The sequence below is a fragment of the Pseudoalteromonas sp. T1lg65 genome, assembly GCF_051930985.1.
Lineage (GTDB): Bacteria > Pseudomonadota > Gammaproteobacteria > Enterobacterales > Alteromonadaceae > Pseudoalteromonas.
The window spans coordinates 621,028-678,698 of record NZ_CP196837.1 but is presented as its reverse complement, the minus strand read 5'-3'; the positions used below and the strand labels follow the sequence as shown (position 1 = coordinate 678,698).

The window sequence follows — 57,671 nt, the reverse complement described above, 5'->3', positions numbered from 1 at the left end:
TGGACATCATAAACTTTGCCGCCGAGCAGTACCACTTGGTGAGTACTTTACTGCTACTGATACTTTTTCCTCTTACTCTCTCAGCAAGCCGTCGTCTATTAGAACGCGTTACAAGAGGAAAAATCGACTCTCACCGTAAGCAAAGAGCAACGCTGTTAATCCGCTTTATCGTTGCTTTTGTGTTTATGTGTCTGTTACTGGTATTCTGGGGAATTGAGCTGAAGGGTTTGTTAGTACTTGGCTCATCTTTGTTTGCAATGCTTGGCGTGGCGCTATTCGCTGGATGGTCATTGCTTTCCAACCTCACTTCATTTTTGTTGATGTTTATTCAGAATGATTGCCGAGTAGGAAATTGGGTACGTATTGTTGATGGTGCTAATTTCGTCGAAGGCTGTATCGTTGAAATGGGCTTAATGAATGTCGTGTTGCGCCATGTTGACGGCCATAAAGTGATATATCCAAACAACTTGTTTGTTACTCGCCCAGTTATGGTGCTCAGTCAAGAGCCCATGAAGCCAAAAACGCCACCAGCACCACGGCGTCAACTAGGCCCTAAGAAATAGGGCCAATATCATCAATAAAGGTTTCTAGTTGTTGCTCAACTTTGCTGTTGGCCTGAGCAAAATAAGCAAGATGGAATACGGCGTCGCCTTCATTTACCAACGGCAACATTTGTTGCCCAATCACAATGCCACTTCGTGGCGCGAGCAAGGCTTCTTCACTTTGACCCAAAGGGCTATCAATATAGGCCAAAACTTGCCCTTTAGTAACACGCTCACCTAATGACACCTGAGCCCGAATAATGCCATCGACATCGGTTCTGATCCAACTGGTTGCTGACGCTGTCACTGCCTCATGCAAGCGGCGCTTTCTGCGACCTCTGAGCATTTTTAACTTACGCATCACGTTTTCGACCCCCTGCAAACCTGCAGCGATAGCCAACGAGTCGAAGCGTAATGCTTCACCTGCTTCGTAGGTGATCACTGGAATGCCTAAACCACCAGCTTCACTGCGCAAAGAACCGTTACGTAGGCGTGCATCAATAGCAACAGGCGTACCAAAGGCCATAGCCATTTCTTTGGTCATTTCACAAGACAGATCCCCCCTAATCTGTGGCAGATTAGAGCGGTGAATTGCGCCTGTGTGTAAATCGATAACATGTGTGCAGCTTTTTACCACTTGGTTGAAAAACACATGTGCCATTCTGCCGCCCAATGAGCCACTCTCTGAACCGGGGAAACAACGATTTAAATCTCGTCGATCGGGCAAATAACGTGATTTGTGAATAAAGCCAAACACATTCACAATTGGCACTGCGATTAAAGTTCCTCGTAGTGTTGCTGCATCAACTTTCGCTAACAGCTGACGCACCACTTCAACACCGTTAAGTTCATCGCCGTGTATTGCCGCACAGACTAACAAAGTTGGGCCAGGCTCAGCACCATTAACCACTTCAATAGGAATCGTCAACGGTGTATGCGTATAGAGTTTAGCGACTTCAAGCTCTACCGTTTTACGCTCGGCGACACCAACCTTTGTATCAAGTATGGTAAAAGGTTGGTTAATTTTAACCTTTGCCACGCGTTGCGGTCCTTTTGGCTGCAGCGTTCTTTTCGATAAAATCAATGATCATACCTGCAATGTCTTTACCAGTCGCTTTTTCGATCCCTTCAAGGCCCGGTGAAGAATTTACTTCCATCACCAACGGTCCACGCTCGGAGCGAAGTAAATCGACACCTGCCACATTTAGCCCCATCGCTTTAGCTGCAGCAATCGCCGTTTTACGTTCTTCTGGTGTTATTTTTACTAAGGTAGCAGAACCACCGCGATGCAAGTTAGAACGGAATTCCCCTTCTTGTGCTTGACGTTTCATCGCAGCAATCACTTTATCACCGATAACAAAACAACGAATATCAGCGCCACCCGCTTCTTTTATATATTCTTGCACCATAATGTTGGCTTTTAAGCCCATAAACGCTTCGATAACACTTTCGGCTGCTTTACGAGTTTCCGCTAACACCACACCGATACCTTGCGTGCCTTCCAGCAGTTTGATCACCACAGGAGCACCACCTACCATTTCTAGTAGATCTTTTACGTCATCAGGTTTACTTGCAAAGCCGGTAATTGGCATACCTACGCCCTTGCGAGAGAGCAATTGCAATGATCTGAGTTTATCTCTTGAGCGGGTGATCGCCACCGATTCATTCAAAGGGTATACACCCATCATCTCAAATTGACGTAACACCGCACAGCCATAGAAGGTCACTGAAGCGCCGATCCGTGGGATAATAGCTTCAAAATCATTGAGCTGCTCACCCTTAAAGTGAATCTCAGGCTCTTGGCTGTTGATATTCATATAACAACGTAGTGCATCTAAAACAGCGACTTCATGACCGCGCTGTTGTGCCGCTTCTATCAAACGTCTGGTTGAATATAATGATTTGTTCCTTGAGAGAATGCCTATTTTCATGGTTTATCCGTTTTTTTTGCTAAATATGATTGCTCAGGGTCAACGATGATTCGGCCTCGCATCGCTGTTCTTCCTAGCAACATTCTAAATTTCATGGTGTCTCGATTACTTAAGGTGAGTTCAATGGGCCAACTTTCACCAGCTAAACATAGCTTACTTTCAATAACGTAGCGTTGCTCTTTGTGACCACCGGAGTCTGTCACCGTACGTTCATCTTTGATCTTGGCTTCACAACATATTTCGTATTCTACGTCGTCTTGTTTAGGGTGAAGCCAAAAACGTACCCAAGGCACATTGTCCTTTTCAAATGTTTCCACTTTAAAAGCGTGCAAACACGAAGTACGTGCTCCGGTATCAACCTTAGCCTTTATGTTATCAATACCAAGTTCAGGTAAAGACAACCATTCTCGCCATCCTACTGTTATCATACTTCCCTCATTAAAATGCGCTGGGACTTATACGCGGCTTTGTCTATGTTGAACAACGAAAAATATTTATCTTAAAGATAATGTCTTTTTTTCATTACACAAAGAGTAATAACTAACTGCAAACTAAGCAACTAAACTTATCGTTAAGACTCTGAATTAGAGTTGAAAACTTCATTTTTTATGTCACGCTTGAGGTTCAATATTGGTGTTTAGGAATGCAAAGAGATGGGACTACTACATGCAATAGCTTTAGATGGTACAGGTGGCGGGACCTGGTTAGAAAAGCACAGCGAAATAGATCAGTCTATTGGTAAAAAAATGCTTTGGTTACATTTTGACTATAGCTCGGATGAAGCCATTGAGTGGCTGAGTAAACAAGCGTATTTAGAGCCTTGGGAGTGGCAAGCCCTCACTGCCGATGAAACCCGCCCTAGAACCGTCGCGGCAGAAAACGGGCTACTGGTGTTTCTGCGTGGTGTTAACTTGAATCCACAGCAAAGTCCTGAAGACATGGTTTCCCTCCGCTGCTTCGTCAATAAACACTTACTGATCACTTGCCGGAAGCGTCACGTTATGTCGGCACAAGATATAGCCCAAACTATAAAGCAAGGCCAAGGCCCCACCAATATCGGAAACTTACTGACCACATTAATCTCCCGCCTCAGCGCTCGGATGCAAGATATTGTTTGGCAACTTGAAGAACAGCTTGATGAGTACGAGGACATGTTAGAAAGCAATGAACAATTACCTAACTATCAACAGCTTTCTTCCACCAGACGTCAAACTATCGGTTTAAAACGTTACTTAAAGCCACAAAAATTGGCAATAACCGAATTACTGGCACACAAACTCAGTTGGCTTAGTGAAGAGGATGTACATTTGATTGACGAGGCAAACAATGCGCTAAGTCGTTATCTTGAGGAACTAGAAGCGGCCATTGAACGTGCTCAGGTAATTCAACATGGCATTACCAACCAACTTAATGAACAACTCAACCAACGTATGTATGTGATGTCTGTTGTTGCTGCGCTATTTCTGCCGTTGGGATTTTTAACCGGTTTACTCGGCGTAAATATTGGCGGCATACCTGGCACTGAGTACCCAGGCGCCTTTACTATTTTTGTAATATTATTACTCGCACTCACTATAGGAATTACGATTTACTTCAAACGTAAAGGCTGGGTTTAATACCTGATTGTGTTGACTAAATTGCCCTCAAAAAAACAATTGCACTCTATGAAGCTAAGCAGTGATAGGTTTAGCTTCAGCGTTTTTTACTCGATTGCACGCATTGGCTTTGGGTAGGTAAGGAGTGACATAGTCTGGCCATGTCAACTCCAGCTCGGGCAACATACATTGCAACTGAGCAATCAGTAATGTCACTTTTTCTCGCACTAAGGGATCTTGTTTAACGATAGGCAGTACTTTGTCCCAACTCGCTTTAGACCAAATCACCGCCCAAATCTCTGCTTTATCTTCTTCCACACCACTCATTGCATATTGATTGATAAACCCGGGGGCGGGATTATTAAAAACGGCTACCTCAGCATTTCTAGCAAATTGGCCACCAGCACCATATTCAAAACCTTGTGGGTTTATATCCAACCAATTAGGATCGCGAAAATAGGCGCTGCCATACACTTGCTGTTCGAGCATATGATAAAACTCGTGATGGATAACATGACGGCGATAATCATCACCTATCGCCATAATGTCGTAATACAACACTTCATGAATATAATCAGGCACTGCCGCACGTGGTTGGGTCCCAATTTGTAGTGCTAACACAAACGCAACGGTTTCTAAACCAGCGAGCTCTAAGACAGCCTTTGGTAATTTGCTGATCTCTTCCTCGAACAATTTCAAGTATGTCGCCAAATGCACCTGCTGCTTGACTCCTACCAGTTGATAGCGAATGTCCCATGGTGCAACATTCAACCGCTCTGCACTGGTAGTAAACAGAACCCCAGTGCGCTGCTGCTCAGTAGGTAGCAAAGAAAGCGTTTTTTCGGGCCGATTAACAACGCTACAACCGCTACACAAGATCACGAACACAACGATAAAAAACCCTTTCATACTCATGCTTCCTATGCGCGGAATAAATGTTGAAAACTGCGACTGACTGGCAACGCTTGATTGACACCTTTGAGGTGCACTTGTAACTGTTCCGGTTCATTAGCACTAAGGTGATCGAGATGATCTAAGTTGATAATAATGCTGCGGTGAATTTGCCAGAAGGTTTCGGGATCGAGCTGCTCTATTAGTGCACGAAGTGTCATTCTCATCAGCGCCTCACGTTCATTGGTGATAACCTTGACGTACCGACCACAGGCTTGAAAATAGAGTACGTCTTGTACATCGATTAACCAGATTCGTGTACCGATCTGAATGTTAAGCCGTTTCAAGTAATGAGTGTGACTGACCTGCAAACCACTAAGTACATTTTTAAGATCGTTTGGTATTGTCAATAACCTTGAGCTAACTCGGATAATGCAGTCTTTTAAACGCTGATCAGAAAACGGCTTTAATAGATAATCAACAGCACCGGTTTCAAAGGCCGAAACAGCATATTGATCATAAGCCGTGATAAATACATAGTGGCATGTATCTGGCCCTTTCAAAGCCACTTCAATACCACTCAATTCCCCCATTTGAATATCTAAAAATGCCACATCTACAGGCATAGACACTAGCTTTTCTAGAGCTTCTTCTCCTGATTCACAAGTTGCTACGATATCTACATCAGGCCAATGCTTGAGCAGTTTAGTCGTTAAACTCTCACGTAAAATCGGCTCATCATCCGCAATCAACACTTTAGTCATTTTGTGGGAATTCCAATTTAGCTATTGTCAAACCATCCTTGCGCTGCAGTTCAAATAGAGCGCAATTACCATACACTTTATGTAAACGGTCTTTTAAATTGCTTAGTCCCGTTCCATAGTTCAGCTTTCGCAACATGTTCGCATCATCCGACACCGTCACTTTTAGCAATCCTCCATCCGCAATTGCTGTAATGTTAATGACGCCACCTTGACTTGATCTCTCTACTCCATGCTTTATGGCATTTTCGACCAGAGTGAGCACTGACATTGGTAAAATAGGCAGGGCGTCAGGCCCATCCAACTTTTGAATAGTAAACCGCAGCTTTTTACCAAACCGGATCTGTTGAATGGTTAAGAAACGTTCAACAATATCTAATTCTTCTTTTAAGGTAATAAATCGTTGTCTAAACTGCGGAATGGTCGAGCGCAGGTACTCAGTAAGCTCTTCAAGTAAGTACTTTGCTTTTTCACCATCTAAATCAATCAAGTTATGCAAGTTAGCTAATGTATTAAAGAAAAAATGTGGCTCCAACTGAGCTTGTAATAAATGGAGCTCAAGTTCAGCTTTGTCTCGCTGTTCAGTCGTCTGAGCTATTTGATGATGTAACGTTGAGAACTTAATTTGTGACTCTCTACGCTTAATATAAATAATCACAAAAATTGCCCAAGCAGACAGCAATAAATTCCCCAACAAATACGTGGATGCTCCAAGCAAAGGGTGCACTCCATTACTCCCCCAGCCAAACATAAACAAACTAAACGGGAGACTGATCAAAAACGCGAGGCCACCTATTGATAGTACGCGTAAAACACCCAGCTTGGCATCAGGCCCTGGCGATAATGCGAGGTACGCAAACATCAGAGCGAACCCCAACAAGTTATACACTTTTACGTATTCTACGATACTGGCATAAAACGCGCTAAAGCTAACACCATCGATTACAAAGTAATGTAGCGCGTTTAACAAAGCACCTAATGTATTGAGCAGAAGTACCACAACAATATCGCGCCATGAAACCGTATTTATCAACAAGTAGAGCTTCATTTTCAGACGGTTTAGCAGCATGTTTATTCCCTAATAGGTCCGCGGTGTTGCGGACCCAAGTACTTATCAGAATGTGTGATTTACGCTCAAGCTGTAATATCGCCCAAGCGTATTAAACAAACCAGCATTGTATCCCATCTCCCAGCTAGCACCACCGGTATTCGCGCCTGGCACCTGAGGTGTATTTCTGTCACTTAAATTTGAGACAAATAGGTTTACATTGGTGTTTGGGGTCACACGATAACTAACACCTGCATCTAGGTACCAAATACGTCCTGTCTCATAAACCGAGTAATCTTCAGGTTCACCAGCGACATTGGCCGCTTGAGAGCCAATATAATGACCTGTAAGCGTAAAGCTAAAATCAGAGACAGACGCCGTTAACGTGGTTCTTCCTCGCCATTTAGGAAAAGCCATCTCACCGACAGTGTCTTGTAGTGGTGCACTGGGATCTGATTTTAACTGCCGCTGTATTAATCGGCTCCAATTACTGCGTAGTGCTAAATCTACCCCAACCGAAGGTAACTCCAATTGGTAATCCAAAGCGTAATCAATACCTCGCGTGGTATGCTGAGCAAGGTTTAGATAAGAAACATTGAGTTGGGTATAACCTTCTTTATACTCTACTAGCTCACAGAACAAATTATCTAACGACGCACTGTCCATACAATTAGGATAAATTTGCGACCAATCCAACGTACCTATTTTATCTACGAGATTTATATCCCAATAATCCACGGTTAAATTTAACCCAGTAGCCCAGCTTGGTGAGTAAACCGCTCCTCCTGTGAAGGTATAAGCGCGTTCGGCTTTAAGGTTGGTATTTCCAGACGTCACGATCAGTGCGTTATTGAAGTAATTTTGTGGGTTTTCTAGGCCTCGTTCATTACAATTTTGCTCGCGAAATTCCGACCCAAGTTGACGGTATGCGGAGTAGCACACCTCATAAACATAATTCCATTGCTCACTTTCGCTTTGGTAAATTTCGTTAATGTTCGGCGCTCTTGCTGCTTTCGCGCGAGACGCCCTAAATTTGAGGTTGTCCAGCACCAACCAATCGAGCCCAGCAGACCAACTATGAGTTGTTCCGGCAGTACTGTATTTAGCGGAGCGCCACGCTGTATTGAAATCCAGCGATTTGGTTAGCGCTAACTCACTCAGTAACGGCACTCGCAATTCCACAAAAGCTTCGCTGACATGATACTTACCTTCGAGTGGCTTGGCCCTATAGTTAAACGCGCCTAATCCCTCTAGTTCAACGTCCGAAGGAGTAGAAACGCTTTTTTCACGACGGTGTTCAAAACCTACCGCAAAACCAACGTCTCCCGCAGCAAGTTCGAAAAGTTCGCCATCTACACTGGCTGCAAATACACTTTGTGTCAATTTTGCTCGACTTCGATGAGGTGCTATTTTCAGATAGTCTAAAGCGTCTTGTTGCAAGGGCTGAAATACATTGACACTCACGCAATCACTAACGCAAAAGCGTTGCTCGTCTGTATCGGGATCAAAATAACTGCCCCAGACCGCTTTTTCCCAGTTTTCTTGTGAATAGTCATTTACTTTTGTCGTACTCACCTGAGTCTGACCATGCTGAACACTGATTTGCCAGCGATAGTTCGACTGTGTGACCCCCTCCAAAGCAACTATGCCTTGATATAAGTCATAATCATAATCACTCCCTTGCCTGCCCAACTCTGGAAAATAGCCTGCAAATAATAACCCTTGCCCTAAACTATCGACTTCTTGCTGCTGTTCAGCGGTGTAATACGCATAATTTGTGGGTAAAGGCGTCAGGCCATACTCAGCAACGGGGCCTGTGCGACTTTGAGATTGTGTCTTTACATACTTAAGCTCAGCGTTGAGCGACAGGTCATTATTAAACGCATAGTTAAAATTTAACTGGCTGTTCAGTTTATCAATTGGAACCGCTAAGCGCCCCCAATGATAACGGGTATAAAAGTTATCATTGCTGGTATCGACAGTCAGTGCAGCAAGTTGCGTCGTACTTTCACCAAAAACCTGCTCCGATGGTGAAAGCATAGATAACAACTCACCATCAGGCGTCATCGAATAGGGATGCTGAGCAATCAAAAAAACGCGATTATTGGTGGCATACAGCGGCGAGCGGTTAGCGGTAATACGACTGGGACCAGTATCATTGGGGTTGTCGATATAGGTTAAATCATTAGCAACATAGTCACGGTCACGCGCTTCTACTGCATCGGAAGACTGATAGCTTAAATGAAAACTGACAGCCCCTTTACCTGATAAGACTTCCTCGCCATGTGTCAAAGAGAAATAGCTGCGACCACCATCTTGTTCACCTGTTTCACTCAGGCTAGCTGCCATTTCAGTTCCGATGAAGCGCTCTTTGAGAATGACATTAACAACCCCAGAGACAGCATCTGCACCATAAACCGATGAAGCGCCGCCAGTCATTACATCAACACGCTCAATTAAAGCGGTAGGTATTGATGAAATGTCGACTTCACTGGTTCCTGGTACCGACGGGACATGACGCCTACCATTAACTAACACCAAGGTTCTGGTCGACCCAAGCCCTCGTAAGTTTTGTCGACTCAACCCGGCATAACCATTAAAATTACTGGTTTGTACACCCCCCGCGGGTGTCATACTCGGCAACTCGTTCAGCAACTGACTAATGTCTACTGCAGCCGTTTTCTCGATGTAATCAGAATCTAAGCTCACGACTGGCGTATGGGTTTCAAGCGTTGCCCTTCGTATTCGACTGCCTGTTACATCAATAATTTCGATTTCGCTGTACTTTTCTTCCGCTTCTTTATCGCTTGATTGACTTTGTTGCTGCCCAAACACTGGAGTTCCCCCCAGTATTGCCAGCGTCAACAGGCTATACTGAGCTGCTATTTTAACGTTATAATTATTAGATAAACTCATACTTACATTTCCTTAGACACCTGCTAAATCTGACTTTTGCCAGACACACTCACCAAATCGAAGTAATAACAAGATTACATTTGCTTACGGATATATACCCTCAAGGACACGAATGGTGGTTTCTGTGTTTCGAATAGCCACTATTGCGTCATAAGCCACAATGGTGTCAGTTAGCCAAGAAATGCAGCGCACAAGTCAGCGGTGTTTTTTATACCCGATAAACACCGACTCATAGCCTATTTTCTCCTTCTGATTACAATCGATATTGCCCTCATGTTCCGAGCAACCTACTTTCTCGGTTTTAGCTGAGATAAAAAACATGTTCAAAATTATTGGCTTATATTTTTTGCTATTCACTGGGGTAGCCAGTGCAATTCCAATGTCCACATGGCGACTTGATCTGCTGCATTCTGGTGGCAATGGCAATACAGAGACTTTTATCGTGCAACAATTAATTGCAGAGCCATTACCTTGGAGTGCTCCACTCATAGACCATTTAGAGAGAGGCGATTATCGTGTTGAGCTCTTTGCTTCAGAGCAATCCGAGCCATGGTTTTCCAAAACTTACAGTTCGTTATTTAGTGACTGGCAACGTAGTAATGAAACTTTGCAACATCGCCGCTCATTTCAAGAATCAGTGAAATTTCCGGCGCCTCATCAAAATAGCCAGCTCGTAATTTCTAAAAGAAAGCGCGATGTATCTGGACAACCCTTTGTGCCGATATGGAAAATGGATATAAATGCAGACCAAAAGCTAACCGCTGCGGTTGATTCACAAAAACAGATCATTCGTGATTTGCATATTTCTGGTCCAGCCGACAGCAACTTAGACCTACTTTTCATTGCTGAGGGATTTAAGCTTGGTGATCAAGATGCTTTTTTCAATGCCGCCCAGCATGCAATGCTTCGGTTGTTTTCTTTCGCACCGTTTACGCAATTAAAGCAAAGCATCAACGTTCGCGCGCTCTTTACCGCTTCGAAGGACAATAAACTGGGAGGCGACACCGCTCTGAGCGTTCAGCCGAATGCTTTGGGTATGCCACGCTATGCATTAACCATGGAAGTATTCAGGTTGAATAATCTGACTATGCAAGTACCCCACGACAATATTGTTATCCTAACTAACTCGTCGCAATATAGTGCCAGTGGAATTTTCGGAACTTACACCGTCGTGCCGGCCTTTGAACCTAATATGGCATTTTTGCTGGTGCACGAGCTTGGACATCATCTTGCAGGGCTCGGGGACGAGTATTTTCACTCCACATCGGGTTACGCCCCATCCGAGTCTATCATAGAGCCCCATGAACCGAATATTACCGCGCTACTGGATAACAAGCTGAAATGGGCGCACTTAGTCACCCCAAATACGCCTATTCCGACTCCTTGGCCACTCAATGAGTACTTAACAGAGCCTCATGATAATACCTGGCAAAAACAAGCCAAACATCCCAACGCAGTAGGCGCTTTTAAAGGTGCAAATTACAGCACGCAGTTCTATCGCCCGGCATTAAATTGCATTATGTGGAGAAACGACGAGCATAATCGGTTTTGTCCTGTCTGCAATCAAGCAATTAAAGAAGTGATAGAAGCACATAACAGCTCAAACAAGCCAAGCTCACAGTAAAAAGTGGCGGTGTTCAAATCTAGTGAATGGTTGAAAAGCGAATGAGGTAGGCTAAGTATGGCGCTCTCGCTAGGGATCGAACCTAGAACTTGGCCTCCGGAGGGCCACGTGATATCCATTTCACCACGAGAGCGTCGAGCACATAATAATGCGATATTTTGTCAAATACTAGACTAAGGCATCTATATGCTTAATAAACAGTCTATTTTTTAAAAAAAACTGTACTTTGAGCAAAAAACACGTTATTCAACTATCATTGAAAATAATAATTTGTACTGATGGGTAAACGCAGGTGAAGCGGTAAACTAGAAACAGCGCTCAGCTCCCCCAGTCGCATTCAAGCGGTACCAGTTTGATATATCATCGAGGATTTGTAATATGACACCAATGACAACAGAACAAGTTGCTGAATTTCTTGAAGTAAAAGTAGAAAGAGTTAGAAGATTAGCACGAGAAAACTTGTTGGTTGCAAAAGAGCAAGATGCCAATGGCGAACCTATTTTTGATAAAGCTGATGTTGAAAAGTATAAGGAACTAGCACAACGATTGGGCGGCATTTAATCGCCATCGTTCCAACCATGGATATAAAGGTGCAGCTTTTTGCTTTGCACCTTGCTGTTCATACCACGCGATTGACAATATCAAATAGACACAGCAAAAGCTTGCTAGCTTGGCTAACGCATGCTCAGGCAGTTGTTTGCACTTTAACCTGTAATATCGCGTCAACAATCGCTCACCAGCGCTGAGGTCTAGTTCAAAGCTAATCACTAAAGCAGCAAGATCAAAGTAAAGATCATTCAAGCACGCATACTCAAAATCGATAAACTGCACACCGCTGTCACTTAGTAATAAGTTATCTAAAACCAAGTCGTTGTGACAAAAAGCCAAGTCAGCTGGAAGCGATGATAGTTTATCAATAAGCTGCTCAGCCCACATATGTCCTTTGGTGCGTGCACAAGCTGATAACAGCGGCGTGCGCCAATCTAGCAAAGTCGTATGGTGACTATCAAATTGGTGGATGAGCAGCAGTCGCGACAACAGCTGATCGGTAATTTCATTGGGTGGGTTATCGTCCGCTGGAACGTAATCAAAAATAGCGACTTGTTTATCAACATCATAGCCTAGCAAATGTGAGGTAATGCCAAATTTAGCTAGGCTGTCTTGCGCTAAAAGAGAGCTCTTAGGTAACGTCCGGGGGTAACGTTTAAAAACATAACGCCGATCCGCGCAGCGGAGTAAATAGTTTTGGTTGCTTAGGCCTTTTTCAAGCGACTGGACACCATCAATGTGTAATCCCAGTATTGCCTGAGCTTGGCGGGCAACTTTTTGTTTTTCAGAGCTCTGCAATCAATTTTCCTTGCTTCGACTCATATTCCTCATACCAAGTTTTAAATCCCCAACATGCCATTAAGGTATAAAAAACAAACAAGACCATGGTCGGGTAATAACCTTTGAGGTAGTAAAGGTGAATAGAAGCGGCGTCAATGATTATCCAATAAAGCCAGTTTTCTAGCACTTTCTTCGCTACTAAATAGGTGCTCACAATAGCAAAACAAGTTGTAAAACTGTCCAAATAGGCCAGATCGGCAGACATATAGTTTTTCGTAAAATAACCAAAAGCAACGGCAGCGAAAGAAGTCAGGCCTATTATCTTTAAATGCTGGCTCACCGACCAAGAGACGATTTTACTGGGTTCGTTTTTGTTTCCTTGACGCCACATCCACCAACCTACAAATGCCATAATCATGTAGTAAAGATTCAGCGCAGACTCCATGACCAAAGCACCATTCCAGTAAAGAATGGTATAGATAAAGGTACTAAAAAATGCCAGTGGCCAACACCAGCTATTTTCTCTAATAGCTAGTAAAAGATAACCCACCGCTAAAAACACAGCGAGATATTCCCAGTAAGACATCGCGGTAAACCCCGCGAGTACTTCAGACAACCAAGTCATTAGCTATCACTTGGTGATAAATCACCAGATATAAATTTACAGACAAAAATGATTTTGCCAAACGCTTCAAATGAACGCTTCATTTCATCGTTTAACACAGACATCACTAACTCATAGTCACCAAACAATTGGGTCGACATGGTATTCGTGATCACTTTTAGCTCAGGGTATTGATTTACTCTTGCAATAAAATCTTTTATGAAAGGTATATAGTCTTGATGTAGTGGATACTTGCTGATTTCTACAGACAACTTCATGATGACTCCTAAATTGAAGCGATTAATGCTGGCCCCCCATTTTCAAAACCGTAAACCTGGTATTCAACGATTTAAATTCTGACCTGTCATAAAGTCTTTTTTTGGGGTGTAATTTATCCAGTCTTGTTGATAGGTAATTTTACCGTGTTCATTAAACTTTAGCACGGTTGTAAATCGCCAAGGACCCATTTTTCTTCCTTTAAACTCAAATTCCCTAAACACACCTCGTGCAACCGCAGTGTGACTTTCTTCGTCGTATAACAATTCGACAATGTGCAATGCAGGTCCCTTACCCACTACCACAAAGTTTCCCGCTGACCAGTCGAAAAATTTCGCTAGCGCTTCGATACCTGATGCTCGGTGACCATAAACCATATCTTCAAATTGCACATCCTTGGCATAAAATTGCATAAATGTAGAAAAGTCTTGGCGCTCTGCATAGATAGCAAAATATCGCTGTGCTGTGGTTTGCCAAGTAACTGAGGGTGTAGTTTGGCTGATACAGGCATTAAGAAAGAGTAAACACAATAAGCTAAAGCCAAGCTTCATCTTTAATTCCCAAGTTGTTAGAGAGTAGTCAAAAAAACTACTCTCTTTATCGCTTTATACCGATACAATTCCTAACGGTGTTGCCGTTTTCCATGCTCCTCGCGTAAAATCAGGCACGGTGATAGATTCACTTCTATTCGCAACTGATTGTGCCGACAGAGGTGAAATCACAGACCACGCAGCACCGTCATAAACATCTTGATCGAGCGGTTCGCCGTTACGCAAACAATAAATCATGCGCCAGAACATCAAAAAGTCCATGCCGCCATGCCCACCATTACGCTGGGCTTCTTCTCCCATCTTTAGCCACAGCGGATGATCATACTTTTGATACCAATTTTGCATATCGTAATCCCACTCATGGAAGCTTTTGCTACCACCTTGCTCCAAAGCGATGCGATTCGGGAAACCGGCAAAAACACCGTTAGTTCCTTGAATTAGATTGTGGCGAGAGTAGGGTCTTGGCGTAGTCGTATCGTGTTGTACCATGATACTGCGACCTTTCACCGTTTTAATCAAAGTGGTATTCATATCACCACTGATGTAGTTTAGCTGGTTGCGCTGGTGATCAGCAGCAAACTCTCGTTGTGCATAAGCGGCTCTACCAAGTGCAGGAGAACTCATCGAGGTGAGGTAATCAAAACGATCGCCGCGGTTTATGTTCATATATTGTGATACCGGACCTAATCCATGAGTAGGATATAAATTACCATCTCGCTTGGTATGCCAGTGAGTTCGCCAAGAGCCCGTTTTGTGCTCGATTTCTTTCATTTGCCAACGCAACTCATGAATATAGGCTGCTTCCCCATGCAGTAGCTCACCAAACACACCTTGGCGGACCATATTCAGCACCATTAACTCATCACGACCATAGTTGACGTTTTCCATCATCATGCAGTTTTTTTGCGTCCGCTCGGCGGTATCAACGATTTGCCACATTTCATCAACGGTTAATGCCAATGGCACTTCAACAAAAGCATGTTTGCCGCTGTTCATGGTATCAATAGCCATTGGTGCATGCCATTTCCAAGGCGTTGAAATGATTACGATATCAATGTCATCGCGGTTTAATAGCTCCCTATATGCATATTCTGAATTACCATACAGGGCCGACTTTGGCATCCCTCGCTCTGTCGTCAAGTAATTAGCAGAACGTGCCAGCACTTCTTCGTGAGTATCGCATATCGCAACAATCTCTGTTCCTTCAATATGGCTCATTCGCTTTACATGACCAAAACCACGCTGACCGACGCCAATAAAACCCACTCTCACGACATCCATTTTGGGAGCAACGAGACCTATCACCGATTGACCTTTGCGAGATGGCACCAATGCGTTTTCACCTGAGCTGGCACAACCTGCAACCACACTTGCCGCAGCTGCTGCACTGGCAGCTTTTAGAAAATCACGACGATTTATTTTTTTCATTATTGTTCCTCGAAGATACTTCTATTCAAAAGCTACCGCATTTAACAAATAGGCTTCAATTTGATGCGACAAAGTCCCAAAAAAAGCGCCGAAGCGCTTTTTAAAAAATGGATTAGACTGAACGAATAATCGCGGACAGTACATCCGCTTTATCAAGGACGCTCCGATATAGAGCAAACTGGTTTTGTGCTCTTTGCAAGTTGTGCGCAGGCCTATGTATGGCGAAATAGTTGTCACCATCCAAGTAATCGGTTAAAAAGCGCAAACCTATCATAAAGGGCATGACTTTGGCACCTAACAAAAAGCTTTCTCGTTCTGCCTCACAAAGGACTCCTCTGAGCGGTTCAATATAGCCTTTTGCAAGTGCAGAAAAGATTTCTTCTCGCACCTGCACATTTTCAAGGTTGGTTGAATCTTCTGCTTCAGGTGAGCAAAAGGTTCTTACCATATCACCAAAATCATAAAGCCAGTAACCAGGCATACAGGTATCAAGATCGATAACAGCACGAGCGATATTGTTTTTAGTACAGAAAAGCATATTGTTGATTTTGGTGTCGTTGTGACATGCTCTAACTGGTAATCGCTTTTCTACCTTGGCCAACTCCGCAACCAGAGAAAACTGCAGCTGACAAAACGCAATGAGCGCTTCACAGTTCTTCACTCGCCCATGTTTGTCTTCAGCAACAACCTGATTAAATGCATCGATACGCATGGCAAGATTATGAAAATTCGGGATCACATGATGTAGTTTCGAGGCATCAAAGTCGTTAAGCGCATTAGCGAATGCGCCAAAGGCGTTAGCCGCGGTATATGCTTGGTGCTCATTGGCGACAACATCTTCACTGTAGCTGTTGCCAATAAACGCCAAACCTCGCCAAAACTCTCCATCGAGGTTCAGCAGGTAACGCCCATTTTCCGCTTGCTGATGCTGAATAAGCTCAAGTTCATATTCACCGACTCGCAGTTTATCAAGCAAATGCGCTTCTATCGCTCTGGCATTGTCCACTAGCTGCTCTGGTTTAGGAAAAACGCGTGTATTGAGTTTTTGTACGACCAGCATTTTATTTTTATCTTTCAGCAGCATAGTCGTGTTAATATGGCCATTACCAATGGCCTTCATCGATGCTTGCTCTGGCATCAATCCGTAGTGCTGCGCAAGTTGGCGAGCGACTTCGTTATGTTCCATATTTACCTCAAAAAAAACTTGTCCTGCGATTGTGTGCCAATAGTTAACTCAACGCAGCTCGCGCGCGCAGTATATTGTCAGCAACGGTATTGAGTTCATTTTTATACGTTACGCCAAACCAAGTGTCTTGGGCTTGATACACCCTTACTTGCTGTTGGCCACTATCTATACAAGCTTGTATACAATTCGGGAGATAATACTCTTTTTTGACATCGTTGTCATAATCCAATAGAAATTCTTTAAACCCTTGTTCCAGCTGATTAATCAAGCTTTGATTAACACCCCAACAGGTCATCGAACTGAGGGCATGCTCATCAAGCACTACCCTCTCTCCTAGTGGATTTTGGCCACTTACTTTACCTTGCTGTTGACTGATATTCAGAAACTCTTCAACAGCTTGTAGCTGATTGTCGACAACATTACAGATGCCTCGATTGACCCCACCTTGAGAGGACAGTGTGTTTATGATGGGATACGCTACCATAGCCATTTGCTGATATTGTAAAAAGTGTTCAACCAGTTGCGTAAAACTCCGAGGGCCATAGTAATCATCTGCAGTAATCACTATCGCGGGTTGATCTAAATAGTGTTTGGCGCAAAGCAGCGCATGTCCAGTGCCCCAAGGCTTAGTTCTTGTTTTGGTTAAGTGCGCAAATTCTTCTGGTACTAGGCTCACTGATTGCTCAACAAGATACACTTTAATAGCCTTTGGTAGCCTCGGCAAAATGGCTTGCTCAACCAACGAGCGAACCGTGGCATTAATAATCAGTACCACTTCAGTAACGCCTGCTTGATAGGCATCAAGAATACTCAATTCCATGATCGTTTTGCCGATCCCTGGAAGCAGCGCAACTTGTTTGTCACCACCGAAACGGCTCCCTAGACCACCCGCCAGTATAATTAATCTCGGGGTTGTACCTGTAAACATAACTGAATAATGATAAAAATCGAACAGACGGCAAAGTGTACAGAGCTTTACGGTTAAAGAAAAGTAAAGTGCTGGTTCAAATAATCATTTAGTCTGAGTTTACTAGACTATTTACACACTGCTTTTAAACTTTTGGCATAGGTATTTTACTTCTTGGTATTCCAATAACCCTTCCTGAGCCCCCTCTCTGCCAAGGCCGGAACACTTGATACCACCAAATGGTGCGACTGGGTTTGAGATCATTCCCTCGTTGATCCCAATCATGCCGTATTCAAGTGCTTCACTCACAACTCTGATCTGTTCGCTGTCTGTAGAATAAAAATACGCAGCCAGCCCTTCTTGAACCCCATTGGCTATTTCTAGCGCTTGTTCTTGCGTGTTAAACGTCATGATTGCCACTACAGGGGCAAAAATTTCTTGCTTGGCAATCTCCATTTCAGACGAGACATTATCCAGCACCACAGGACCCATAAAGCGCCCCGATTGCGATACACTCTGAGTTAGTAGCTCCGCCCCGCCTGCAACCGCGTCTAAGACCAGCTGCTCAGCCTTTCGTTTGGCTTCACGAGATATTAATGGACCAATATCAACCGACTCACTGAAACCATTGCCGACTTGCAGAGACGTCACTTTTTCTAACAGTCGCTTTATAAACTGCTCGCGAATACTGGTATGGACTAATACTCGGTTAGCCGCAACGCAAGTTTGTCCAGCATTGCGAAACTTAGCCGCCATCAGCCCCTCTAATGCGGCATCCAAATCGGCAGATTCAAACACGATAAACGGTGCATTTCCCCCCAACTCCATTGATGTTCGTTTAATGGTGGCTGCGCTTTGTTCAAGCAGCAATCTGCCAACTTTTGTCGAACCGGTAAAAGTTAACTTTCGGACTTCTTTAGCGCGTAATAAATGACTGACTAGTTTATCTGATTGGTTGGTAACTAATACCTGCAAAGCTCCATCCGGCATTCCCGCCAATAGTGCGAGTTTTGCCAAAGCAAGTGCCGATAATGGCGTCTTCTCTGAGGGTTTTAATATAAAGCTGCACCCAGCGGCATAAGCGGGTGCGACTTTGCGCGTGATCATCGCCAAAGGAAAATTCCAAGGGGTGATCCCAACAACAATTCCCACGCCTTGCTTAATGGTACTCAGTTGATGTTGAGAAGAATGCGATGGAATGATCTGACCGTAACTTCTTTTTGCTTCTTCTGCGTACCACTGCACAAAACCTGCGGCATAATCTACTTCAGCAAGCGCTTCTTTTAACGGCTTCCCTTGTTCTTCAGTCATCAATTCAGCCAATTCATCCCGGTTTTTCATTATCAAGCTGTGCCACTGCATTAACGTCTTACCGCGTTGATGCGCACTTTCTGATCGCAGCGTCTGTAGCGCTTGCTTAGCATGTTCAATAGCCTGATCCGCCGCAGCTAAATCCGCTTCGGTAACCGTATTTATCGTTTCTTCGGTCGCGGGGTTATCCACTTCTACCAGTTGCTCATTTTGGTAAGGTTTACCACCAACAAGTGAATATTCAGGGTGATGAATTAGCGTTGTCATAAAGCCTCCAAACAAAAAAAGCCGCAGTGATAACTACGGCTTAATGATTTTCTACTTGTCAATATAGCAATGCATGCAGAGCTGTAAACTGATTAATGCTCTTCGTTAACTATATTAAGGTTGTACTTAGGTATTTCAACAACCAAATCTTCATCGGCAATTCTGGCCTGACAGCCTAACCGAGATTCGGCTTCCAATCCCCATGCTTTATCTAACATATCATCTTCCAGCTCATCACTTTCTTCAAGTGAGTCAAACCCTTCGCGAACGATGATATGACAAGTGGTACATGCACAAGACTTTTCACACGCATGTGGAATACTAATACCATTTTTTAATGCAACATCCAGTACCGTTTCGCCAGACTTGGCTTCTAATGCTGCCCCTTCTGGGCATAATTCTTCATTAGGTAAAAAGATAATCTGTGGCATGTTATACCTCGTCTACCGACTGCCCTTGCAGTGCTTTTTTAATTGATTGATCCATGCGTCGTGACGCAAACTCACTACTTGCTTGATCGACCGCTTCGATCATTTTTTTGATCTCTTCTGGCTCATTTGCTTGCTCACGCGCCATTGCCAAGTTATCCATCGCACTGCGAAGCGTCGCAAGCTCTTGCTCGTCTAATAACTGGGCATCGGTTGCCAAGGAAGCTTCAAGCGCTTCTAAAACGCGTAACGCTTCTACCTGTTGCTCTTTTAGCATACGTGCTTGCATATCTTCTTTAGCGTGACTCATTGAAGATTTTAGCATCTCAGCAACTTGCTCATCGCTCAAACCAAAAGACGGTTTTACTTGAATTTCAGCTTGGACACCCGTGGATTTCTCCATTGCTGATACGCTCAGTAGACCATCCGCATCGACTTTGAAAGTCACCCGAATATGCGCCGCACCGGCAGCCATTGGTGGAATACCTTTTAAGCTAAATTTAGCCAGACTACGGCAGTCATCAACTAATTCTCGCTCACCTTGCAGTACATGTAACGACATGGCTGTTTGGCCATCTTTAAAGGTCGTAAACTCTTGTGCGCGGGCAACTGGAATGGTGGTATTACGTGGGATGATTTTCTCAACCAAGCCACCCATGGTTTCCAATCCCAAGGATAATGGTAATACATCCAACAACAGCATGTCAGAATCAGGCTTATTGCCCACCAAAATATCCGCTTGAATAGCAGCACCGAGCGCTACAACACGATCAGGGTCGATAGAAGTCAAAGGCTCTTTGGCAAAAAACTCCCCGACTTGCTCGCGCACGACTGGCATACGGGTCGAGCCACCCACCATCACGACTTGCAGTACTTCCTCTTGTGTTACGCCAGCATCTTTTAATGCACGGCGGCAAGAACGCAGGGTTTTCTTTACCAAAGGTTCTGCCATTTCAGCAAATTGCTCGCGGGTTACCGTCACTACGTGTTTTTCTTCGGCAAGTGTCAGTTCCACATTTACTGTGGCATAGCTAGATAATGCTTCTTTACAGGCGCGAGCTTTGTTGATGAACAGTCGCAACTGGTTAGCATTGAGGTTCGATGCACCAGTTTGTGCTTTAAAATATTCCACAAGTAACGAATCAAAGTCATCGCCACCCAGCGCAGAATCCCCACCAGTAGAAAGCACTTCAAATACACCTTGGTTCAAACGCAGAATCGAAATATCAAACGTACCACCGCCTAAGTCATAAACCGCGATTACGCCTTCTTGACCTGAGTCCAAGCCATAGGCCACAGCTGCAGCCGTAGGCTCGTTTAACAAGCGCAATACTTTCAAACCAGCAAGCTCAGCAGCATCTTTAGTACTTTGGCGCTGTGCATCATCAAAGTAGGCAGGAACGGTGATCACCGCTCCCATCACGTCTTCACCAGCAAAGCTTTCTACTGCGCGTTGATGCAACGTTTTTAGGATTTCTGCTGACGCCTGTACCGGGCTAACCGCACCTATGCAAGTTTCGATTGCTAATGCGCCATGGTGCTCAACAAACTGATAAGGCAATTGACCGTAGCTGCTTTCAATTTCCGCCTGAGTCTTACCTAAAAAACGCTTTACTGAGATCAGCGTATTGGTTGGATCTTCAGCTGAAGCTGCTTGTGCTTGCTCACCAACCACCACACCATCTTGTAAGTATCTAATAACGGATGGCAACATAGGTTTTCCACTTAGGTCGACCAGCGTTTTGGCTTCACCACTTTGTACCGTGGCTACTAGAGAATTGGTGGTACCTAGGTCAATACCAACTGCGAGTTTATGTTCGTGTGGTGCCGCGCTCTGCCCCGGCTCAGCAATCTGCAATAATGCCATAATGCTCTTTCACTTTAACGTTTGTTGATAGCAACTATCATCAATCGAATAATTCATCTTCGATGCGTGTTAGCTCATCTCGTAGTTTGTATACGAATTTTAGCTTACGAATGTTGTCAGCAGCGGTTTCCAACATGTGGAGATCGTCACTGGCGAGTTGTTCAGCCAATGACTCACTGAATTCTTTATCTAGCTGTTTGATTTGCTTTTCAAAGTCTGCAATCGCGCTATCTGGATCGCTACTCGACGGGATCTCTTCCAACGCTTCACGCAGCTCCATTTGCTGCATTAAAAACATCGGATCTTGCAATGTTTTTTGCTCAGCGCGAATGTCGACTCCTTTCTCGCTCAACATGTATTCCGCGCGCTTTACTGGGTGCTTGAGTACCGACAAGGCATCATTGATTTCAGCGGTTTTTTGGACCGCAAGCAACATTTCACGCTCGCCTTTGCCTGCAAACTTATCAGGATGCACAGCACGTTGTAACTCTAAATACGCTTTATTAAGCCGAGCTAAGTCAACGTGATAATCAATGGGTAAATCAAATAGTTCGAAGTAACGCATATCTACCTAATACAGCAAAGCCCTACCAAGGCAGGGCTTTAAAATTCAAGTTACAATCCGCTTAAACCGTAAAGCTTTCGCCGCAACCACATTCGTCTTTCTGATTTGGGTTGTTGAACTTAAACCCTTCATTCAGACCTTCTTTGGTGTAATCAAGCTCAGTACCATCGATGTACACGAGACTTTTTGCATCGACGATGAGTTTTACGTCTTTGTCTTCAAACACTTCATCGCCGTCTGCCAATTCATCGACAAACTCAAGAACATAAGCAAGACCTGAACAGCCTGTGGTTTTAATCCCAACGCGCAACCCAATGCCTTTTCCACGGTTTTCTAAAAAGGCTAATACACGATTAGCGGCTGCATCAGTTAATGTCACTGCCATAATAGTCTCTTACTTTGCCTGTTTGCTCTTGTAGTCTGCGATAGCTGCTTGGATTGCATCCTCTGCCAAAATTGAGCAGTGGATTTTTACTGGCGGTAATTCAAGCTCAGCACTGATATCGGTATTTTTGATCGTTGCAGCTTCGTCAAGCGTCTTACCTTTAACCCATTCAGTTACTAGCGAAGATGAAGCAATGGCGCTACCACAACCATAAGTTTTGAATTTCGCATCTTCAATGATGCCTTCATCTGATACTTTGATTTGCAACTTCATCACGTCACCACACGCTGGTGCGCCAACCATACCCGTTGCAACACTTGGGTCATTTTTGTCTAAAGAACCTACGTTACGTGGATTCTCTACATGGTCGATAACTTTATCACTGTAAGCCATAATTTTTTCCTCACTACCTGCTCGAGGCTGATTTAAGCTCAGCCTGCGGTGAAATCTTGCTTAATGGTGCGCCCACTCAACACTATCTAAATCAATCCCTTCTTGATGCATCTCCCAAAGTGGAGACATTTCGCGTAGACGACCGATAGACTCTTTAATCAACTTGACGGTGTAGTCGATTTCTTCTTCTGTTGTAAAACGACCGATGCTAAATCGGATTGAACTGTGGGCTAATTCATCGTTGCGGCCAAGGGCACGTAATACATACGAAGGCTCTAAGCTCGCTGATGTACATGCTGAACCGGATGAAACCGCGATATCTTTAACTGCCATTAAAAGGCTTTCACCTTCGACAAAGTTAAAGCTGATATTCACGATACCTGGCACAGATTGCTCGATTGCACCGTTGAAATACACTTCATCCATATCCATGATGCCATCAAGTAAACGCTGACGTAGCGCACTGATGTGAGCGTGATCTTTGTCAAAATCTTGTTTCGCTATTTTAAACGCAGTGCCCATACCTACGATTTGGTGCGTTGCTAATGTACCTGAACGCATTCCACGCTCGTGGCCACCGCCGTGCATTTGCGCTTCAAGGCGCGCACGCGGTTTACGACGAACGTAAAGCGCACCAATTCCTTTAGGACCGTAAACTTTGTGTCCAGAGAAAGACATAAAGTCGACTTTAAGCTCTTGCAAGTCGATTTTAACTTTGCCTGCGCTTTGCGCCGCATCCACATGGAACATGATCTTACGTTCGCGACACATTTCGCCGATAGTTGCGATGTCTTGGATAACACCTAGCTCGTTATTAACGTGCATTATGCTCACTAAGACTGTGTCATCACGCATCGTCGCAGCAAGCTTGTTCAAATCAAGTAAACCGTTTTCTTCGACGTCCATGTAAGTCACTTCAAAACCCTGACGCTCAAGTTCACGACAGGTATCTAACACGGCTTTATGCTCAGTACGCGCGGTGATCACATGCTTGCCTTTCTTCTTATAGAAATGCGCTGCACCTTTGATTGCTAAGTTATTTGATTCTGTCGCACCAGAAGTAAATACGATTTCGCGCGGATCAGCGTTAATCAAATCAGCGATATCATTACGCGCTTGGTCAACCAGCTCTTCTGCCTGCCAACCGAAACGGTGTGAACGTGAGGCTGGATTACCAAAATTACCATCCATTGTCAGGCACTGCATCATCTCGTCTGCAACGCGCTGATCAACCGGGGTGGTTGCTGCATAATCTAGATATATCGGTAACTTCATTTCTTTCTCCGCTTGACGCCAGTGCTATAACTGGCAGCTCACTTGAATATTGTCTAATTGCTCAATCGCTTTTTTGACACGCTTGTCTTGGCGCATCGCCACGGATTGCACATCTGAGTCAGCGACTAACTCGGCTAGGGAAATACTGCTTAAAAACTCTTCGATTCTGACGCTTAGATCGGACCATAAAGAATGAGTTAAGCAGCGTGCGCCACTCTGGCAACCACTGCCCTCACCATGACAGCGGGTTGCGTCTACCGACTCATCCACTGCATTAATCACATCACCGACCGAAATTGCGTTAGAATCACGGCCCAGTAAATAGCCGCCACCAGGACCTCGAACAGAGCTGACCAAGCCATGTTTACGAAGTCTTGCGAATAATTGTTCGAGGTAAGACAGTGATATTTCTTGTCTTTCTGAAATATCAGCTAAAGGGACAGGACCAATGCTGGCATGTAGCGCCACGTCTAGCATCGCTGTCACGGCGTATCTGCCTTTTGATGTCAGTTTCATACACTGTCCCCACGTTAATCTACCAAGCCGCAAATTGTAATTACTTGACTAAGATAGTCAAGTATTTGACTAGGTTTGCAGCACTTTTATTGCGCTATTTGAGTTAGACTCAAATAATATCCGAGTAAATTACTCAAGTATTAGCTGTCATTGTAATTACCTGAGTAATTTAGTCAAGTATTCGTGAGGGATTTTTATACGACGGTATATTCGATATTTGTATCGAGTCAGAGACACCGCACATGATGCCTCTGTCACCTGTTTACTTTATTGATTTATCAACCGAACTCAAAATGCCACGTAATATATTTAACTCTTGGTCTTCTGGACGAGCCCGGTTAAACAGACGTTTGAGCTTGGTCATCACCATGCCTGGATGCTGTTTGATGATAAAACCGGTGTCGTTAAGCGTATTTTCTAGATGTTGGTAGAACAACTCCATCTGTTTTGCCGATGGATAAACCATATCATCTTCCTCAACTGGAGTCTGTTGTTGAGAGTCTAAGTAAGTCATTCGCGTTTCATAGGCGAGAGTCTGTACAGCCATGGCTAAATTGAGCGAGCTATATTCAGGGTTTGCGGGGATACAAACGTGATAATTGCACAGTTGTAACTCTTCATTGGTTAATCCGCTATTTTCACGACCAAAAACCAAAGCTACCGGACCTTGCTCGGACTCTTTAACCAGCTTTTGTGCACACTCTCTTGGATCGACCATTGGCCATGATAACGTGCGCGAACGTGCGCTGGTGCCTATTGTCAAGCTACAATCGGCGATAGCTTCTTGAAGCGTCGCAACGTGTACTGCACGACCTAACACATCGGTTGCTCCCGCAGCCAGAGCACTGGCGTGACTGTCTACTTCACAGGCGGGGTCGACCAAATATAACTTAGACAAGCCCATGGTCTTCATCGCACGCGCCACTGAACCAATATTTCCAGAGTGGGAGGTATTAACCAAAACGATTCGAATATCTTCTAAAGCCATTGTGTCTTTCTCAAACAAAAATAATAACAAATTGTACCATAGCAACGAGGTCAGGTAGCAGTGCATTTTTTGCGTGCCAGTGAAGCATATTAGTTTTAAGTGAATCGCTAACAGCAAAAAAGCCCACGCTTTCATAACAGTACAAAAAACACACAGAATAATTGTTTATTTGCTGTTTACTTTAGGCAAAAAGTCGCTAGAATACGCCGGCTGAAATATTCCTGTTCTTTTACAACCTAAAGGTAATGCTATGCATCCAATGTTGAACATTGCGGTACGCGCTGCGCGTAACGCGGGTAAGGTTATTCTACGTGCGTGTGAAGATCTATCTAGAGTAGAAGCTTCGCAAAAAGGTACTAACGACCTAGTAACGAATATCGATAGAGAAGCTGAAGCGATTATTCGTGACACTATTTTAAAGTCTTACCCTGACCACTCTATCGTTGGCGAAGAGCTTGGACAACATGATGGCAAAGACGCTGATTACCTTTGGGTTATCGATCCGCTAGACGGCACGACAAATTTTGTTAAAGATATTCCTCACTTTGCGATTTCTATCGCTCTTAAAGTAAAGGGCCGTGTTGAACAAGCCGTGGTTTACGATCCGATCCGTAGCGAGCTGTTCACCGCATCACGTGGTCAAGGTGCCCAACTAAATAGTAAACGCCTTCGTGTATCTAAATCGACAGATTTACAAGGCACCGTACTTGCCACTGGTTTCCCATTTAAACAAAAGCATCACATGGACGCTTATTTAGAGGCGTTCAAAGCATTATTTATTCACACCGCTGATATCCGTCGTGCTGGTTCTGCTGCGCTAGACATGGCTTATGTTGCAGCTGGCCGCGTTGACGGTTTCTTTGAAATTGGTCTTAAGCCTTGGGACACAGCAGCTGGTGAGCTTTTGGTAAAAGAAGCAGGCGGAATGGTTACTGACTTTGCAGGCGGTGCAAACTATAACCGAAGCGGTAATATTGTCTGTGGCGCACCAAAACTATGCCAAGCAATTGTAAGAGAAATTAGACCTGTGCTTACAGAGTCATTATTGAAGTAACAAACTGACTTTAATACGAAAAAACCCAAGCACAAGCTTGGGTTTTTTGTTTTCGGTATCGCGAAAAGACAGCCGTTATTTGATTTCGACTCTGGCCGAGCGCATGACAACTTCGTCATTTAATTCAATACCTAGCCCTGGCTCTTCTGATACTTTAAAGATGCCTTTTTCTGGCTGAGGATCTTGAATACACAACTCTCGGTTCCACTTTTTAATTGCGTACGTATGATGTTCGTGGATCAAGAAATTTGGAATTGCCGTCTCTAAATGCAGTGATGCAGCTGTTGCAACAGGGCCACCGCACACATGTGCTTGAATGCGAATATCAAAAATATCAGCGTAGTCACATACTTTTTTCGTTTCAGTAAAACCGCCACATAACCCGATATCAGGTTGTAAAACATCGATACTTTGATCTTCAAAGTATGGGCGTACTCCCCAACGATTATACAAACGCTCGCCGCCCGCGATAGGCACCGAAGTCTTGTTGGCTACTTTAGCATGCAGTGAGTGGTTCAAATAGTTAACCGGTTCTTCATAGTACATGCAGTCAAATTCTTGTGCTATCTCAGCAATTTGAATGGCAGAGGTTGCACCTGGTAAACTGTGGCATTCAAAAATAATATCAACTTCATCACCCACGGCTTCGCGAATGGCTTTCATGCGGGCACGATACAGCTTCATTTCCGCTCTAGAAATCAATTTGGTACGGTCATAGTACGTGTTGCCGTCTTTATCGTACTGAATTGGATCAACTTTTACCGCATCATAGCCCTCTGCAATGGCTTTGTGCGCGGCTTCAGCGTATTCATGTGGTTGTACTAATGCTTTAAACTCACTGTCCCAGTCAAATTGAAGCTGCGAGGCATAAGTGCGAAGCTCAGGATTCACTTTACCACCAAGCAATTGGTAGACTGGTAAGTTCAGCGCTTTACCTTTGATGTCCCAAAGCGCCGTATCAATTGCTGACATGGCTGCATAAACTACAGGCCCTCCACCTAGGCCCCAAAAACTTTCACGTAGCATGCGAGACCATAGTAATTCAGTTTGAAATGGGTCATGACCAATCAAAAAGGCCTCAGCCATTTCTTTAATCATGCTAGCAGCGGCGCTGTGCCCCAAATCATAAGCAAGACCAGCCTCACCCACACCAGAAATGCCTTCATCAGTATGGATACGCACAAAAACTGGGGTCCAAGCAGGTCTGTCTGGACAGTGAATATCGAATACTTCGACGCGATTAACTTTCATTTTGACTCCTATTCAGCAAAGCTGGGATCAAGACGGTACGCTTTACGTAACATAGCAGGCCAAGCAAGTTGGCCGCCAGTGCTTCCGCTGTGCACGACTTTGGCTTGATTGTAAATATTCTCAATGATTGGCTGTGGAACCGGCACCGCTTTTTGTCCGGTTGCTTGGATTGCCACTTGGATTTCGCACGCACGTTGTAGATCATAAAAACGCATAAACGCATCACCTACCGTGGGACCAACCGTGAGCCCACCGTGATTAACCAATAGCATATGGTTAGTGTCACCTAAGTCCTGCTGCAAGCGCGCTTTTTCATCAGCATTGACCGCTAACCCTTCATAGCCGTGATAAGACAGCGATGGCAATGAGAACATGCTATGCTGGCTAAGTGGTAACAACCCACATTCTAGACTCGCCACTGCAACGGTTTCTTTGGTGTGTAGATGGATCACACAATGTGCGTCCTCACGGACTTCATGAATTGCACTATGAATCGTGAAACCTGCAGGATTGATTGCAAATGGCGTATCATCTAGCACATTTCCCTGTAAATCCACTTTCACAAGATTAGAAGCAGTTACTTCATCAAACGCCAGTCCAAAAGCATTAACCAAGTACTGATCCGTTCCCGGCAAGCGCGCCGACATGTGCGTGTAGATGAGATCTCCCCAACGAAAGTGCTCGACGAGTCGATAACAAGCGGCCAAGTCGACACGCAACTGCCATTCTTGTTCACTGACTTTATCTTTTACATTTAGTTTTGGTAATTCAAACATGGGAGATCCTTAAACAACATCCAAATCAGTTTGGATGTATAGAAGTCTAAAATAGCTAAGCGAGTTCTTCAACTAAAAACCACCGACATGCGGTGGTTTTTGATGTTTCTAAAGTGGTAGCTGCTTATTTTACTTTTGATAAGTATTCAGCAATAGCATCAATTTCAGCATCAGACACATTTGCGACCATTGCTTTCATGGCCGCCGACATGCCATTAGTGCGCTTGCCTGATTTGATGTCTTTCATTTGCGCTGCTAAGTACTCTTTATTTTGGCCATTAAGTTTTGGATATAGAGGCATGATTGGTGCTTTACCCTCTGCACCGTGACAAGTTTGGCACATTTTTGCGGTATATAATGCCTCACCGTCATTAGCCATAGAATTTGTCGCACCAAAGGCGCCAAGCGCAATCGTAGTCCCTACTAATAGTTTTTTTATCTTGCTCATATCATTACTCTTTTTATTAAGGTTAGTATCGTTTCAAAGTGTAGACCAAGCTGAAATGATCTTCTAAAAGAATCACAAACCTAATGACCAAAACAACTTTTACCACATCAGATCATCTGGAATTTCATAATCTGCATACGGGTCATCATCTTTGTTTTCCTGACCATCATCTTCAACATGGAACACAATATATTTTTCATCTACTTCGGCAATCTTTCGAGCTGGCTCGTCTTGCAGTACATAAAACTGACCTTCAAGTACACAAATTGCTAAACGCCCTTTTGCTAGTGCTTGTTGCGTCACAGCATTAACTTCTAGCTCTTTAATCTTACTTTGATAAGTAAAATTAAACGTCACATCACCACGTATTTCGTCTTGATTGTGATGTTCAAGAATTTGCTTCACCCGAGCGACCTGCTCTTTTTCTTTCAACTCTTCTTGTTTTGCTCTATTTAACTCTTCAGCCTTCTTCTGCTGCTCAAGCTTGGTTTGTTCAATATGCTTTTGCAGATCAGATTGATCACTGGTTGCGCCCTTTTTCTTTTTCTTTTGCTGCTTTCGTTTTTCGGTTTTAGCTACTTTCGCTTTATGCTCTGTTGTTAAGCCAGCCTTGAGCAGTTGCTCTTGCAATGAACCCATCATGCAACTCCTTAAAATAAGATTTTGTAGCTATTTTAACTCAGCAAACAGAATTGACCAGATGCATGATGGACCGACTGCGATAAATCTATCAAAAATGTTTGTGGGTGTTGTGATTTAGCGCAAATTATTGGCAACTTAATTCACCTAAGTTAGGCTTGTCATCCGCACAATCTGAGTTGTTCCATTATGCCGATATTTCATTTACTGCTGTGTTCTATGTTCATCTTTTTTGTGCTTTATGCACCACAGCCGTTACTCGCTGAGTTTGCTGACATGTTCGAGATCAGTGCGTCGCAAAGTGGCCTGTTGATGTCGGTCACTATGCTACCACTCGCCATCGCGCCAATTTGTTATGGCATTTTCCTTGCCCAACGCAATATGTTGACCACGCTAAAATGGGTCATGATAGCACTTGCCTGCAGCTGTGTGTTGTTTCCACATATGCCAACCTTCACAGCATTACTCACTTTACGGTTGCTACAAGGACTATTGCTTCCAGCGGCGCTAACTTCAATGACAGGCTTTGTTGGACAGACGTTTTCGGGGTCACAACTGAAGCATAAAATGAGTATGTATATTGGCAGCACAATTGCCGGTGGCTATTTGGGTAGAACATTAGCAGCTAACTTTGCTACTTTACTTGATTGGCAAAGTTTTTATTACTTCAATGCTCTAGGTTTACTAGTACTAGCGCTCCTTATTAATACCAATTCTGGAATAGCGAATAGCAAAACAAATACGAGTATTTCTAGCTACCTAAAACCGCTTCGCCAAAGTGATTTATTAAAACTGTATTGCTCGGTCTTTTGTATGTTTTTCTGTTTTTCTGGATTACTCAATTTCTTGCCTTTTGTGCTAAAACATGACTTCGGTATTCAAAGTCCAACTCAGGTAGGATGGGTTTACACTGGTTATTTGCTTGGCGCGATAGCGGCACTCTTCATACCGTTTGTACAAAAGCGAGTTCGCTCAACTTGGCAATTATTGTGGCTGTTATTTGCAGGATATGCCTTGAGTTTACTGACCATGCAAAGTGCTAATTTATCCTTATTTATCGTTTTATTTACCCTCATCTGTGCGTGTATGTTTATGATCCATGCGACGGCGGCGCCATTTTCCAACACCTTGAGCAACGCAGCATCAACCGTGACAAATGGAGCGTATGTATCCTTTTATTACACTGGTGGCGTACTTGGTACTTATTTGCCAGGTTTAGTATATGAACGCACAGGATTTACTGGCTTCATCGTCACCTTAACCAGCGTATGTGCGATAGGTTTAGGCTTGTGTTTACATAGCCGAAGTTTGGAAAAACAAGTTATAGAGAAGGTACAGTAACCCAACTAGGCTGGTGTCCTGTTTGGAACCAAAAGCGCTTTAAATCATCTAGGCTTAGCACCCAAGTTTTAGTATTTACTAATGGGTGGCATTGCCATAATGCCTCCTGCTGCAGTGATTCATCTAACCATAATTCCACTAAGTTTTGCTCATCATTTGCGGTCGCCAGCGCAGATACACAACCTTGCTCAACCCCCAAATATTTCGCTAACCGTTCTTGAGAGGCGAATCCTAACCGTGATAATGCTTGTGACTTTGACAACGCTTTTAAATCCACCTTTTTATCAGCTGGCACAATCAACAGAAAGTGTCGCTTGCCGTAATTATCTCGCAAGAATAGGTTTTTTAATCTACAACCTTGGCGTTCTAAGGATAACCTATCAGCATCATCACAAGTATGAAGCGCTGGGTGTTCATAATCCAAATAGCTAATACCAAGGCGTTCCATTGTGACCTGCAATGAATCTGGATTATTTCTAATCACAAACACTCTCCACGCAACTGTACACTTCGTTCTTTCCAGAACACTTCATCGATTCGATACCCAGCAGTGCAGTATTGAGCCGCCATCAATTCTTTTTTTAGCTCAGCCACGGCCCGATCTTCTAGCTGAAGTTTCAATGCTGGAGTATCTTCTACACGTTCCTGTTCGGCAAATTTACGGATTTCTTTTCGGGTTGGTGCGCGTTGAGAGCTCAATTGAAAGCGTGGCGTTGCCTCAACCGTCACAATAAAAGCGAATTCAGATGCCCCATTATCATTGACCCTTGTGTGCAAGGTTTGTTTTTCAATAATGAGCGGGTCCGGCTCAGAATTACTGGCACAGCCGCTAAGACTACATAAGAACACAAACGATAAAACATAACGAAACATAACTTTGCAAGATGCCTTCTTATCTTTTCGCCCAGTGTAACAAAGACGCATAAAAAAAATCGAAATTTTTTTATGCTAAGGTTGACTCGCTAAAAAAAAATGATTAAATTTCGCTTCGTCCAAAAGACGGAATGTGGGGCTATAGCTCAGCTGGGAGAGCGCCTGCCTTGCACGCAGGAGGTCAGCAGTTCGATCCTGCTTAGCTCCACCACTTTTCGTCATCTCCGTCAGTACCCTTTTTATTTTATCAGTCGTCTTTTTAGAACATAAAAAAAGCCCGAAATTAAATCCGAGCCTCTTAACTTATTTTCAATTACCTACTGACGAGTTTGGCCTTCACCATTTACCAAGAACTTTTCAGTTGTTAGTGACTCCAGCCCCATGGGCCCGTAGGCATGTAGTTTAGTCGTCGCAATACCAATTTCCGCACCCAACCCTAACTCTGAACCATCGCTAAAGCGAGAAGACGCATTAACCATTACAACCGACGCATCAACACTACGTTGAAATAGCGTTGCAGTTTGTTGATTTTCGGTACAAATGACCTCTGTATGATGGCTACCAAAGCGATCAATGTGTTCGAGTGCAGCAGCAAAATCAGCAACTTGGCGCACCGCGATTTCTAGACTCAGATATTCTTCTCCGAACTCGTTGTCCGCCAGCTCTGTCGCGCCATCAAAATATTGAACTGAATTAGCACAGGCATTGATTTTCACACCGTGCTTGGCGAGTTCGGTCGCGGCAAGTGGTAAAAATTGAGCAGCAATATCTTGATGTACTATTAATCCTTCAAGGGCATTACAAACGCCCGTACGCTGAGTTTTGCCATTTAGCAACAACGCAATCGCTTTATCTAGGTTCGCGTCTTTATCTATGTATAAATGACACACCCCTTTAAAATGCTGGATCACTGGCACGGTGCTGTTTTCAGTCACAAAGTTAATTAATCCTTCACCACCACGCGGAATAATCAGATCGATGTAATCTTTTTGCTGCATTAACTCCATCAACAAACCGCGATCTGGATCTGGGACCACCGAAATTAGCGCCTTTGGTAATCCATGCTGAGTTAATACTTCGTGCATTGCTTCTGCGATAGCCAAAGAACTCTTTAGGGCTTCCTTACCGCCTCTTAAAATGACGCCGTTACCAGATTTGAAACACAGTGCTCCCGCATCAGCGGTAACATTAGGTCGCGCCTCGTAGATCATGCACACAACACCCAATGGCACTCGCATCTTACTAATTTTAATGCCATTCGGTCTTACCCCCATGTCTCTTGTTGCACCAACCGGATCAGCTAATTCAACAATGGTCTCAATCCCTTCGGCCATAGCGTTGATCCGTTCTTCGTTCAAGGTCAAACGATCGATCATGGCTGCACTGAGTTGATTATCACGTGCTGCCGCCAAATCAGCCTCATTGGCTTTGATAATTTCAGCTGCTTTACTTCGGATAGCTTTCGCCATATCGGTAAGCACCTGGTTTTTTTCATTGGTAGTTAGTAACGCTAATTTTTTTGCAGCTTGTGCCGCTTCTGTTGAAATCGATTTGATTAAGTTCATAACTTAAGACTTCTCCAATAATGCTATATCTTGTTCTGAAATCACCGGACCAATGCTGTCTTGTATCTTCTCACTGATCGGACTTTCATCTTGTTCTGCTAAAAAGTTCAGTAGACAGCTACTGTAATTGGTCGTTGCTTTTGCCAAACGAGTACCATCTTCACTGCGCACGAGCACGGTATCGCCAACAGAAAACTCCCCTTTTACTTCCGTAATGGATTCACCGCTCAGAACCGCGTGCTCATCAGACATGTCGTAATCGTCTTCAACAACTAACTCACCTTGCTCCGAAGCTGTGTGCGTCATCCAATGAACCGCCTCTTGCATCGGCGTTTCCGAAGCTAGGAAGACTGTTCCAGGGTTATTTCCCGCAAGTAATAAATCGAACGTAGTTTCCTCAAAACCATTCACGATAAAAGTATCAATACCATGAGAAATGGCTTTCTCAGCCGCTTCAATTTTGGTTTTCATACCACCTGTGCCCACTTTGCTTGTAGGACATCCTGCCATATCGTAGATTTCTTCAGTGATCACTGTTACTTCAGGAATTAGCTCAGCGTCTGCGTGTAGGTTCGGGTTTTTGTTGTATAACCCTTTAACATCCGAGCAAATAATTAAAGTATCTGCATCCGCGGCAGCTGCGACCATTGCCGATAGATTATCGTTATCTCCCACCTTTAAATCGTCGGTGGTTACAGTGTCGTTTTCGTTGATAATAGGCAGGATCCCATGATCCAGTAAAGTGAATATTGTTTCACGAATACTGGTGTATCGCTCTCTGTCTCGAAGATCACCATGGGTTAATAAAATCTGTGCTGATGGAAAATCAAAAAAGCGGTCCCACGTCGCCATCATTTCGGTTTGTCCTGCCGCTGCCATGGCTTTTTTTACTGCAATGGTTGCATTCTCTGTATTAGGAAATAAATGCGAACCTGCAGCCACAGAACCTGATGAAACTAGGATCACTTCGATCCCTCGGGTTCGGCACCGCACAATAAACTGCGCGATACTCAGTAAATAACGTGATCGACACCCATCTTGCTCAGGGGCGATAAGCGCACTACCTATTTTTATCACTATTCTTTTCGATTTTTTCATCGATTGACACCTGCTTTTGCTAACTCCAACTCTATTCTCTGGCAATCTGTTACTCCCATTGGATACCATTCAGCAAAAAACAACCCGGTTGTCACTTGTATTTCGAATGTAAAGACGACAGGCATGCTCAAGCAAAGGACTAAACAATTAGCACTTGAGAGCAGCAAAAAAGCCGAATACAGTCACAGTAGTCAATTACACTGGCTGTTATTTCACTAAAAAGATTGATTGTGACATCGAGTATTTACACCTCGTTGTCGAGCCGCTTCCAACAGGGGCACCATGGTTTGGTACGGCTGGAAAGGCCTGAACCGCAATGAATGATTGCGCAAAGAGTAGAATGTTATGACCGCGCGAGTTGCCCCGCTCTAAAAACGCTATATACCTTAGCGTAGACCGCTCGGTGATTGCAACCCACATTCATATTAATTATTTATTACCGCCATAAATAAAAGTAATAATATATTAAATTCAATGTATTATCGCGTTTATTCTTACTGTCACTGTGATATAACAGTGAGAGCGCTATACTGAGTCAATAGTAACAATGCACTCCCAACGCAGGAGAAAATATGTCAGCAATTTACATTGCAGGAATCGCAGTTTGCTCTGTACTCGCACAGTGGCTTGCTTGGGCTTTTAAAGTACCCGCCATTTTGTTTTTATTGCTTGTGGGCCTCGCATTAGGTCCGTTTAGTGGCACCCTTGATCCTGATTTATTACTCGGTGATTTGCTCTTTCCCGTAGTCTCTTTGTCTGTTGCTGTGATTTTATTTGAAGGCTCTTTAACGCTGCATTTCAAGGAATTAAAAGGCATTGGGAAAGTCGTTCGAAACCTTTGCTCTATTGGCATGCTGACAACCTTTGCAATTATTTCCTTATCGGCAATTTATATTCTCGAACTTAACTGGCAAGTTGCCGCCGTGCTAGGTGCGGTACTGGTTGTAACTGGACCTACGGTTATCGCTCCAATGCTCAACGCCATGCGTCCAGATAAAGATATCGATCGAATTTTGCGTTGGGAAGGTATCGTCATCGATCCTATAGGAGCACTATTTGCCGTTTTGGTTTTTGAAGCCGTAACCTTAGTTGGTAGTGCAGAAGTACTAAGCCATACACTATGGGCACTGGTTTCTACGCTGGGCGTTGGGATCACTATTGGGGTTGTCGCAGGTTGGCTAACAAGCGTTTTGATTCGCCGAGAGTGGCTACCTTTTGAACTGCATAAGTTTGCAATTTTGGCCTTGGTGCTATTTAGCTTCACATTAGCGAATCATCTGAGCCATGAGTCTGGGTTACTTGCTGTAACCGTCTTTGGGATCTGGCTCGCAAATCAAGATGACTTGGAAATTGACTCCGTTTTGGAATTTAAAGAAGACTTGTCAATGATATTGATTTCTAGCCTATTCATTTTACTAGCTGCACGCTTGAAACTTGAAGATTTGATGTTGCTAGACATTAAGGTGTTTATTTTTCTCGCGATTGTACTATTCATTGCTAGACCATTGTCCATTTTGGTTTCAACCTTTAACACCGATCTGCCCCTAAAATCGCGAATATTACTGTCTTGGATTGCCCCAAGAGGGATTGTTGCCGCAGCGGTCGGCTCGGTATTTGCGCTGAGCATGACTAAATCCGGTATCGTTGATTCGCACAAAATGGTCCCACTGATTTTTACGGTTATCATTGTTACTGTGGTACTACAAAGCCTTACCGCCACGCCATTTGCGAGACTACTTGGTGTTAGACAACCCAAACCCAGTACGGTATTACTGATCGGCGCGAATCATGTCGCAAGAGCGATTGCAAAAGGCCTTAAAGAGCAACATATTGATATTTATCTTTCTGATCCTGCTTGGGAAAACTGTAAAATGGCCAGAATGGATGGGCTTCCCTGTTACTACGGCAACCCTCAATCAGAACATGCAGAACGCTACTTACCTTTAACTAGTTTGAAGTCAGTATTGGCCCTGTCACCAAACCGTCACCACAATGCGCTGGGCGTACAGTATTTTTCTCATTTACTTACAGAACAACAAGTCTATTCACTAAAATCGTCCACTAACCATGCCAAAGCCAACAAAGACAGCGCCACGTTTCTATCAAGGCAAGTGCTATTTGGCGAGGAAGGGAATTACGCCAAACTCAGCAGCATGATGGCAAAAGGGGGGAAAGTGAGCGTAACGAGAATTTCTGAAGAGTTTAGCTGGCAGCAATACCAAGAGGTTAATCCTGAAGCCATACCTTTGTTTGTTCTGACCGAGCAAAATAATGATGAAGAACCTGTCAAATTGCGGCCTTTTACCACCAACATGGAAAAGTTGCCTGACGTAGGGGAAAAAGTATTTGCATTGCAACCCCCTAAACTGTCAGTTTTGAAAGATACGGCATTACAAAAAGAAGGCCCTGTGGGTGCCAAATTAAGTGATCAGCAGATGAGCTGATCACTTACAGTACATAAACTAGGTGGCCGCTATCTGCACTGATTAAGGATAATATTAAACGGGATGTCGACATTAAATTTGGACTAATCGCCTGTCATTAATTCAATGTTCTTTCAAGGCGCTTATCCAAACTGACTTACATTGGCATTCTTGCACGTGTGACGACGCTATCCGGCATTTTTTCAGCAAGTTTTGATAACGATAACTCAATCCGTTTATGGAGCTTTTTGTCAGACACTATCGAGTGAAATAACCACCGATAAGCATCTTCATAGTCTCTTGGACTGCCGTGACCTTGATTAAATATGTCCACAAGACGGACTTGAGCATTGATATTTCCCAGTGACGCTGCTTCTCGTAAATAAGTAATCGCCATTGCTTTATCCGCTTGTACTAATTGACCAACGTCGTAATAACGACCAAGCTGCTCCAGAGCTGGGGCTAACCCTTGCTCCGCTGACTTTCTCATATAAAACAAACCTAACTCTACATCACGTTCTACACATACTGCGTAGGCCAGCATGTCACCATAAAGAAATTGGTATGAAGGCAGCTCCATGATCTCTGCTCGAGCTTTAATGTCTTGCACCAGCTGACAGTCATCAAGCTTAACTCGCGTTAAATGCTCGTTCTTTTCAATCAACTCTAGCAATTCAGCTTGGCTATACAAAGGCACAGCCTGAATAGGTTCTGCTGCGTCAGTATTGGTGACTGACAGATAGGTTATAGCTGCAAAAGCAAAGCATCGAATGACTTGATTCATCGGGTTCTCAACTTCTTTCGTTTGGGCTGTTGCTGGGTGCTTAGTAGTCAAAAAATAACACAGAAATACCAGCTGACAAGTTCTACTTTAGATTGTCGGAAATTTACCCAGTAACACTGATGATAATTACTTAAGCAAGTTATCGGCCAACAAGAGAAATAGTTGAGAGAAATTTAGTGACAAAAAAAGCTGCCGAAGCAGCTTTTTGTAACTGATTATTCGCCGAATGGGTTGCGAACAATCATAGTTTCAACACGGTCTGGACCAGTTGAAATGATATCGATTGGTACACCCGTAATTTCTTCTAGGCGTTTGATATAGTTGATTGCGGCTTCTGGCAGCTGCTCTAATGACGTCGCACCAAAAGTCTTTTCGCTCCAACCAGGCATCTCTTCGTAGATAGGGGTTACTTTCTCGTAACCTTCAGCAGCTAGTGGAGTTACATTAGTGACTGTGCCATCTTCTAGTTGGTAACCAGTACAGATTTTAACGGATTCAAGACCGTCAAGCACATCCAGCTTAGTTAAACAAAAACCAGAGATACTATTGATTTGTACTGCACGGCGCATAGCCACTGCATCAAACCAGCCAGTACGACGTAAACGACCCGTTGTCGCACCAAACTCGTGGCCTTTTTCACCTAAGTGACGACCAACTGGGTCTTGCTTATCTTGACCATCGTAAAGTTCTGTCGGGAAAGGACCTGAACCAACGCGCGTTGTATAGGCTTTTACAATACCTAACACATAATCTAAGTGAAGAGGACCAAAACCAGCACCGGTTGCAACACCACCTGCCGTTGTATTTGATGATGTCACATATGGATACGTACCGTGGTCGATATCCAATAATGTGCCTTGTGCACCTTCAAATAAAATATGATCACCGGCATTACGCGCTTGATCTAGTAGCTCAGTCACATCAACGATCATTGACTTAAGTACTTTCGCAATTTCCATTGCATCATCGTAGGTTTTCTGGAAGTCAACAGCATCAACTTTGTAGTAGTTAACCAATGTAAAGTTATGGTACTCAAGGACTTCTTTAAGTTTCGCTGCGAATTGCTCAGGGTTAAATAGATCACCAACGCGAAGACCGCGACGAGCGACTTTGTCTTCGTAAGCTGGACCGATACCACGACCCGTTGTACCAATTGCTTTTTCACCACGCGCAAGTTCGCGAGCTTGGTCTAGTGCAACATGGTAAGGCAAAATGAGAGGACATGCTTCACTGATAAGCAAGCGTTCACGAACTGGAACGTTACGCTCTTCAAGCATTTTGATTTCTTTCATTAACGCGTCTGGCGCAAGTACAACACCATTACCAATCACACATTTTACGTTTTCACGTAAAACACCTGATGGGATCAAATGTAACACTGTCTTTTCACCATTGATCACTAACGTGTGACCTGCGTTGTGACCACCTTGGTAGCGCACAACTAATGAAGCTTTATCTGTCAGTAGATCAACTACCTTACCTTTACCTTCGTCACCCCACTGGGTGCCCAATACAACGACGTTTTTACCCATTGCAAATTCACTTAGAAAAAATTAGGCGCAGATTTTATCAGAAAACCATAGCCAAGATCACCCCAATTTGCTTATTTTTTCTGCTTACAAACAGAGTGAAGTCAACTTACTTTACCTGACTGGTCAGTAACGCTGGATACCAGCTACAGATTCTTTCTTTCAGATCAAATAGCTAGTCTTTATTCTGAAGGAGAATAAACGGCTCTATAAAACAGTAAAGCATGGCCTTAGCTTTTTATTTTCTTAAGACCATGCTCCACTCTAAGATAATTTTTATTTATCCTCTGGTCGCAATCGCAGGGGAAATATTAACCACCTTTCTGGCTGGTAGATAAACCGCAAACACATTAACCAGCCAAGTGAATAACGCGCAAGTTAGCATTATCGGAAAGCTGATATTCAAATCACCTGTCGCCTGAGCAGACAAAATAAACTGGGTGAAAATCAGTAGTAGGCCAATACCTAATCCTATAAAAACCAGGATTGAGTTTTCTAATAAAAAGTATCTTATAACCATTTTATTGGTAGCGCCTAGCGCTCTTCTGATACCAATTTGCTTACGTCTTTGACTAATCAAAAATGCAACTAGGCCAGTTGTGCCAAGACTAGCAACGAATATCAATAAAAGTGAAACTCCCAATAACACAGCAGCGTCACTACTTCTACCATCATACATACGCTTCAACACTCGGGTTAACGTTTCGACATTCGACACATAACGGTTGTTGCTATTATTTTTATATAAGACATCAACTATTCGTTCTTTTATCTGCTCTGAAGTATTTGGCTCAACACGCACCAAGTAATCAGGTGTTGAACCTTCTTTCCATGTTACTTGAGGACGAATAACCGTGTTATACGATTTACCCAAACGGTTGAGCTGCCCCCCATTAATGAAATTACTGTAAACACCAATTACATAAACGGGCGCTCCGCCTTTTTCGAGGTATAAAGATTTGCCAATCGCACTTTCATTACCAAATAAAGCTTTGGACATTGCCTCACTGATCATCACTACAGCAGCACCACCTTCATCAGTAGGTCCGCGATATACATCTGCAGGTGCAAAGTCACGACCCTCAAGTAAAGTTAACTTCAACACAGAAAGTGCACTGGCATTCATCTCAAAAATATTCGCCAATTCAGATTGCGCGTCTTCCGACGGAGATAAGTACAGCGAGCTTCCTCTAGGTGCTTCTGTTGGACGCCCGCGATTTGGTGTTACTGCCAGCACGCCTGGTAGAGACTTAAGCTTTTCTACATCAAGATCTATCATGCTTTTTACATCAATATCACCGTACGCGCGACTCCGCACAGAAATAACTTCCTCTAGCGGCAATCCAGATGCTTTATTCCAGTCCTTGAGCGTAAAATAAGTATCTGATGTCGATACATACAGAGCTAAAAAGGCGAGAGCGGCTTGTAGCACAATCACACCAGAGAGGAACTTATTGTGCTTTAAACTCAGTAAAATCGGTCTAATTTCCATTTTGGCACTCCTTACTGCGACTTCAGTTGTGGGGCTGGTGCAATATTAATTGTACGTAATATTGGATACATTCCCATTACTACACTTGCCAATAGAGACATTAACATCGCCTGCCCAACCATAAACCAATCCAGAGAAAAGCTGCTTGCAATAACTTCAGCAGCGACTTCAAAATCCACAGCGTAAAGCTGCTGCCACAGCATAAATTTGAGTCCAAAGAATGAGATAGCGACCCCTAGCAATCCTCCTATCATACCAACCAAAAGAATTTCGATAGTAAATTGGGTGATCAGAACCTTTTTGCTCGCCCCTAATGCTCTGCGTAGGCTGATTTCGAATGTTTGACGGGTAAACTTCGCCAATAACAATCCCACGGCATTTAATATACAAATGAAGAAAAACAACGGGGCAATAATTCGTAACTGATCTCTACCTTTGAAAAAGTTTTGCCAATATTGATTAACGCCAAGTAGCGATGTCACATAATTCTCTTCACCCCGCTGAAAACGCCCTAACGCATATTGCTGGTCAACATATTGATCTATTTCCTGCTGGTAAATGTCCATGTCATCAGCACTCGCTAACTCAGCCCATAATTTGATGAACCCACATTCTGAATTCATTAACTCGTTGGCATTTTGTGTGACAAATGTACGTCCCCTTGCACTGTCTTTTTGATGACACTGCATATACACCCAACGATTTAAGTTGTTATTCAGAGCAAAACTACTTGGGACGAAGGCTGAATTTGGGTTAGTTGGAAAAAAGTCGCCGAGCTGGTAACGACGTGATTCATATACTGTTTTAGTAACTCCTACAACAGTCACACTCTTTCCATCAATGTTCAGCTGCTTACCAACGCTGTTTTGGCCGCCGAAAAGTTGATTATTAGCTTGTTCACTCAATACGATGACTGGACTACCTGATTTATCATCTTCTTCTTGCCAGTGCCCTCCGAAGAGAAACTCCAGATCAAAAATCGAAAAATAATGTCGATTAGTCGCAACAGAGTCAGATTGAATCGGATTCACCTCTTGATTATTCAAGCTCAAGATATTGTTACTAGGCCAAGCTAGAGTTTGACGTTCTGCAGTAAACTCACCGTTGATTATATTATTGGCATCTTTATAAGTTAGACCGGGACGCCTTCTCAACTCCGAAATATCACTGGCGTTGACATCTCGATGATCTAGCTGAACCAGGGCAACGCGTTCTGCTTTTCCGGGTAAAGGTGGTTTGGCTTGATTGTATGCAATCGTTTGGATGGTAATAAGAATGCCAATACCAACTGCGATAGCACAAACCATCATCAGCGTTAATTGCCAGCGCTCTCGCAGGCTTCGCAGCGCAAGAGTAAAGTTATATGAGATCATGTTAACTCCCGCTTGTTATGCCGTTGCGACTTTTGGCTGACTGGTAATATTCTCTGAAATATCGCTTAACATGCCATCTGATATTTGAATATGTCGACCTACTCGTTTAGCTAAAATGTCATCGTGTGTAACCATTATTATGGTCGCGCCATCACGATTGATCTTTTCGAGTAATTGCATCACCGACTCTGCCATCTTTGAGTCTAGGTTACCGGTTGGTTCATCCGCCAAAATAATTGCAGGATCACCAGCAATTGCGCGAGCAATGGCAACTCTTTGCTGCTGCCCACCAGATAATTGAGTCGGTAAATGTTTGTGACGATTTGCTAAGCCAACCGTTTCTAACGCGTTCATTATTCGCTCATGGCGCTGTTTTTTATCAAGCCCCCTGTAACGTAATGGCACATCAATATTGTCATACAAAGGTAAATCTGGAAGTAAGTTAAAGCTTTGGAATATAAAACCTATCTTCTCGTTTCGTAACCGAGACTTTTGATCATCCCCCATGCCTTTCACTGAAATACCATCAAGTAGGTACTCACCAGCGGTAAAATCTTCCAGTAACCCCATGATATTCAAAAAAGTCGACTTTCCCGATCCTGAAGGGCCAGTTATCGCCGCAAATTCACCCTTTTTAATTTCTAAATCAACACCTTTAAGGGCGTGTGTTTCAACTAGTTCAGTACGAAATACTTTTTTAATTCCCTGCATTTTTAGCATGTCGAATTCCTTAATTTATTATTTGAATTGTAGGTTTTCTATTAAACGATTCGAGGTTAGAAATAACGATTTCTTGGTTTTCCTCTAGACCCTGTAGCACCTCGACTTCTCGTAAGCTTTTTGCACCAAGCCTGATACTCGTTTTCAACGCTTGATCACCATTAACGACATAAGCAATCCTTGATCCTCCAGACTCAACAAATTGTCCTCGACGTACTTTTAAGACGTCTTTTTTCGTCTGAATAAAAATTTGCGCATTCACACGTTGATTCTGACGTAACCCTTCAGGTGTTCCATCATTAAAACTAAGAAGTCCAACCACCTCTCCGTTATTTACTTCTGGTGATATCGCCGTAACCGTGCCTTTATAGTCTCGATTATTAACGTTGATGACGGCTTCTAGCCCAGGAGAAAGGCTATCTGCATAGCTTTCTGCGATTGCCACTTTGACTTCAAAATGACTCAAGTCCACGACGGTAATCAGTGGAGCATTCATGGCTACGTGATCTCTGTCACGAATATTGACCAGACCAACAATCCCCTCAAGTGGAGAGCGCAAACTCAATTGTTCCAGTTGCCGATGTAAATCATCGACAACAAACTGCTGACGCTCTAGCTGTCTTTTCTTAGTCTTGAGTTCAAATGCCAGAGAACTTTCTAGCAAGTCATAAGCTTGTTTGGCATGTTTAAAAGCTAACTCTTCCTTTTGCATTTCGCTTTCGATAACTTCAAAGCTTTGTTTACTAATCAAAGCTTGAGAAATACTCAGCTGCGCCCTAGACATATTTTTACGCTGCAAATTGAGGTTAACTTCACTCTGTTCAATGGTTTGTTTCGCATCGAGTAAACGAGTGTTATTTTCTATTTGCTGACGTTCTACTTCCATTTTTAATTCATCCAACCTCGCCTCTTCCTGCGCTAGCTGGTTTGTTAATTCTGGACTATCGATTTTAACCAGTAGTTGACCCGCTTCGACGGTTTCACCGGCTTTTACAAGTAGCTCTGCCACTCCCTCATGTGGCGCATAAAGAGTAGGACTATTCGCCGAAACCACTTGTCCTTGAGTGTTAATATCTTGGATCAAGTCCCCCCGGATCACCCGGGCAGTGCGAAGCTCATTAACTGACACTGACTGGTCTGCACTTAACAATTCATTTACTTTTACAATGCCGAATCCTATAACTGTAATTGCAATTATTAGAACCCCCCAGATAGTGAACCGCTTCTTATTACGTGCTTGTGGCTCAATGGTAATATCCTGCCCTGATGTATCTCTCATTTACTTCTTCCTCAATACTTCCTTAAATTAACAACCACCTTCCCGAACTTACCAACCATGCTCGCGTGCCATACCTACTAACACTTTACGCTCTCCACTGAATGGTTTTCGCCCATGGGTATAAAGCATATTATCAACCAATATAAGGTCGCTTTTTTGCCATGGAAATGAGAATGTTACCTCATTGTAAGCATCTCGAATAACTTGTAAAGATTTTGCATCAATTTCACTACCATCACCAAAGTATGAGTTACGAGGTAGGTTATTTACTCCAAGCGTTGAAAGCAGACTTTCCTGCGTGTCTTTATCTAGATTAGAAATGTGGAAAAGGTGTGCTTGGTTGAACCAAACCTTTTCTTTCGTTACCGGATGGGTAGCTACGGCAGGGTTGACCTGACTGGTGCGTAAAGTATTTTCATCTACCCACTCAAAGTCTAAATGATTGGCTTTACAGTATTGCGCCACTTCGTCTTTGTTATCAGTTTGAAAAACCTCGCTCCAAGGTAAATCGATGTCTCCGTAGTTTCTGACATACATTACTTTTTTAGCTTCAAATTCTTCTCTGATTTCCTTAGGAATCAAATTATAAACTTCGCGACTATCGGCCAGTGGAGTCTCTCCACCTACAGGACTCGGGAGCAAGCAACATAATCCCAGACGCATTGCCCAACGATTTGAATACGCATTTTCATTATGTTGCGGGATGGTCTGAGCTGGGTGATATTCCGTGGCAGTGTAAACATTGCCACGTAACTCAGTTCTCGGAGTCGAGCGATAGCTATAGTTCAGCAGTTCAGCTTGAAAAAGAGTTGAAAGTAGTTGACCAAATTGCTTACTACTGTGAATTTTCAACCCTCTAATTACCAAAGCACCCGATTGTTGTACAAGTTGATCGATTGCTTCTGCATTGTTTTCAGCCCAATCCAGTAATTTTTCACCATTGGTCGATACATTAAGCAATAGTTTTTTGCCTGCTACTAGTTCCAGATCGTCAATACCATATTGAGTTGCTAGCATGGTTTCATTTCTCCTTATAAGGTTATAATTTTTTTGATTATTTGATGTGCACCAGGTGCTTGTAACATACTAAAATGATCCCCTGACACTACGTAGGGTGTCGCAGTGAAAGGTTTTCTATCAGGGTTGCTTAATGACTCACTTGCGTAAATAAAGTGCAGCTGTTCAAGCAGTTGTTCATTCGGTTTGTATTCGCTAAATATGCTGCTCTGCTTCAAATAGATCGTCTTCAACTTTTCGACCTGACTTGTTGCCGCGGTTTCATAGTCAATGTTTTCAAATTGCTTACGCAAACCTTGATGTACTTCATCCAGTGATTGCTCAAAGAAAGTGTCCAGCAGCACAGTTTCAATGGTGCGAATTGACGCTTTTAATCGCGAGTGCAATTCAGCAGCAACTGCACCACCAAATGAATGCCCAACTACTATGAGTTTTTGTTCGCGAGCTTTATCTGGTAATTCACTGATCACTTCATCAACAATGTTATGAATAGAGTCGTGTGCTGGCTGATCATCTAATACTCCCCGATGGTTATAAGCGTAAACATTGCAAGGTAGAGAATTAAGTCCAGCGTTTACTACAGAGAACGAGCTCGCAATTCCTGCAACACCAGGAATATACAAAATGGAGAACTCGGCATGTGTACTTTCTTTCAAGCGTGCAATTGGAGCTATAGAATTTACTTGTTGCTCCTGTCGAGCCAACTCTCGTAATACCGGCGTTCTAAAAACTGACTGAATCGTGGTATTCACAGCCAACCGCGCACGAATTTCTGCCACCAAGCGCACCACCAATAACGAATGTCCGCCCAACTCAAAGAAGTTCGCATTGGCACTGATTTTATCTTCCGCAACACCCAGTAACTCACTCCAAATACCAACTAAAGCTCGCTCATTATCCGTACTCGGGGCAACATATTCGCCTTGTAACCCCACACCATCCGGTATCGGCAGTGCCTTCTTGTTGATTTTGCCATTGCTCGTCAACGGCCATTCCGTAATGTCTACAAATACCGCTGGCACCAAGTGGCTCGGTAAACGCGCCGTCAAGGTCTCGCGAACGCTATCCGTTATGGCGCTCACCTCATCCTGTGCTTTGACATAGGCCACCAACTGCGCACTGCCCGCCAACTCACATACTCGTACAACACTACTGTCTACTCCTTCAACCGCATTCACCTGCGCTTCAACTTCCCCAAGCTCTATCCTAAAGCCGCGGATTTTAACTTGGTCATCCGCACGCCCGATAAACGCCAACGTGCCATCCGCACGGTAACGCACCAAGTCTCCCGTTCTGTACAAACGTGCACTGCTACAAGGATTGTTGGCATCAAAGTAAGGGTTATCTACAAACCGCTCTGCCGTTAGCTCAGCTCGGTTTAGATAGCCATTCGCAACCCCTAAACCACCAACGTATAACTCACCAACACACCCCATTGGCACTAGGTCATGCTGTGTTGGATGCGCAATCACCAGTTGTGCATACGGTAGCGCTCGACCTATATGCGGAGTATCTCCCGCTATCTTCGTCACCGTACTGTTCACCGTACATTCTGTCGGCCCATAGACGTTATAAAAACACTGTGATGACACCGCACTTTGCGCCGCAAGCGCTTGCCAAAGTGCTGAGTGGATAGCTTCACCACCTATAAGCAGATGCGGCATATCACTTAACGACAACGCTTCTAACCAGTAACTCAGTAAGCTCGGTGTACAATCTAAGACATCAACTTGCTCTGTTGTCAGCCAAGTTTTTAAGAGCGTAGGGTCTTTTTTCTGTGTTTCTGTCAGTACACTCAGTGTTTTACCTTTGGCTAGAAAACACAGTCCTTGTAAAGACGCATCAAAAATATAGTTCGCACACCACCCTACTTTTTTGACATCATCAAACCAAGTGTCCATCTCATCAGCAAGCATCGTTAAGTTGCGATGCGTAACCTCCACTCCTTTCGGTTTACCCGTTGTGCCTGAGGTGTAAATCACATAGGCAACTTGCTCGGCACTTAGTTTGACATCGACTAAGCGCGCTTTGCTGTAATGCTGATATTGTGTCTTGGCTTGCGTCAATATCACCGACTGCGAGCCACTGCCTGCAAGTAAGGAGCTCGTCGCCGTTTCACACAACACCACCGACAACTCTGCATCTTCAACAATGTCTTGAATTCGAGTAACGGGATGTGTCGGATCTAATGGCACATAAGCTGCGCCCAATTTCCACACCGCCACTATCGCAACCAGCATGTCGATTGAACGTGATAAACACAGTCCAACCCGCGCTCCTGCGGTGACTTGATACTGCTCTTTTAGATAGCCCGCCAACTGGTTCGCTTGTGCATCCAGCGCTGCAAAACTGATTGACTCTCCCTCACAACGCACCGCTTCTTGCTCTGCACGTTCAGCCGCCAGTGCTTCAAACTGTAAGGCAGCGTGTTTTGGCGTACCACTATCTGCGCACATGTTCGGCACAGTGAGTAGCTGCTGACGCTCTTGCTCCGTTATCATCGATAACTGAGTCAGTGTAATTGCTTGCTCTTGCTCTACCGGCAATTGGGCAAATACAGTCAATAGCTCTAATAAGTGTGACTGCATTTGCTGAATATGTGCACCGCTAAACAGGCTCGTATCATAAATCCAGTTCACCTTAACGCCATCGTCTTGCAGACTGAGGTGAATATCCAAGTCGAACTTCGCCTGAACACTATCGTTACCCATCGCCGATAAGGTCACTCCAGCGCCAGCTTGCGATTCTGTCTCATGCTGCGTAACACCATAGTTGGTTTCTGTCGTCATCGAAATTTGGAACAGCGGCGTATACGCCGTACTTCGAGGGACTTGTAAACGCTCTACCAATTGCTCAAACGGTACATCCTGATTCGACTGAGCATCTAAGTGCACTTGTTTTACATGCGCTAAGTAACCCCCTAAGTCTTCATGATTGGTGTTCACTCGCAGCACCAAAGTATTCACAAAAAACCCGATTAACTCACTTAGCTCTCGCTGCATCCGATTCGCCACCGGCGTCCCTATCACGATATCTTCGCTGTAGCTGTGTCTGGATAACACTAAGCTCAGCGCTCCATGCAGCAACATAAACGGCGTTAACCCATGCGCTTTGGCTAACCGCGCTAAGCCATCTCGTACCGACTTATCTAACTGACCTCGTACCACCGCTCCTGCAAATTGCTTCGTCTCAGGGCGTGGATAATCCAGTGCTAAGCTATGTAAACTCGGCGCATCCGCAAGCTGCTCTGTCCAGTAACTCAACTGCCGCTCTAACACCTCACCTTCTAGGTGCGTGCGTTGCCAATGTGCATAATCGCCATACTGAATCGCTAACGCTGGTAATGGACTGGCTTCTCCTTGTGAAAACGCCTGATATAACCGCGCAAACTCTTTGTTGAGTAACGCCATGGACCAACCATCTGATGCTATATGGTGCATGTTAAACAACAACACCCCATCTTGCTGTGCTAACCCTGTATGGATATAGCCCACCCGCAACATCAGGTCCTTGGATAAATCAAACCCGGTTAACGCGTTGTCTTTTATCGCCTGTGCTACCGCTTGCTGTTGTGCTTCAACCGATAACCCTCGGAAGTCTTGCTCTTGCACTCTAAACGTCACCGCTGACATCGGTAATACCTGTTGCTGTACCACCCCCGCTTGCGTTTCGTGTTCAACGTACACACTGCGTAGCACTTCATGTCTAGCAATAATGTGCTCACACACTCGTGTCAGTACTTCAAGGTCTAAGTGACCTTTTACCGACAGCGCCATCGGCATGTTGTATTCCACCGAGCTACCTTGCATCGCATCAATAAACCACAAACGCTGCTGTGAGAACGACACGGGTAAACGCCCACTTTCTCGCTCAACCGCTTTAATTGGCGGAAGTACATGACCTGATTGATGTTCTAGTAAAGCTGCTAAATCCGATAAAACTGGAGCGGTAAAGACTGCTTTTATCGCCAGCTCCGCTGCCAACCGCGCACGAATTTCTGCCACCAAGCGCACCACCAATAACGAATGTCCGCCCAACTCAAAGAAGTTCGCATTGGCACTGATTTTATCTTCCGCAACACCCAGTAACTCACTCCAAATACCAACTAAAGCTCGCTCATTATCCGTACTCGGGGCAACATATTCGCCTTGTAACCCCACACCATCCGGTATCGGCAGTGCCTTCTTGTTGATTTTGCCATTGCTCGTCAACGGCCATTCCGTAATGTCTACAAATACCGCTGGCACCAAGTGGCTCGGTAAACGCGCCGTCAAGGTCTCGCGAACGCTATCCGTTATGGCGCTCACCTCATCCTGTGCTTTGACATAGGCCACCAACTGCGCACTGCCCGCCAACTCACATACTCGTACAACACTACTGTCTACTCCTTCAACCGCATTCACCTGCGCTTCAACTTCCCCAAGCTCTATCCTAAAGCCGCGGATTTTAACTTGGTCATCCGCACGCCCGATAAACGCCAACGTGCCATCCGCACGGTAACGCACCAAGTCTCCCGTTCTGTACAAACGTGCACTGCTACAAGGATTGTTGGCATCAAAGTAAGGGTTATCTACAAACCGCTCTGCCGTTAGCTCAGCTCGGTTTAGATAGCCATTCGCAACCCCTAAACCACCAACGTATAACTCACCAACACACCCCATTGGCACTAGGTCATGCTGTGTTGGATGCGCAATCACCAGTTGTGCATACGGTAGCGCTCGACCTATATGCGGAGTATCTCCCGCTATCTTCGTCACCGTACTGTTCACCGTACATTCTGTCGGCCCATAGACGTTATAAAAACACTGTGATGACACCGCACTTTGCGCCGCAAGCGCTTGCCAAAGTGCTGAGTGGATAGCTTCACCACCTATAAGCAGATGCGGCATATCACTTAACGACAACGCTTCTAACCAGTAACTCAGTAAGCTCGGTGTACAATCTAAGACATCAACTTGCTCTGTTGTCAGCCAAGTTTTTAAGAGCGTAGGGTCTTTTTTCTGTGTTTCTGTCAGTACACTCAGTGTTTTACCTTTGGCTAGAAAACACAGTCCTTGTAAAGACGCATCAAAAATATAGTTCGCACACCACCCTACTTTTTTGACATCATCAAACCAAGTGTCCATCTCATCAGCAAGCATCGTTAAGTTGCGATGCGTAACCTCCACTCCTTTCGGTTTACCCGTTGTGCCTGAGGTGTAAATCACATAGGCAACTTGCTCGGCACTTAGTTTGACATCGACTAAGCGCGCTTTGCTGTAATGCTGATATTGTGTCTTGGCTTGCGTCAATATCACCGACTGCGAGCCACTGCCTGCAAGTAAGGAGCTCGTCGCCGTTTCACACAACACCACCGACAACTCTGCATCTTCAACAATGTCTTGAATTCGAGTAACGGGATGTGTCGGATCTAATGGCACATAAGCTGCGCCCAATTTCCACACCGCCACTATCGCAACCAGCATGTCGATTGAACGTGATAAACACAGTCCAACCCGCGCTCCTGCGGTGACTTGATACTGCTCTTTTAGATAGCCCGCCAACTGGTTCGCTTGTGCATCCAGCGCTGCAAAACTGATTGACTCTCCCTCACAACGCACCGCTTCTTGCTCTGCACGTTCAGCCGCCAGTGCTTCAAACTGTAAGGCAGCGTGTTTTGGCGTACCACTATCTGCGCACATGTTCGGCACAGTGAGTAGCTGCTGACGCTCTTGCTCCGTTATCATCGATAACTGAGTCAGTGTAATTGCTTGCTCTTGCTCTACCGGCAATTGGGCAAATACAGTCAATAGCTCTAATAAGTGTGACTGCATTTGCTGAATATGTGCACCGCTAAACAGGCTCGTATCATAAATCCAGTTCACCTTAACGCCATCGTCTTGCAGACTGAGGTGAATATCCAAGTCGAACTTCGCCTGAACACTATCGTTACCCATCGCCGATAAGGTCACTCCAGCGCCAGCTTGCGATTCTGTCTCATGCTGCGTAACACCATAGTTGGTTTCTGTCGTCATCGAAATTTGGAACAGCGGCGTATACGCCGTACTTCGAGGGACTTGTAAACGCTCTACCAATTGCTCAAACGGTACATCCTGATTCGACTGAGCATCTAAGTGCACTTGTTTTACATGCGCTAAGTAACCCCCTAAGTCTTCATGATTGGTGTTCACTCGCAGCACCAAAGTATTCACAAAAAACCCGATTAACTCACTTAGCTCTCGCTGCATCCGATTCGCCACCGGCGTCCCTATCACGATATCTTCGCTGTAGCTGTGTCTGGATAACACTAAGCTCAGCGCTCCATGCAGCAACATAAACGGCGTTAACCCATGCGCTTTGGCTAACCGCGCTAAGCCATCTCGTACCGACTTATCTAACTGACCTCGTACCACCGCTCCTGCAAATTGCTTCGTCTCAGGGCGTGGATAATCCAGTGCTAAGCTATGTAAACTCGGCGCATCCGCAAGCTGCTCTGTCCAGTAACTCAACTGCCGCTCTAACACCTCACCTTCTAGGTGCGTGCGTTGCCAATGTGCATAATCGCCATACTGAATCGCTAACGCTGGTAATGGACTGGCTTCTCCTTGTGAAAACGCCTGATATAACCGCGCAAACTCTTTGTTGAGTAACGCCATGGACCAACCATCTGATGCTATATGGTGCATGTTAAACAACAACACCCCATCTTGCTGTGCTAACCCTGTATGGATATAGCCCACCCGCAACATCAGGTCCTTGGATAAATCAAACCCGGTTAACGCGTTGTCTTTTATCGCCTGTGCTACCGCTTGCTGTTGTGCTTCAACCGATAACCCTCGGAAGTCTTGCTCTTGCACTCTAAACGTCACCGCTGACATCGGTAATACCTGTTGCTGTACCACCCCCGCTTGCGTTTCGTGTTCAACGTACACACTGCGTAGCACTTCATGTCTAGCAATAATGTGCTCACACACTCGTGTCAGTACTTCAAGGTCTAAGTGACCTTTTACCGACAGCGCCATCGGCATGTTGTATTCCACCGAGCTACCTTGCATCGCATCAATAAACCATAAACGCTGCTGTGAGAACGACACGGGTAAACGCCCACTTTCTCGCTCAACCGCTTTAATTGGCGGAAGTACATGACCTGATTGATGTTCTAGTAAAGCTGCTAAATCCGATAAAACTGGAGCGGTAAAGACTGCTTTTATCGCCAGCTCCGCTGCCAACCGCGCACGAATTTCTGCCACCAAGCGCACCACCAATAACGAATGTCCGCCTAACTCAAAGAAGTTCGCATTGGCACTGATTTTATCCTTGGGAATATCTAGAAGCTCTGACCATATCGTGGTCAGTACTTGTTCATTTGACGATGCAGGTGCAAGGTAATTATCACTGGCGATATCTGGCTCTGGGAGCGCTCTACGGTCTACCTTACCATTTGCTGTTAACGGCCAATCTGAAACCACCACCATGCGGTTAGGTACCATATATTCGGGAACCTGCTCACTCAGTTGTGCTTTCACGACTGTCAAAAAGTCACACTCGTGTGCCACCTGCTCTTTGGCTTTCACATATCCAATAAGCTGCGCACTTCCTGACACTTCACGAACAAGCACCAGCGCAGAATCTACGGCTTCAAGCTGTCCCAGCTGAGATTCAATCTCACCTAACTCGACTCTAAAACCTCTAACCTTTATTTGGTTATCCGTTCGTCCAACAAACGCTAAATCGCCTTCTGGTAAATAGCGAACCAAATCTCCAGTTCTGTACAGTCGCTCGGAGCTGCGGTTTTTTTCATCATAGTAAGGATTATTAATAAAACGCTCTGCCGTGAGCTCTGCGCGGTTTAAGTAACCTCTAGCAAGCCCATCTCCTCCAACATATAGCTCACCTATTGCCCCCTCTGGTACCAACTCTCCATGTAAACCCAAGATATAAGTAACATCAGAACTAAGCTTTTTACCTATTGGCACCAGCTTATACTCGCGTGATGAGGAAAACTGATAGGTCGTTGAAAACGTCGTATTTTCCGTTGGACCATAGCCATTTATTAACTGCACCTGCGGCAAATATCGTAATGTTCGCTCAATCGCACTGGTATCCAGCACATCCCCACCGGCTAATACCTGCTCTAACGGACTGTCTGTCGGAACATGGAACGACCACTCCCGAAACAACCCCGCTGTGAGCCATAATGTATTCACACAATGACGCGCGACTTCTTCATTAAGCGTCGTTGGTAATAGTTCAGAATGAGGGTAGAGAACCACCTGCCCGCCATTGAGCAATGGTCCCCATATTTCTAGCGTCGCGGCATCAAATGCGATATTGGCACATTGCATCATGACCGTTTGAGCGTTAAGTGTCATAAAGCGCTGCCCAATGACCAAACGCACAACGCCTAGATGCGGGGTTAATACTCCTTTAGGTTTGCCCGTAGAGCCGGATGTGTAAATCACATACGCAAGGTTTTGTGCATTTATATGATGCAGTTCGGGGTTATGTGCCGATTCTTCACTCCATGCTCCCTGTGTTTCTGCCACACCGATCCCTTCAACATTGATCAGCTCGCCAGTAAACCTGCTCAACACATGGGATACTTTATTCTGTGTGACAATTACTCCAAGTTGAGCATCGTCTATCAAATAACTTAACCGCTCTTGAGGATAGCTGGGATCTAACGGAACATAAGCACCACCGGATTTAAGAATAGCCAACATGCCTATTAGCATTTCCAGCGACCGTTCTACGCATAACCCAACTAACATATCTGGCGCAATATTGAAATTACGCTTAAGGTAGTAGGCCAACTGGTTGGCTCTTTCATTCACTTGCTGATAAGTCAGCGCCTGCTCCTGATATCTAACCGCTATTGCATCAGGCGTCTGCTGCACTTGTTGTTCAAATAATGTGTGAATACACGCTGTTGTCGGGTAATCAATCGCGACATGATTGTAGTCATATAGTAACTTTTCTCGCTCATTTTCGGTCAACATTTCGAGTTGGTTAAGAGCAACATTACCCGTTGTAACGACACAACTTAATTCCTTTAATAGCTGACACAAGTGTTGATTTAGCTTTTCAATATGCGTGTCACTAAACAGGCTCGTATCATAAATCCAGTTCACCTTAACGCCATCGTCTTGCAGACTGAGGTGAATATCCAAGTCGAACTTCGCCTGAACACTATCGTTACCCATCGCCGATAAGGTCACTCCAGCGCCAGCTTGCGATTCTGTCTCATGCTGCGTAACACCATAGTTGGTTTCTGTCGTCATCGAAATTTGGAACAGCGGCGTATACGCCGTACTTCGAGGGACTTGTAAACGCTCTACCAATTGCTCAAACGGTACATCCTGATTCGACTGAGCATCTAAGTGCACTTGTTTTACATGCGCTAAGTAACCCCCTAAGTCTTCATGATTGGTGTTCACTCGCAGCACCAAAGTATTCACAAAAAACCCGATTAACTCACTTAGCTCTCGCTGCATCCGATTCGCCACCGGCGTCCCTATCACGATATCTTCGCTGTAGCTGTGTCTGGATAACACTAAGCTCAGCGCTCCATGCAGCAACATAAACGGCGTTAACCCATGCGCTTTGGCTAACCGCGCTAAGCCATCTCGTACCGACTTATCTAACTGACCTCGTACCACCGCTCCTGCAAATTGCTTCGTCTCAGGGCGTGGATAATCCAGTGCTAAGCTATGTAAACTCGGCGCATCCGCAAGCTGCTCTGTCCAGTAACTCAACTGCCGCTCTAACACCTCACCTTCTAGGTGCGTGCGTTGCCAATGTGCATAATCGCCATACTGAATCGCTAACGCTGGTAATGGACTGGCTTCTCCTTGTGAAAACGCCTGATATAACCGCGCAAACTCTTTGTTGAGTAACGCCATGGACCAACCATCTGATGCTATATGGTGCATGTTAAACAACAACACCCCATCTTGCTGTGCTAACCCTGTATGGATATAGCCCACCCGCAACATCAGGTCCTTGGATAAATCAAACCCGGTTAACGCGTTGTCTTTTATCGCCTGTGCTACCGCTTGCTGTTGTGCTTCAACCGATAACCCTCGGAAGTCTTGCTCTTGCACTCTAAACGTCACCGCTGACATCGGTAATACCTGTTGCTGTACCACCCCCGCTTGCGTTTCGTGTTCAACGTACACACTGCGTAGCACTTCATGTCTAGCAATAATGTGCTCACACACTCGTGTCAGTACTTCAAGGTCTAAGTGACCTTTTACCGACAGCGCCATCGGCATGTTGTATTCCACCGAGCTACCTTGCATCGCATCAATAAACCATAAACGCTGCTGTGAGAACGACACGGGTAAACGCCCACTTTCTCGCTCAACCGCTTTAATTGGCGGAAGTACATGACCTGATTGATGTTCTAGTAAAGCTGCTAAATCCGATAAAACTGGAGCGGTAAAGACTGCTTTTATCGCCAGCTCCGCTGCCAACCGCGCACGAATTTCTGCCACCAAGCGCACCACCAATAACGAATGTCCGCCCAACTCAAAGAAGTTCGCATTGGCACTGATTTTATCTTCCGCAACACCCAGTAACTCACTCCAAATACCAACTAAAGCTCGCTCATTATCCGTACTCGGGGCAACATATTCGCCTTGTAACCCCACACCATCCGGTATCGGCAGTGCCTTCTTGTTGATTTTGCCATTGCTCGTCAACGGCCATTCCGTAATGTCTACAAATACCGCTGGCACCAAGTGGCTCGGTAAACGCGCCGTCAAGGTCTCGCGAACGCTATCCGTTATGGCGCTCACCTCATCCTGTGCTTTGACATAGGCCACCAACTGCGCACTGCCCGCCAACTCACATACTCGTACAACACTACTGTCTACTCCTTCAACCGCATTCACCTGCGCTTCAACTTCCCCAAGCTCTATCCTAAAGCCGCGGATTTTAACTTGGTCATCCGCACGCCCGATAAACGCCAACGTGCCATCCGCACGGTAACGCACCAAGTCTCCCGTTCTGTACAAACGTGCACTGCTACAAGGATTGTTGGCATCAAAGTAAGGGTTATCTACAAACCGCTCTGCCGTTAGCTCAGCTCGGTTTAGATAGCCATTCGCAACCCCTAAACCACCAACGTATAACTCACCCACCGCCCCTTCTGGTGCCAACAGACCATCTTGTAAAATAAACAAACTGGTATTGTTGATAGCCCTTCCTATGGTTACCTCTTTTTCAGTACCTACGATTGAGGCGGCAGTACAAACATGTGTTTCTGTTGGTCCATAGTGGTTGAAAAGCTGCATCTCTGTATCTGCTAAGCACGCCCTAATCGCAGGTGTTAGCTCTAGCTTTTCTCCCGCGACATAAACTTCTTTTAGCGCCGTTGTCGTGTTTTTTTGCTGCCATTGTGAAGCAAAAAAATCAAACACCATGGGAGGTATAAACAACCGTTCGATTTGCAGCTCAGCGATGTAGTCCGCCAGTGTGATTAAATCTTCTTTTTGTGTCTCGTCGATGAGCACCAAGGTCGATGCACTGTAAAGTGCTGCATGTATTTCTTGGACTGAAACATCAAAAGTAAGAGGGGTGAATTGCAGTGTTTTTAATGCCTGTGCTTCATCTACCGTTGACTCAAGCAAGTTGATAATCGTTTGATGGGTTTGACGCACACCTTTTGGTTTACCTGTCGACCCCGAGGTATAGATAATATATGCATCATCACTTGCCTGACGCTCAGCAATAAACACATCATTTGCAGGGTAGGATTGTGACTGCTCTATCACTTGGTCCATGTTAACAAACGGACACACCGTTTGTGTAATTGTTGCTGTTGATTCAAGGTAAGTCAGCAACAGCTTGGGCGCCGCATCTTCAAAAACTGTTTGTATGCGCGATACCGGAGCAACAGGGTCTACAGGTAGATAAGCTGCCCCCGCTTTTAAAACGGCTAACATCGCGATAAGTTGTTGTGCTGAACGTCGACAACCAATCGCCACGATATCACCACGTTGAATGTGATAATGTTGCTGCAGATAATACGCGACACGGTTCGCTTGCGCATTCAGTTCACCGTAAGTGAGTTCACCTTCAGCACTGATCAGTGCAACCTGCTCCGGTGCACGTTGGGCACTTTGCTCAAGCAACTCATTAATGGCAAGTTTGCCACTCAGTTGGCGAGCATTATCATTGTGGTTTGAGATCAGTTGCTGCTGCTCTTGACGGCTTAATAAACTTAACTGCTTCAGCGCGGTAGCAGAATGAGTCGTAGATTCAGACAAAGCCGTTAATAATGTGGCAAGGTGGTCATTAAGCTGCTGAATATGGATGTCGCTAAATAAAGACTTATCGTAAGTCCATTTCAGTAGTACTCCTGTTTCGTTAAGATTAATGTGTACATCCAAATCGAATTTGGACTGCATCTCACTCGATAGCAGGCGTGTCAACTCAAGATC

The 57,671-nt window shown here is 44.5% G+C and carries 46 protein-coding genes and 2 tRNA genes (2 of these 48 only partly in view); 8 read left to right on the top strand and 40 right to left on the bottom strand.

Translation table 11 applies throughout. The features are described 5' to 3' along the window. Positions 1-563 carry the 3' portion of a mechanosensitive ion channel domain-containing protein gene (locus ACSLBF_RS02915; RefSeq protein WP_440055126.1) on the top strand. 1 nt of this gene lie to the left of the window's left edge, so only the last 563 of its 564 coding nucleotides appear in the window; its start codon straddles the left edge of the window (only 2 of its three bases are visible, at positions 1-2); its stop codon occupies positions 561-563. On the opposite strand, the gene ACSLBF_RS02910 is transcribed toward ACSLBF_RS02915, so the two are convergent. The 3 genes from ACSLBF_RS02910 to ACSLBF_RS02900 are packed head-to-tail and all read right to left on the bottom strand — an operon-like array spanning position 553 to position 2,901. Next, positions 553-1,581, bottom strand: coding sequence for a succinylglutamate desuccinylase/aspartoacylase family protein (locus ACSLBF_RS02910; protein WP_440055125.1), 1,029 nt, complete (start codon positions 1,579-1,581; stop codon positions 553-555). The two genes, ACSLBF_RS02915 and ACSLBF_RS02910, sit on opposite strands and share 11 nt — an antisense overlap. Continuing rightward, a complete protein-coding gene (gene rimK, locus ACSLBF_RS02905) occupies positions 1,568-2,473 on the bottom strand; it encodes a 30S ribosomal protein S6--L-glutamate ligase (RefSeq protein ID WP_440055124.1) in 906 nt (301 codons plus the stop codon). The genes ACSLBF_RS02910 and rimK overlap by 14 nt, the downstream gene beginning before the upstream one ends. Further along, the gene (locus ACSLBF_RS02900) at positions 2,470-2,901 is read right to left on the bottom strand and encodes an ATP-dependent zinc protease family protein (protein ID WP_440055123.1); all 432 of its coding nucleotides are present in this window, start codon (positions 2,899-2,901) and stop codon (positions 2,470-2,472) included. Before ACSLBF_RS02900 ends, rimK begins: the two co-directional genes overlap by 4 nt. A 225-nt stretch (positions 2,902-3,126) precedes the next feature. On the opposite strand from ACSLBF_RS02900, the gene ACSLBF_RS02895 reads away from it, so the two are divergent. Further along, on the top strand, positions 3,127-4,089 hold the full coding sequence (locus ACSLBF_RS02895) for a zinc transporter ZntB (protein ID WP_440055122.1): 963 nt from the start codon (positions 3,127-3,129) through the stop codon (positions 4,087-4,089). Between the two features lie 54 nt (positions 4,090-4,143). Here the strand turns inward: ACSLBF_RS02895 and ACSLBF_RS02890 are convergent, their stop codons facing one another. From ACSLBF_RS02890 to ACSLBF_RS02875, 4 genes are read right to left on the bottom strand one after another with little or no spacing between them, the layout of a single operon-like run. After that, positions 4,144-4,977: a putative zinc-binding metallopeptidase gene (locus ACSLBF_RS02890; protein WP_440055121.1), complete on the bottom strand. Its 834-nt coding sequence runs from the start codon at positions 4,975-4,977 to the stop codon at positions 4,144-4,146. 11 nt (positions 4,978-4,988) lie between these two features. Then, positions 4,989-5,723 carry a LytR/AlgR family response regulator transcription factor gene (locus ACSLBF_RS02885; RefSeq protein WP_440055120.1) on the bottom strand — a complete coding sequence of 245 codons (735 nt, stop codon included), beginning with the start codon at positions 5,721-5,723 and terminating at the stop codon, positions 4,989-4,991. Continuing rightward, positions 5,716-6,789, bottom strand: a complete 1,074-nt coding sequence (locus tag ACSLBF_RS02880) for a sensor histidine kinase (protein WP_440055119.1) — start codon at positions 6,787-6,789, stop codon at positions 5,716-5,718. The genes ACSLBF_RS02885 and ACSLBF_RS02880 overlap by 8 nt, the downstream gene beginning before the upstream one ends. 45 nt (positions 6,790-6,834) lie before the next feature. Next, a complete protein-coding gene (locus ACSLBF_RS02875; RefSeq protein WP_440055118.1) occupies positions 6,835-9,684 on the bottom strand; it encodes a TonB-dependent receptor plug domain-containing protein in 2,850 nt (949 codons plus the stop codon). Between the two features lie 319 nt (positions 9,685-10,003). Here ACSLBF_RS02875 and ACSLBF_RS02870 point away from each other — a divergent pair, with 319 nt between their 5' ends. After that, complete coding sequence (locus ACSLBF_RS02870; RefSeq protein WP_440055117.1) at positions 10,004-11,308, top strand: M64 family metallopeptidase; 1,305 nt, start codon at positions 10,004-10,006, stop codon at positions 11,306-11,308. Positions 11,309-11,366: 58 nt separating this feature from the next. Here the strand turns inward: ACSLBF_RS02870 and ACSLBF_RS02865 are convergent. Further along, positions 11,367-11,441, bottom strand: a tRNA-Arg gene (locus tag ACSLBF_RS02865). A gap of 245 nt (positions 11,442-11,686) precedes the next feature. Here ACSLBF_RS02865 and ACSLBF_RS02860 point away from each other — a divergent pair. Then, a complete protein-coding gene (locus ACSLBF_RS02860) occupies positions 11,687-11,869 on the top strand; it encodes a helix-turn-helix domain-containing protein (protein WP_440055116.1) in 183 nt (60 codons plus the stop codon). On the opposite strand, the gene ACSLBF_RS02855 is transcribed toward ACSLBF_RS02860, so the two are convergent. The 16 genes from ACSLBF_RS02855 to trmJ all read right to left on the bottom strand — a co-directional run bounded on the left by ACSLBF_RS02855 (position 11,843) and on the right by trmJ (position 25,584). Further along, complete coding sequence (locus ACSLBF_RS02855; RefSeq protein WP_440055115.1) at positions 11,843-12,655, bottom strand: phosphotransferase; 813 nt, start codon at positions 12,653-12,655, stop codon at positions 11,843-11,845. The two genes, ACSLBF_RS02860 and ACSLBF_RS02855, sit on opposite strands and share 27 nt — an antisense overlap. Further along, the gene (gene pnuC / locus ACSLBF_RS02850; protein ID WP_440055114.1) at positions 12,642-13,262 is read right to left on the bottom strand and encodes a nicotinamide riboside transporter PnuC; all 621 of its coding nucleotides are present in this window, start codon (positions 13,260-13,262) and stop codon (positions 12,642-12,644) included. The genes ACSLBF_RS02855 and pnuC overlap by 14 nt, the downstream gene beginning before the upstream one ends. Continuing rightward, positions 13,262-13,519, bottom strand: a complete 258-nt coding sequence (locus ACSLBF_RS02845; protein ID WP_440055113.1) for a hypothetical protein — start codon at positions 13,517-13,519, stop codon at positions 13,262-13,264. The genes pnuC and ACSLBF_RS02845 overlap by 1 nt, the downstream gene beginning before the upstream one ends. 63 nt (positions 13,520-13,582) lie before the next feature. Beyond that, positions 13,583-14,068 (bottom strand): nuclear transport factor 2 family protein, encoded by a 486-nt coding sequence (locus ACSLBF_RS02840; protein ID WP_440055112.1) that lies wholly within the window; start codon positions 14,066-14,068, stop codon positions 13,583-13,585. Between the two features lie 54 nt (positions 14,069-14,122). Next, positions 14,123-15,496, bottom strand: coding sequence for a Gfo/Idh/MocA family protein (locus ACSLBF_RS02835; protein ID WP_440055111.1), 1,374 nt, complete (start codon positions 15,494-15,496; stop codon positions 14,123-14,125). 112 nt (positions 15,497-15,608) lie between these two features. After that, positions 15,609-16,682 (bottom strand): phosphotransferase enzyme family protein, encoded by a 1,074-nt coding sequence (locus tag ACSLBF_RS02830; RefSeq protein WP_440055110.1) that lies wholly within the window; start codon positions 16,680-16,682, stop codon positions 15,609-15,611. A gap of 43 nt (positions 16,683-16,725) precedes the next feature. Further along, positions 16,726-17,610, bottom strand: coding sequence for a nucleotidyltransferase family protein (locus ACSLBF_RS02825; RefSeq protein ID WP_440055109.1), 885 nt, complete (start codon positions 17,608-17,610; stop codon positions 16,726-16,728). 111 nt (positions 17,611-17,721) lie between these two features. Continuing rightward, positions 17,722-19,167 carry an NAD-dependent succinate-semialdehyde dehydrogenase gene (locus tag ACSLBF_RS02820; protein ID WP_440055108.1) on the bottom strand — a complete coding sequence of 482 codons (1,446 nt, stop codon included), beginning with the start codon at positions 19,165-19,167 and terminating at the stop codon, positions 17,722-17,724. A gap of 92 nt (positions 19,168-19,259) precedes the next feature. Further along, a complete protein-coding gene (gene fdx, locus ACSLBF_RS02815; protein ID WP_440055107.1) occupies positions 19,260-19,598 on the bottom strand; it encodes an ISC system 2Fe-2S type ferredoxin in 339 nt (112 codons plus the stop codon). A 1-nt stretch (position 19,599) separates the two neighbouring features. Continuing rightward, on the bottom strand, positions 19,600-21,462 hold the full coding sequence (gene hscA / locus ACSLBF_RS02810; RefSeq protein ID WP_440055106.1) for a Fe-S protein assembly chaperone HscA: 1,863 nt from the start codon (positions 21,460-21,462) through the stop codon (positions 19,600-19,602). A 40-nt stretch (positions 21,463-21,502) separates the two neighbouring features. Then, a complete protein-coding gene (gene hscB / locus ACSLBF_RS02805) occupies positions 21,503-22,027 on the bottom strand; it encodes a co-chaperone HscB (RefSeq protein ID WP_440055105.1) in 525 nt (174 codons plus the stop codon). A gap of 61 nt (positions 22,028-22,088) precedes the next feature. Further along, positions 22,089-22,412, bottom strand: coding sequence for an iron-sulfur cluster assembly protein IscA (iscA, locus tag ACSLBF_RS02800; protein WP_440055104.1), 324 nt, complete (start codon positions 22,410-22,412; stop codon positions 22,089-22,091). Positions 22,413-22,421: 9 nt separating this feature from the next. Next, entirely contained in the window at positions 22,422-22,805 is a 384-nt protein-coding gene (gene iscU, locus ACSLBF_RS02795; protein WP_440055103.1) for a Fe-S cluster assembly scaffold IscU, read from the bottom strand. 60 nt (positions 22,806-22,865) lie between these two features. Continuing rightward, on the bottom strand, positions 22,866-24,080 hold the full coding sequence (locus tag ACSLBF_RS02790) for an IscS subfamily cysteine desulfurase (protein WP_440055102.1): 1,215 nt from the start codon (positions 24,078-24,080) through the stop codon (positions 22,866-22,868). 24 nt (positions 24,081-24,104) lie between these two features. Beyond that, positions 24,105-24,596: a Fe-S cluster assembly transcriptional regulator IscR gene (gene iscR / locus ACSLBF_RS02785; protein ID WP_440055101.1), complete on the bottom strand. Its 492-nt coding sequence runs from the start codon at positions 24,594-24,596 to the stop codon at positions 24,105-24,107. A gap of 262 nt (positions 24,597-24,858) precedes the next feature. Then, positions 24,859-25,584, bottom strand: coding sequence for a tRNA (cytosine(32)/uridine(32)-2'-O)-methyltransferase TrmJ (gene trmJ / locus ACSLBF_RS02780; RefSeq protein ID WP_440055100.1), 726 nt, complete (start codon positions 25,582-25,584; stop codon positions 24,859-24,861). Positions 25,585-25,834: 250 nt separating this feature from the next. Here trmJ and suhB point away from each other — a divergent pair, with 250 nt between their 5' ends. Next, the gene (suhB, locus tag ACSLBF_RS02775; protein ID WP_440055099.1) at positions 25,835-26,638 is read left to right on the top strand and encodes an inositol-1-monophosphatase; all 804 of its coding nucleotides are present in this window, start codon (positions 25,835-25,837) and stop codon (positions 26,636-26,638) included. A gap of 75 nt (positions 26,639-26,713) precedes the next feature. Here the strand turns inward: suhB and ACSLBF_RS02770 are convergent, their stop codons facing one another. The 4 genes from ACSLBF_RS02770 to ACSLBF_RS02755 all read right to left on the bottom strand — a co-directional run bounded on the left by ACSLBF_RS02770 (position 26,714) and on the right by ACSLBF_RS02755 (position 29,752). Beyond that, positions 26,714-27,889 (bottom strand): mandelate racemase/muconate lactonizing enzyme family protein, encoded by a 1,176-nt coding sequence (locus ACSLBF_RS02770; RefSeq protein WP_440055098.1) that lies wholly within the window; start codon positions 27,887-27,889, stop codon positions 26,714-26,716. A gap of 8 nt (positions 27,890-27,897) precedes the next feature. Next, positions 27,898-28,665, bottom strand: coding sequence for a class II aldolase/adducin family protein (locus ACSLBF_RS02765; protein ID WP_440055097.1), 768 nt, complete (start codon positions 28,663-28,665; stop codon positions 27,898-27,900). 124 nt (positions 28,666-28,789) lie between these two features. Then, positions 28,790-29,113 carry a c-type cytochrome gene (locus ACSLBF_RS02760; protein ID WP_440055096.1) on the bottom strand — a complete coding sequence of 108 codons (324 nt, stop codon included), beginning with the start codon at positions 29,111-29,113 and terminating at the stop codon, positions 28,790-28,792. A 99-nt stretch (positions 29,114-29,212) separates the two neighbouring features. Beyond that, positions 29,213-29,752, bottom strand: a complete 540-nt coding sequence (locus tag ACSLBF_RS02755) for a DUF2058 domain-containing protein (protein ID WP_440056188.1) — start codon at positions 29,750-29,752, stop codon at positions 29,213-29,215. A 189-nt stretch (positions 29,753-29,941) separates the two neighbouring features. Here ACSLBF_RS02755 and ACSLBF_RS02750 point away from each other — a divergent pair, with 189 nt between their 5' ends. Further along, a complete protein-coding gene (locus tag ACSLBF_RS02750) occupies positions 29,942-31,093 on the top strand; it encodes an MFS transporter (RefSeq protein ID WP_440055095.1) in 1,152 nt (383 codons plus the stop codon). Here the strand turns inward: ACSLBF_RS02750 and ACSLBF_RS02745 are convergent. Together ACSLBF_RS02745 and ACSLBF_RS02740 are read right to left on the bottom strand one after the other, a co-directional pair. Next, positions 31,074-31,577, bottom strand: coding sequence for a prolyl-tRNA synthetase associated domain-containing protein (locus ACSLBF_RS02745; protein ID WP_440055094.1), 504 nt, complete (start codon positions 31,575-31,577; stop codon positions 31,074-31,076). The genes ACSLBF_RS02750 and ACSLBF_RS02745 overlap by 20 nt on opposite strands. Beyond that, complete coding sequence (locus ACSLBF_RS02740) at positions 31,574-31,966, bottom strand: hypothetical protein (protein ID WP_440055093.1); 393 nt, start codon at positions 31,964-31,966, stop codon at positions 31,574-31,576. Before ACSLBF_RS02740 ends, ACSLBF_RS02745 begins: the two co-directional genes overlap by 4 nt. Before the next feature lie 135 nt (positions 31,967-32,101). Between ACSLBF_RS02740 and ACSLBF_RS02735 the strand changes: the two genes are divergently transcribed. Then, positions 32,102-32,177: transfer RNA gene (locus ACSLBF_RS02735), tRNA-Ala, on the top strand. 106 nt (positions 32,178-32,283) lie between these two features. Here the strand turns inward: ACSLBF_RS02735 and ACSLBF_RS02730 are convergent. Together ACSLBF_RS02730 and proB are read right to left on the bottom strand one after the other, a co-directional pair. Continuing rightward, positions 32,284-33,531 (bottom strand): glutamate-5-semialdehyde dehydrogenase, encoded by a 1,248-nt coding sequence (locus ACSLBF_RS02730; RefSeq protein WP_440055092.1) that lies wholly within the window; start codon positions 33,529-33,531, stop codon positions 32,284-32,286. A 3-nt stretch (positions 33,532-33,534) separates the two neighbouring features. Beyond that, entirely contained in the window at positions 33,535-34,629 is a 1,095-nt protein-coding gene (proB, locus tag ACSLBF_RS02725) for a glutamate 5-kinase (RefSeq protein ID WP_440055091.1), read from the bottom strand. A 572-nt stretch (positions 34,630-35,201) separates the two neighbouring features. On the opposite strand from proB, the gene ACSLBF_RS02720 reads away from it, so the two are divergent. After that, positions 35,202-37,073: a cation:proton antiporter gene (locus ACSLBF_RS02720; protein ID WP_440055090.1), complete on the top strand. Its 1,872-nt coding sequence runs from the start codon at positions 35,202-35,204 to the stop codon at positions 37,071-37,073. Positions 37,074-37,209: 136 nt separating this feature from the next. On the opposite strand, the gene ACSLBF_RS02715 is transcribed toward ACSLBF_RS02720, so the two are convergent. From ACSLBF_RS02715 to ACSLBF_RS02680, 8 genes are all read right to left on the bottom strand, one after another. Then, positions 37,210-37,836 carry a tetratricopeptide repeat protein gene (locus ACSLBF_RS02715; RefSeq protein ID WP_440055089.1) on the bottom strand — a complete coding sequence of 209 codons (627 nt, stop codon included), beginning with the start codon at positions 37,834-37,836 and terminating at the stop codon, positions 37,210-37,212. Between the two features lie 215 nt (positions 37,837-38,051). After that, positions 38,052-39,368, bottom strand: coding sequence for an adenylosuccinate synthase (locus tag ACSLBF_RS02710; RefSeq protein WP_440055088.1), 1,317 nt, complete (start codon positions 39,366-39,368; stop codon positions 38,052-38,054). A gap of 277 nt (positions 39,369-39,645) precedes the next feature. Further along, positions 39,646-40,857, bottom strand: coding sequence for an ABC transporter permease (locus ACSLBF_RS02705; RefSeq protein WP_440055087.1), 1,212 nt, complete (start codon positions 40,855-40,857; stop codon positions 39,646-39,648). Positions 40,858-40,868: 11 nt separating this feature from the next. Beyond that, positions 40,869-42,230: an ABC transporter permease gene (locus ACSLBF_RS02700; protein WP_440055086.1), complete on the bottom strand. Its 1,362-nt coding sequence runs from the start codon at positions 42,228-42,230 to the stop codon at positions 40,869-40,871. A gap of 15 nt (positions 42,231-42,245) precedes the next feature. Further along, positions 42,246-42,950, bottom strand: coding sequence for an ABC transporter ATP-binding protein (locus ACSLBF_RS02695; RefSeq protein ID WP_440055085.1), 705 nt, complete (start codon positions 42,948-42,950; stop codon positions 42,246-42,248). 10 nt (positions 42,951-42,960) lie between these two features. Continuing rightward, positions 42,961-44,229, bottom strand: a complete 1,269-nt coding sequence (locus ACSLBF_RS02690) for an efflux RND transporter periplasmic adaptor subunit (RefSeq protein ID WP_440055084.1) — start codon at positions 44,227-44,229, stop codon at positions 42,961-42,963. Positions 44,230-44,277: 48 nt separating this feature from the next. Beyond that, a complete protein-coding gene (locus tag ACSLBF_RS02685; protein ID WP_440055083.1) occupies positions 44,278-45,246 on the bottom strand; it encodes a TauD/TfdA family dioxygenase in 969 nt (322 codons plus the stop codon). Between the two features lie 14 nt (positions 45,247-45,260). Continuing rightward, on the bottom strand, positions 45,261-57,671 hold the 3' portion of the coding sequence (locus tag ACSLBF_RS02680; RefSeq protein WP_440055082.1) for an amino acid adenylation domain-containing protein. Its footprint extends 1,317 nt past the window's final position; the window shows 12,411 of its 13,728 coding nt (coding positions 1,318-13,728); the start codon falls outside the window, past its right edge; its stop codon occupies positions 45,261-45,263.

Bases quoted from the DNA above. Each gene is read 5' to 3' on its own strand.
- ACSLBF_RS02730 (WP_440055092.1), bottom strand. From the start codon at position 33,531: ATGAACTTAATCAAATCGATTTCAACAGAAGCGGCACAAGCTGCAAAA.
- ACSLBF_RS02720 (WP_440055090.1), top strand. From the start codon at position 35,202: ATGTCAGCAATTTACATTGCAGGAATCGCAGTTTGCTCTGTACTCGCA.
- ACSLBF_RS02700 (WP_440055086.1), bottom strand. From the start codon at position 42,230: ATGATCTCATATAACTTTACTCTTGCGCTGCGAAGCCTGCGAGAGCGC.
- hscA (WP_440055106.1), bottom strand. From the start codon at position 21,462: ATGGCATTATTGCAGATTGCTGAGCCGGGGCAGAGCGCGGCACCACAC.
- ACSLBF_RS02860 (WP_440055116.1), top strand. From the start codon at position 11,687: ATGACACCAATGACAACAGAACAAGTTGCTGAATTTCTTGAAGTAAAA.
- ACSLBF_RS02875 (WP_440055118.1), bottom strand. From the start codon at position 9,684: ATGAGTTTATCTAATAATTATAACGTTAAAATAGCAGCTCAGTATAGC.
- ACSLBF_RS02820 (WP_440055108.1), bottom strand. From the start codon at position 19,167: ATGACAACGCTAATTCATCACCCTGAATATTCACTTGTTGGTGGTAAA.
- ACSLBF_RS02765 (WP_440055097.1), bottom strand. From the start codon at position 28,665: ATGTTTGAATTACCAAAACTAAATGTAAAAGATAAAGTCAGTGAACAA.
- ACSLBF_RS02705 (WP_440055087.1), bottom strand. From the start codon at position 40,857: ATGGAAATTAGACCGATTTTACTGAGTTTAAAGCACAATAAGTTCCTC.
- ACSLBF_RS02770 (WP_440055098.1), bottom strand. From the start codon at position 27,889: ATGAAAGTTAATCGCGTCGAAGTATTCGATATTCACTGTCCAGACAGA.
- ACSLBF_RS02825 (WP_440055109.1), bottom strand. From the start codon at position 17,610: ATGTTTACAGGTACAACCCCGAGATTAATTATACTGGCGGGTGGTCTA.
- suhB (WP_440055099.1), top strand. From the start codon at position 25,835: ATGCATCCAATGTTGAACATTGCGGTACGCGCTGCGCGTAACGCGGGT.
- ACSLBF_RS02885 (WP_440055120.1), bottom strand. From the start codon at position 5,723: ATGACTAAAGTGTTGATTGCGGATGATGAGCCGATTTTACGTGAGAGT.
- ACSLBF_RS02890 (WP_440055121.1), bottom strand. From the start codon at position 4,977: ATGAAAGGGTTTTTTATCGTTGTGTTCGTGATCTTGTGTAGCGGTTGT.
- ACSLBF_RS02790 (WP_440055102.1), bottom strand. From the start codon at position 24,080: ATGAAGTTACCGATATATCTAGATTATGCAGCAACCACCCCGGTTGAT.
- ACSLBF_RS02750 (WP_440055095.1), top strand. From the start codon at position 29,942: ATGCCGATATTTCATTTACTGCTGTGTTCTATGTTCATCTTTTTTGTG.
- ACSLBF_RS02760 (WP_440055096.1), bottom strand. From the start codon at position 29,113: ATGAGCAAGATAAAAAAACTATTAGTAGGGACTACGATTGCGCTTGGC.
- iscR (WP_440055101.1), bottom strand. From the start codon at position 24,596: ATGAAACTGACATCAAAAGGCAGATACGCCGTGACAGCGATGCTAGAC.
- ACSLBF_RS02845 (WP_440055113.1), bottom strand. From the start codon at position 13,519: ATGAAGTTGTCTGTAGAAATCAGCAAGTATCCACTACATCAAGACTAT.
- iscU (WP_440055103.1), bottom strand. From the start codon at position 22,805: ATGGCTTACAGTGATAAAGTTATCGACCATGTAGAGAATCCACGTAAC.
- proB (WP_440055091.1), bottom strand. From the start codon at position 34,629: ATGAAAAAATCGAAAAGAATAGTGATAAAAATAGGTAGTGCGCTTATC.
- ACSLBF_RS02690 (WP_440055084.1), bottom strand. From the start codon at position 44,229: ATGAGAGATACATCAGGGCAGGATATTACCATTGAGCCACAAGCACGT.
- fdx (WP_440055107.1), bottom strand. From the start codon at position 19,598: ATGCCACAGATTATCTTTTTACCTAATGAAGAATTATGCCCAGAAGGG.
- ACSLBF_RS02715 (WP_440055089.1), bottom strand. From the start codon at position 37,836: ATGAATCAAGTCATTCGATGCTTTGCTTTTGCAGCTATAACCTATCTG.
- iscA (WP_440055104.1), bottom strand. From the start codon at position 22,412: ATGGCAGTGACATTAACTGATGCAGCCGCTAATCGTGTATTAGCCTTT.
- ACSLBF_RS02895 (WP_440055122.1), top strand. From the start codon at position 3,127: ATGGGACTACTACATGCAATAGCTTTAGATGGTACAGGTGGCGGGACC.
- rimK (WP_440055124.1), bottom strand. From the start codon at position 2,473: ATGAAAATAGGCATTCTCTCAAGGAACAAATCATTATATTCAACCAGA.
- ACSLBF_RS02840 (WP_440055112.1), bottom strand. From the start codon at position 14,068: ATGAAGCTTGGCTTTAGCTTATTGTGTTTACTCTTTCTTAATGCCTGT.
- ACSLBF_RS02870 (WP_440055117.1), top strand. From the start codon at position 10,004: ATGTTCAAAATTATTGGCTTATATTTTTTGCTATTCACTGGGGTAGCC.
- ACSLBF_RS02695 (WP_440055085.1), bottom strand. From the start codon at position 42,950: ATGCTAAAAATGCAGGGAATTAAAAAAGTATTTCGTACTGAACTAGTT.
- ACSLBF_RS02740 (WP_440055093.1), bottom strand. From the start codon at position 31,966: ATGTTTCGTTATGTTTTATCGTTTGTGTTCTTATGTAGTCTTAGCGGC.
- ACSLBF_RS02835 (WP_440055111.1), bottom strand. From the start codon at position 15,496: ATGAAAAAAATAAATCGTCGTGATTTTCTAAAAGCTGCCAGTGCAGCA.
- ACSLBF_RS02900 (WP_440055123.1), bottom strand. From the start codon at position 2,901: ATGATAACAGTAGGATGGCGAGAATGGTTGTCTTTACCTGAACTTGGT.
- ACSLBF_RS02710 (WP_440055088.1), bottom strand. From the start codon at position 39,368: ATGGGTAAAAACGTCGTTGTATTGGGCACCCAGTGGGGTGACGAAGGT.
- ACSLBF_RS02685 (WP_440055083.1), bottom strand. From the start codon at position 45,246: ATGCTAGCAACTCAATATGGTATTGACGATCTGGAACTAGTAGCAGGC.
- ACSLBF_RS02880 (WP_440055119.1), bottom strand. From the start codon at position 6,789: ATGCTGCTAAACCGTCTGAAAATGAAGCTCTACTTGTTGATAAATACG.
- ACSLBF_RS02755 (WP_440056188.1), bottom strand. From the start codon at position 29,752: ATGGGTTCATTGCAAGAGCAACTGCTCAAGGCTGGCTTAACAACAGAG.
- pnuC (WP_440055114.1), bottom strand. From the start codon at position 13,262: ATGACTTGGTTGTCTGAAGTACTCGCGGGGTTTACCGCGATGTCTTAC.
- ACSLBF_RS02830 (WP_440055110.1), bottom strand. From the start codon at position 16,682: ATGGAACATAACGAAGTCGCTCGCCAACTTGCGCAGCACTACGGATTG.
- trmJ (WP_440055100.1), bottom strand. From the start codon at position 25,584: ATGGCTTTAGAAGATATTCGAATCGTTTTGGTTAATACCTCCCACTCT.
- hscB (WP_440055105.1), bottom strand. From the start codon at position 22,027: ATGCGTTACTTCGAACTATTTGATTTACCCATTGATTATCACGTTGAC.